This is a genomic window from Listeria sp. SHR_NRA_18, from assembly GCF_003856515.1.
Lineage (GTDB): Bacteria > Bacillota > Bacilli > Lactobacillales > Listeriaceae > Listeria_A > Listeria_A newyorkensis.
Genome location: NZ_QPKR01000003.1, coordinates 115344 through 173014, shown reverse-complemented (window position 1 = coordinate 173014; position 57671 = coordinate 115344). Strand labels below are relative to the sequence as shown.

At 44.7% G+C, this 57671-nt stretch carries 48 protein-coding genes (2 of these 48 cut by a window edge); 43 read left to right on the top strand and 5 right to left on the bottom strand.

The genetic code is table 11. The features are described 5' to 3' along the window. Together DUK53_RS06420 and DUK53_RS06415 are read left to right on the top strand one after the other, a co-directional pair. Positions 1-146: the 3' end of an HAD family hydrolase gene (locus tag DUK53_RS06420; RefSeq protein WP_036132583.1), read on the top strand. Its footprint begins 460 nt before the window's first position; only the last 146 of its 606 coding nucleotides appear in the window; its start codon lies off the left edge, out of view; it ends in the stop codon at positions 144-146. A gap of 109 nt (positions 147-255) precedes the next feature. Continuing rightward, positions 256-1728 carry a right-handed parallel beta-helix repeat-containing protein gene (locus tag DUK53_RS06415; protein ID WP_036132586.1) on the top strand — a complete coding sequence of 491 codons (1473 nt, stop codon included), beginning with the start codon at positions 256-258 and terminating at the stop codon, positions 1726-1728. Between the two features lie 42 nt (positions 1729-1770). On the opposite strand, the gene DUK53_RS06410 is transcribed toward DUK53_RS06415, so the two are convergent. Together DUK53_RS06410 and DUK53_RS06405 are read right to left on the bottom strand one after the other, a co-directional pair. After that, entirely contained in the window at positions 1771-2586 is an 816-nt protein-coding gene (locus DUK53_RS06410) for an aldo/keto reductase (protein WP_036132588.1), read from the bottom strand. A gap of 2 nt (positions 2587-2588) precedes the next feature. Next, on the bottom strand, positions 2589-3770 hold the full coding sequence (locus tag DUK53_RS06405; RefSeq protein ID WP_036132589.1) for an MFS transporter: 1182 nt from the start codon (positions 3768-3770) through the stop codon (positions 2589-2591). 131 nt (positions 3771-3901) lie between these two features. On the opposite strand from DUK53_RS06405, the gene DUK53_RS06400 reads away from it, so the two are divergent. Next, the gene (locus DUK53_RS06400; RefSeq protein ID WP_036093113.1) at positions 3902-4261 is read left to right on the top strand and encodes a winged helix-turn-helix transcriptional regulator; all 360 of its coding nucleotides are present in this window, start codon (positions 3902-3904) and stop codon (positions 4259-4261) included. Between the two features lie 53 nt (positions 4262-4314). On the opposite strand, the gene DUK53_RS06395 is transcribed toward DUK53_RS06400, so the two are convergent. After that, entirely contained in the window at positions 4315-5427 is a 1113-nt protein-coding gene (locus tag DUK53_RS06395; protein WP_036093141.1) for an ABC transporter ATP-binding protein, read from the bottom strand. Between the two features lie 118 nt (positions 5428-5545). After that, positions 5546-5950, bottom strand: a complete 405-nt coding sequence (locus DUK53_RS06390; protein ID WP_036132590.1) for a putative immunity protein — start codon at positions 5948-5950, stop codon at positions 5546-5548. A gap of 372 nt (positions 5951-6322) precedes the next feature. Between DUK53_RS06390 and DUK53_RS06385 the strand changes: the two genes are divergently transcribed. The 22 genes from DUK53_RS06385 (at position 6323) to DUK53_RS06280 (ending at position 38569) form a co-directional block, all read left to right on the top strand. Continuing rightward, positions 6323-9682: a GH36-type glycosyl hydrolase domain-containing protein gene (locus DUK53_RS06385; RefSeq protein WP_036132591.1), complete on the top strand. Its 3360-nt coding sequence runs from the start codon at positions 6323-6325 to the stop codon at positions 9680-9682. Between the two features lie 46 nt (positions 9683-9728). Beyond that, the gene (locus tag DUK53_RS06380; RefSeq protein ID WP_036132595.1) at positions 9729-11111 is read left to right on the top strand and encodes an ABC transporter substrate-binding protein; all 1383 of its coding nucleotides are present in this window, start codon (positions 9729-9731) and stop codon (positions 11109-11111) included. Between the two features lie 40 nt (positions 11112-11151). Further along, complete coding sequence (locus DUK53_RS06375) at positions 11152-14082, top strand: extracellular solute-binding protein (protein ID WP_161564224.1); 2931 nt, start codon at positions 11152-11154, stop codon at positions 14080-14082. After that, entirely contained in the window at positions 14069-14971 is a 903-nt protein-coding gene (locus tag DUK53_RS06370) for a carbohydrate ABC transporter permease (RefSeq protein ID WP_036093149.1), read from the top strand. Before DUK53_RS06375 ends, DUK53_RS06370 begins: the two co-directional genes overlap by 14 nt. A 16-nt stretch (positions 14972-14987) precedes the next feature. Next, positions 14988-15863: a carbohydrate ABC transporter permease gene (locus DUK53_RS06365; protein ID WP_036093150.1), complete on the top strand. Its 876-nt coding sequence runs from the start codon at positions 14988-14990 to the stop codon at positions 15861-15863. A gap of 33 nt (positions 15864-15896) precedes the next feature. Next, entirely contained in the window at positions 15897-17906 is a 2010-nt protein-coding gene (locus DUK53_RS06360) for a YIP1 family protein (RefSeq protein WP_161564223.1), read from the top strand. Beyond that, complete coding sequence (locus tag DUK53_RS06355) at positions 17899-20139, top strand: DUF5696 domain-containing protein (protein WP_036132599.1); 2241 nt, start codon at positions 17899-17901, stop codon at positions 20137-20139. The genes DUK53_RS06360 and DUK53_RS06355 overlap by 8 nt, the downstream gene beginning before the upstream one ends. A 4-nt stretch (positions 20140-20143) precedes the next feature. Then, complete coding sequence (locus tag DUK53_RS06350; RefSeq protein ID WP_077947562.1) at positions 20144-21001, top strand: carbohydrate ABC transporter permease; 858 nt, start codon at positions 20144-20146, stop codon at positions 20999-21001. A gap of 14 nt (positions 21002-21015) precedes the next feature. Next, positions 21016-21966 carry a carbohydrate ABC transporter permease gene (locus DUK53_RS06345; RefSeq protein WP_186008561.1) on the top strand — a complete coding sequence of 317 codons (951 nt, stop codon included), beginning with the start codon at positions 21016-21018 and terminating at the stop codon, positions 21964-21966. Between the two features lie 14 nt (positions 21967-21980). Further along, positions 21981-23198, top strand: a complete 1218-nt coding sequence (locus DUK53_RS06340) for a glucoamylase family protein (RefSeq protein WP_036132600.1) — start codon at positions 21981-21983, stop codon at positions 23196-23198. Further along, the gene (locus tag DUK53_RS06335) at positions 23177-25579 is read left to right on the top strand and encodes a beta-galactosidase (RefSeq protein WP_156110605.1); all 2403 of its coding nucleotides are present in this window, start codon (positions 23177-23179) and stop codon (positions 25577-25579) included. The genes DUK53_RS06340 and DUK53_RS06335 overlap by 22 nt, the downstream gene beginning before the upstream one ends. Positions 25580-25931: 352 nt before the next feature. Then, the gene (locus DUK53_RS06330) at positions 25932-28016 is read left to right on the top strand and encodes a hypothetical protein (RefSeq protein ID WP_036093157.1); all 2085 of its coding nucleotides are present in this window, start codon (positions 25932-25934) and stop codon (positions 28014-28016) included. Positions 28017-28159: 143 nt separating this feature from the next. Further along, positions 28160-28900 (top strand): WxL domain-containing protein, encoded by a 741-nt coding sequence (locus DUK53_RS06325; protein WP_036093159.1) that lies wholly within the window; start codon positions 28160-28162, stop codon positions 28898-28900. Between the two features lie 314 nt (positions 28901-29214). Beyond that, positions 29215-29778 (top strand): alkyl hydroperoxide reductase subunit C, encoded by a 564-nt coding sequence (gene ahpC, locus DUK53_RS06320; protein ID WP_036093161.1) that lies wholly within the window; start codon positions 29215-29217, stop codon positions 29776-29778. Positions 29779-29780: 2 nt separating this feature from the next. Next, positions 29781-31310 carry an alkyl hydroperoxide reductase subunit F gene (ahpF, locus tag DUK53_RS06315; protein WP_036132603.1) on the top strand — a complete coding sequence of 510 codons (1530 nt, stop codon included), beginning with the start codon at positions 29781-29783 and terminating at the stop codon, positions 31308-31310. Positions 31311-31427: 117 nt separating this feature from the next. After that, the gene (locus tag DUK53_RS06310) at positions 31428-32045 is read left to right on the top strand and encodes an acetyltransferase (RefSeq protein WP_036093163.1); all 618 of its coding nucleotides are present in this window, start codon (positions 31428-31430) and stop codon (positions 32043-32045) included. Further along, the gene (locus DUK53_RS06305; protein ID WP_036093164.1) at positions 32042-32257 is read left to right on the top strand and encodes a hypothetical protein; all 216 of its coding nucleotides are present in this window, start codon (positions 32042-32044) and stop codon (positions 32255-32257) included. Before DUK53_RS06310 ends, DUK53_RS06305 begins: the two co-directional genes overlap by 4 nt. 604 nt (positions 32258-32861) lie before the next feature. Continuing rightward, a complete protein-coding gene (locus DUK53_RS06300; protein WP_036093165.1) occupies positions 32862-34310 on the top strand; it encodes an FAD-binding oxidoreductase in 1449 nt (482 codons plus the stop codon). Between the two features lie 68 nt (positions 34311-34378). After that, positions 34379-34948, top strand: a complete 570-nt coding sequence (locus DUK53_RS06295; RefSeq protein ID WP_036093166.1) for a glycerol-3-phosphate responsive antiterminator — start codon at positions 34379-34381, stop codon at positions 34946-34948. 78 nt (positions 34949-35026) lie between these two features. Then, positions 35027-36310, top strand: a complete 1284-nt coding sequence (locus tag DUK53_RS06290; RefSeq protein ID WP_036093167.1) for an MFS transporter — start codon at positions 35027-35029, stop codon at positions 36308-36310. Between the two features lie 14 nt (positions 36311-36324). Then, positions 36325-37101 (top strand): SDR family oxidoreductase, encoded by a 777-nt coding sequence (locus DUK53_RS06285; protein WP_036093169.1) that lies wholly within the window; start codon positions 36325-36327, stop codon positions 37099-37101. 34 nt (positions 37102-37135) lie between these two features. After that, positions 37136-38569, top strand: coding sequence for an FGGY-family carbohydrate kinase (locus tag DUK53_RS06280; protein ID WP_036093170.1), 1434 nt, complete (start codon positions 37136-37138; stop codon positions 38567-38569). 50 nt (positions 38570-38619) lie between these two features. Here the strand turns inward: DUK53_RS06280 and DUK53_RS06275 are convergent, their stop codons facing one another. Continuing rightward, positions 38620-40068: an AcpB/EbpR/MafR family transcriptional regulator gene (locus tag DUK53_RS06275; RefSeq protein ID WP_036093172.1), complete on the bottom strand. Its 1449-nt coding sequence runs from the start codon at positions 40066-40068 to the stop codon at positions 38620-38622. Between the two features lie 219 nt (positions 40069-40287). On the opposite strand from DUK53_RS06275, the gene DUK53_RS06270 reads away from it, so the two are divergent. The 18 genes from DUK53_RS06270 to nrdD all read left to right on the top strand — a co-directional run. Beyond that, positions 40288-41007, top strand: a complete 720-nt coding sequence (locus tag DUK53_RS06270) for a Crp/Fnr family transcriptional regulator (protein ID WP_036093173.1) — start codon at positions 40288-40290, stop codon at positions 41005-41007. Between the two features lie 196 nt (positions 41008-41203). Beyond that, a complete protein-coding gene (locus DUK53_RS06265) occupies positions 41204-41920 on the top strand; it encodes a Crp/Fnr family transcriptional regulator (RefSeq protein WP_124892631.1) in 717 nt (238 codons plus the stop codon). Between the two features lie 264 nt (positions 41921-42184). Beyond that, positions 42185-44884 (top strand): immunoglobulin-like domain-containing protein, encoded by a 2700-nt coding sequence (locus DUK53_RS06260; protein ID WP_103034805.1) that lies wholly within the window; start codon positions 42185-42187, stop codon positions 44882-44884. 96 nt (positions 44885-44980) lie between these two features. Further along, on the top strand, positions 44981-45130 hold the full coding sequence (locus DUK53_RS18000; protein ID WP_368656504.1) for an immunoglobulin-like domain-containing protein: 150 nt from the start codon (positions 44981-44983) through the stop codon (positions 45128-45130). A 286-nt stretch (positions 45131-45416) separates the two neighbouring features. After that, positions 45417-45914: a DUF4352 domain-containing protein gene (locus DUK53_RS06255; protein WP_036090306.1), complete on the top strand. Its 498-nt coding sequence runs from the start codon at positions 45417-45419 to the stop codon at positions 45912-45914. 52 nt (positions 45915-45966) lie between these two features. Further along, on the top strand, positions 45967-47229 hold the full coding sequence (locus DUK53_RS06250; protein WP_036090309.1) for a nucleotide sugar dehydrogenase: 1263 nt from the start codon (positions 45967-45969) through the stop codon (positions 47227-47229). A gap of 98 nt (positions 47230-47327) precedes the next feature. Beyond that, on the top strand, positions 47328-47930 hold the full coding sequence (locus tag DUK53_RS06245) for a sugar transferase (RefSeq protein WP_236637283.1): 603 nt from the start codon (positions 47328-47330) through the stop codon (positions 47928-47930). 113 nt (positions 47931-48043) lie between these two features. Then, positions 48044-48823, top strand: coding sequence for a WecB/TagA/CpsF family glycosyltransferase (locus DUK53_RS06240; RefSeq protein ID WP_052164983.1), 780 nt, complete (start codon positions 48044-48046; stop codon positions 48821-48823). Next, the gene (locus tag DUK53_RS06235; RefSeq protein WP_036090311.1) at positions 48807-49511 is read left to right on the top strand and encodes a YveK family protein; all 705 of its coding nucleotides are present in this window, start codon (positions 48807-48809) and stop codon (positions 49509-49511) included. Before DUK53_RS06240 ends, DUK53_RS06235 begins: the two co-directional genes overlap by 17 nt. Further along, positions 49512-50228, top strand: a complete 717-nt coding sequence (locus DUK53_RS06230) for a CpsD/CapB family tyrosine-protein kinase (RefSeq protein ID WP_036090313.1) — start codon at positions 49512-49514, stop codon at positions 50226-50228. After that, positions 50218-51075, top strand: a complete 858-nt coding sequence (locus DUK53_RS06225) for a LicD family protein (RefSeq protein ID WP_036090315.1) — start codon at positions 50218-50220, stop codon at positions 51073-51075. Before DUK53_RS06230 ends, DUK53_RS06225 begins: the two co-directional genes overlap by 11 nt. After that, positions 51072-51509, top strand: coding sequence for an FAD synthase family protein (locus tag DUK53_RS06220; protein ID WP_036090317.1), 438 nt, complete (start codon positions 51072-51074; stop codon positions 51507-51509). The genes DUK53_RS06225 and DUK53_RS06220 overlap by 4 nt, the downstream gene beginning before the upstream one ends. Before the next feature lie 108 nt (positions 51510-51617). Further along, the gene (locus DUK53_RS06215; RefSeq protein WP_036090320.1) at positions 51618-53150 is read left to right on the top strand and encodes a lipopolysaccharide biosynthesis protein; all 1533 of its coding nucleotides are present in this window, start codon (positions 51618-51620) and stop codon (positions 53148-53150) included. A 24-nt stretch (positions 53151-53174) separates the two neighbouring features. Then, positions 53175-54422 (top strand): hypothetical protein, encoded by a 1248-nt coding sequence (locus DUK53_RS06210; protein ID WP_052164984.1) that lies wholly within the window; start codon positions 53175-53177, stop codon positions 54420-54422. Then, a complete protein-coding gene (locus tag DUK53_RS06205; RefSeq protein WP_036090322.1) occupies positions 54419-55459 on the top strand; it encodes a glycosyltransferase family 4 protein in 1041 nt (346 codons plus the stop codon). Before DUK53_RS06210 ends, DUK53_RS06205 begins: the two co-directional genes overlap by 4 nt. 23 nt (positions 55460-55482) lie before the next feature. Next, positions 55483-55707: a helix-turn-helix domain-containing protein gene (locus tag DUK53_RS06200; protein ID WP_077917814.1), complete on the top strand. Its 225-nt coding sequence runs from the start codon at positions 55483-55485 to the stop codon at positions 55705-55707. 168 nt (positions 55708-55875) lie between these two features. Beyond that, a complete protein-coding gene (locus DUK53_RS06195; protein ID WP_036090324.1) occupies positions 55876-57204 on the top strand; it encodes a glycosyl hydrolase family 28-related protein in 1329 nt (442 codons plus the stop codon). A gap of 267 nt (positions 57205-57471) precedes the next feature. After that, positions 57472-57671, top strand: the start of a protein-coding gene (gene nrdD / locus DUK53_RS06190) for an anaerobic ribonucleoside-triphosphate reductase (RefSeq protein ID WP_036090327.1). 1951 nt of this gene lie beyond the right edge of the window; only the first 200 of its 2151 coding nucleotides appear in the window; the start codon lies at positions 57472-57474; its stop codon lies beyond the right edge, outside the window.

Here is a 57671-nt window from a genome sequence, read left to right as displayed (position 1 = left end):
TTGGGGACGCTACATATGATATGGCGTGCGCTCACGCGGCTGGTGCTGATTTCGGGCTGGCTTTGTGGGGTGCGAAGAGGACGGATGGTTTTGCGGACGCGAATGTTGTGTTGGAGAAGCCGAGTGATATTTTGAAATATATTTGATTGAATGGCGTGAATTGGCAGTGGAAGCTGTGCTTTTCGCGCTTTTTTGTTTGGATTGGGAAAAATGATGGTAAAGGGGGAAAAGCTGTTTTGAATGGAGGAGAATAGGATGATGCAGGCCAAGGTTGTCGTTGGGGCATTGCTAGTATTTCTCACCATGATGTTTTCTTCGGGCGCGAATGCTTCGGTGGAGTTGTCGCCAGAGATGAATAGTAAAATGATGGATACTGCGTTACAAAAAGCGAAGAGTAGTAAGGTGGCATCGGAGAAAGTGGTAACATTGCCGAAAGGGGAGATGATGCTTGCGCGGACGGTGGTTGTTCCGGCGGGCGTGACGCTCCGTGGGGCTAGTGTGAGCGCGATGCCAGCTTTGAAGATATGGAAAAATGAGTCGATTCCGGTTGTGAGGATGGGAAGCGACACGAAGCTTGAAAATGTTGTTTTGGATGGGCAGAAGGGTAAGGTTGTGAATCAGCGACATAATGGGATTGAGATTGTTGGTGCGAGCGCGAGTCAGCGTGTGCGGAATGTGCAGATTGTGAATAGCCGGATTCGGAATTTTGGTGGGAATGGGATTTATATGAAGTATACGGATCGTGTGCGGATTGCTGGGACGACGCCGGCGCAGATGGTGGTTTCGGCGATTGGGTATGCGGGGATTATTGGCTATTCGGCGAACAATACGACGGTTCAAAAAGTGACGGTGCGGGATATTGGCGTGATGGGGGAACGATTGGCGTACAATATTGCGTTGACGGAGATTTATAATAGTAAATTGGTGGCGAGTGTGCAGGCGAAGGTGAATCCGCGTAGTGATGGTGCTGTGATTACGGATTCGTATATTTTGAATAATGCGGTTTGGGAAGGGATTGACACGCATCATGGACGGAATTTGGTGATTCAGAATAATACGATTGTGAATGTGAGAAACGCGATTGCGGTGGTTTCGATAACGCTGGCTGGTGATGTGGGAACGGTTAGCCCGCCTCAAAATGTGATGATTCGTAATAACCGGATTAATAAGCAGGCGGATTATGCGAAGCTGAAATTGGTGAAATCGGAGAAATTTAAGACGGTTCGGGGGATCGTTGTTTCGGGTGCGAAATTGAAGAAGAATCGGGATGCGGTTTATGCAACAGGTATACAGGTTTTGAATAATCAGGTCGAGAATGTGCAGGCGGTCAGTATTTATGGTGGCGGAATCGTGATGCAATCGACTTTTGGCGCGGTTGTTTTGGGGAATCGGGTGCAGCTGGAGAGTAGCGGTCGGACGAATTATAATGGGATTTCGCTGACTGTGAATAATAAACGGACGGCGATTATCGAGAATTACATTGGGAAAATTGTTGCGATGCCGACTGAGGTTATTGCTTTTCGTGGTGCGCATAATAATGGGGAGTGGAATAATGCGAAGTGGAGCAAGGTGTCGGGATATGGGATGATTTTGTCGAAAAATTATCGGGATGTTGCGTTGTTTACGGATGGGAAGTTGAATACGAGGAAGGCAAAATTGGTGACGAGGATTGCGGATCCGAATAGTATGGTTGTGAGGAATACGAATAAATATACATTCAAGAAGTAGAAAAAAGCGATGGTTTTTCTGTGAACCATCGCTTTTTCGCGTTTAGAAATCAATGTTATCTGGGTCTGGACCGACTCGGAGGTTTTGATTGAGCGCATCGATTTTTGTTAGTTCTTTGGGGGTTAATTCGAAGTCAAAGATGTCCATATTTTCTGCGATGCGGTGGGCTTTTGTTGATTTTGGGATGACGATGATGTCGTTTTGTAAGTCCCAACGCAGGATGACTTGGGCGGCGGATTTGCCGTGATTGGTTGCGATTTCTTGGAGTGTCGGGTTGCCGAACAGGCCGCCTTGCATGAGTGGGGACCAGGCTTCGACGCGGATGTTGTTTTCAGTGCAATACGTGATGAGCTCTTTTTGTGTGAGTCTTGGATGGAGTTCGATTTGGTTCACGACGGGCATGATGGTGGCGTGTTTTTTGAGCGTTTCTAGGTGGTGAATCTGGAAGTTGCTGACGCCGATTGCGCGGATGCGGCCGTCTTTGTGGAGCTTTTCGAGGGCGCGCCATGCGTCGATGTATTTGCCTTCGACTGGCCAGTGAATGAGATAGAGGTCGAGATAGTCGAGCTCCATTTTGCGCAGGGTTTCGTCGAATGCGGCGAGCGTTTCTTGGTAGCCGAGATCGGCGTTCCAGACTTTGGATGTGATGAAAAGGTCGCCGCGTGGGACGCCGGATTCGCGGATTCCTTGCGCTGTGCTGGCTTCGTTTCCGTAGATGGCTGCGGTGTCGATGCTGCGGTAGCCGAGTCGGATGGCTTCTTTGATGGCGGACACGAGTTCTGCGCCTTCTTCTACTTTAAATACGCCGAGTCCAAGGACGGGCATGTCGATTCCATTTGCTAATTTGACTGTTTTCATTTTTAAAATTCCTCCTGTTTTGTTTCTAATTTTTTACTCCATGCGGTTAGGGCGACGGCTACGAGGACCATGATCATGCCGATCCAGGTCGTGTCGATGATGCGCATGTGGGTGATGACGAGGCCGCCAAGATAGGAGCCTAGCGCGATTCCTGCGTTGAATGCTGCGATGTTAAGGGCGGACGCGATGTCGACGCCTTTTGGGACGAATTTCTCGGCTAGAATCACGACGTAGACTTGTAAGCCGGGAACGTTCATGAAGGCAAACACGCCCATGAGCAGGATCGTTGCGAGTCCGAAAACTTTGGATGGGGCGGTGAAGTAGAGCAATCCGAGCACGATGGCTTGCGCGATGAACATGTAAAATAGGGCTTGGATTGGCCGTTTGTTCGCGACTTTTCCGCCGATCATGTTGCCGAGCGCGATGGCGATTCCGTAGATGAAAAGGAGAATCGCGATGGTGCTCGTTGGGAAACCGGTGACTTGTTCGAGTAGCGGTGTTAGATAGGTGAATACGACGAAGGTTCCGCCGTAGCCTAGTGCTGTGATGGCGAACACGAGTAGTAGCGGGCCATTTGTGAGTACTTTGACTTGGTCGCCGAGCGTCATTTTGGTGCCGGGACGCAGGTTTTTCGGAATCAGGATGAGGTTCGCGATAAGGGCGATGATGCCGATTGCTGCGATGCCGAAGAACGCGACGCGCCAGCCGAATTGTTGCCCGACGAGTGTGCCGATTGGGACGCCGGTTACGGTTGCGATGGTGAGTCCGGTGAACATGATGGAAATGGCGCTTGCCCGCTTGTTTGGTGGGACAAGGTCAGCCGCGATGGTAGACCCGATGGACATGAAGACGCCGTGCGCGAAGGCGGATATGACGCGGGCGATGAGTAGTAGTGCGATGGTGTTGGAGAATGCCGCGGCCAAGTTGCCGAGTATGAATACGATCATGATGGCGAGCAGTAACGTTTTGCGATTCATGCGTGATGTGAGTGCGGTCAGGATTGGTGCGCCGAACATGACGCCAACTGCATAAAGCGAGACGGTCAGACCTGCTGTGCTCACTGGTATTGCTAAGTCTTCGGCGATGAGCGGCAACAACCCGACGCTGATAAATTCGGTCGTTCCAATCGCAAAAGCACTAACTGCTAAAGCTAATAAGGCAAAAATATTTCGATTCCCTTTCAAAGTTAAACCCTCCTAAGTTCTGCTTGCTTTTTTGATGACAAGTGTTATTATGATACTTAGTAGACATTAAAACAAGTACGTACTTTTTTGTACTGTAGGCACTTTTTAGTACCTATGGAAAGGAGCCAAATATGAAAAAGAAATATAATATCTCCGTCGAGGCTACACTTGAAGTCATTGGCGGCAAGTGGAAATGTGTGATTCTATGCCATTTAACGCACGGAAAAAAACGGACGAGCGAGCTAAAACGCCTTATTCCATCCATCACGCAAAAAATGCTCACGCAGCAATTGCGAGAGTTAGAGCAAGATGGGATTATCAATCGGATTGTGTATAATCAAGTGCCGCCGAAAGTGGAGTATGAATTGAGCGAATACGGGCAATCACTGGAGAGTATTTTAAGTGCGCTGTGCAATTGGGGTGACGGCCATATTGAGCGTGTATACGGGGATCGGTCGGAATTTTTGGAAGAGAGTATTTTGAATCAATGAACATGAAAAAATCCCGCGGAGAATTTATTCCACGGGATTTTCTGTGTTAATTATTAGTCACGACCATCTTCCACAATCGAAAGTTCATTATCTACATCGAAGAAATGCGATTTAGACATTTCAAACGCGTACTTGATTTTCTCAAACGGTTCGTGGTTTGAGCGTGAATCAACGCGCGCCACAAATTCGTGTGTTCCAACTTTAGAATGAAGCATAAATTCCGCACCAGTCAACTCGGCAACAATAATTTCTGCGTCAAAAGTTGAGCCTGGGCTAGCTTCGATTACAAGTGGCTCATCATGAATATCTTCCGGACGAATACCGAATACGACAGGCTTGCCCTCATATCCTTTATCTTGCAATACTTTCAATTTACCTTCAGGGACTTCAATCGTGAAATCATCACCGACAAATTGTGTACCGCTTAGTTTACCTTTAAAGAAGTTCATCGCTGGGCTTCCAATGAAACCGGCTACGAACATGTTTACTGGATGATCGTATACTTCTTTTGGTGAACCGACTTGTTGGATAACGCCGTCTTTCATAATAACGATACGCGTCGCCATTGTCATCGCTTCGGTTTGGTCATGGGTTACGTAAATCATCGTTGTGTTTAATTGTAAATGCAGTTTCGTGATTTCGGCACGCATTTGTACACGTAGTTTCGCATCGAGATTCGACAAAGGTTCATCCATTAGGAAGACTTTCGCGTCACGAACGATGGCACGGCCTAGTGCTACACGTTGACGTTGCCCACCGGACAAAGCGCTGGGTTTACGTTTTAAGTACTCAGTTAATCCTAAGATATTGGCAGCGTGCTCTACGCGTTTCTTGATTTCGTCTTTTGGCATTTTGCGGAGTTTTAGACCGAATGCCATGTTATCGTATACAGTCATATGTGGATATAGTGCGTAGTTTTGGAAAACCATCGCGATATCGCGGTCTTTCGGCGCGACATTGTTCATCACTTTGCCATCAATGCTTAGTTCGCCTTTCGAGATTTCTTCCAACCCTGCGATCATGCGAAGTGTCGTTGATTTACCGCAACCAGATGGCCCAACGAAGACGATGAATTCTTTGTCCGCGATCTCCAAGTTGAAATCCTCAACCGCTGTTACTTTGTTATCATATATTTTATAAATGTGCTCGAGTGATAGTTGTGCCATGTTTATTTACTCCCCCATCAAATTGTTTTAGCTTTGAGTTCATTGTATATGAAAACGCTTTATAGAGATATGTCAGGTTGCACAAAGAATGAAAAAATTTGTTGGGCAGGTTGCATAATTAATCTACGAGGAGACGTTTCAGTTCTTCGTATTGCCAAAATGGTTCTGTCGGGATTGCTTTTGCGGCGTAATTGGCAGCGTGGATGGCATGTGTCGGGACGTGGGCGGTAGCAGCTGCATGACCTGTGGCTCGGGCGATGTGGCAGGAAATTCTATCAGCTATGACGTCACGGGCTGCGGCATGGGCTGCAAATGCGGCGTCGCGCGCGTGACCAACCGTTATTTCGCCGCGAATCCAAGCGCGACTAGCTTCTATCGCAAGTCGTGGACGCTTCTCATTTGGATGTCGGTCCTCGAAATATGGCAGGACATGCTCGGCGCAGTTGGCGGCCCAAGTAGCTAATGTACGATGATCAGCTGTTTTTGCTAGGTTCGTGATTTGTTGCTTCCAATTCGTTTCCATTTATACGACTCCTCTTTTGAATAGGACGTGTTTCGTTGCTTCTTATAGTAGTTTATAGGATGGATAAAAGCAAGGATGTATGGAAAATAAATTTATCTGAAAATAAGGCTTGTAAAATATTAGGGTAACGCTTATAATAAAAATAGTTAGAGAAACGTTTCGATAAAATGTTTCATAATTTGGAGAAAAGGAGTGAAGCGTTGAGTTATATTATTTGTGCGAGCAAATGCTGTTTTAGGTCTCTATTAGGCGTTTTAGTGTAGTTGTCGACAAGACGGCTAATTATTTTTCATTTAATGAAAACGCTGTCTTTGGATGCGTTTAGTGAAACGATTCTGTATATAAATTTGGGAAGTTGAGGGAACTGTAACGATGATGGTATTGAAGGAATTGGAAGATTCGAAATTTGTAGTGAAATCTGAAAGAGCGCGTGTTTCTTTCCTGAAAAGTGGGGACATGTTTACGGCGGATTTTGGCGAGGTAATGGTGAATCAGGTGTTGTCGAATGAAGTGGATGGCGCGCTGAACAATTTGTATTTGCGGATTTTTAAGGGCGATGGGTCGATTGTTGCGGCGCCGTTGCTTGGCGTGAAGTCTGGCAGTGTTTTCGCGGTTGGCGAGAAGCAGGTGAAGTGGACGGGGGACTTTGAGGGTGTTTCGTATGAGGTTGTTTTTGCTTTGACGGATGCGGATTGCTGGTTCTGGGATGTGAAACTTGCGGGGAACGGCGAGACGGTGGACGTGATGTACGGGCAGGATTTGGGGCTCGCGAACATTGGTGCGCTTCAGGCGAATGAGGCTTATGTGGCGCAGTATGTGGATTACCGGGTTTTTGAGGCGGACGCGACGGGGTACGTTGTTTGTTCGCGGCAAAATCAGGAGCAGGGTGCGGGTGTGTTTCCTTATTTGCAGCAGGGATCGCTGACGCGGAATGTTGGTTTTGCGACGGACGGGACGCAGTTTTTTGGACTTAGTTATAAGGCGACGGATGTGCCGGAGGTGTTGACGCGGGACGGGTTGGCGAACGAGATTTATCAGTATGAGTTTGCTTATACGGCGCTTCAGGCGGAGCGGGTGACGTTGACGGCGGGTGAGAAGGCGCAGGTGGTGTTTTATGCGCTGTTCAAGGAGAGTCATGCGGAGGCGGTTCATGAGCTTGAGTACCTGGATGAGGTGCGTGCGGCTTGGGATGCGCTCGTTGTTGAGGATGCTTTTAGGACGGTGGACAAGGTTGCGAAACGTGAGGATATTGGGGCGGTATTGCAAACGCTTGATGTGACGGTGGCGGAGCTTGGCGCGGATTATCCGGAGCGGTTTCAGGAGGAATGGGACGGGGATCGGTTGTTGTCATTCTTTACGGAGACGCATGAGCATGTGGTTTTGCGGGCCAAGGATTTGGATTTGGAGCGTTCGCATGGACATATTTTGTTTAGCGGGAATCAGTTGACGGTGGACGTGCCGGTGCTGACGACGACGGCTTACATGTACGGGGTTTTCAATGCGCAGGTCGTGATTGGGAATACATCGATGAATAAAATGTTGACGAATGTGCGAAACTTTTTAAATGTGCTGAAAACGTCGGGGCAACGGATTTACGTGAAGGTTGCGGATACATACCAGCTTTTGGGGATGCCTTCGCTGTTTGAGATGGGCTTTAATTCGGCAAAATGGGTGTATAAAACGCCGGCCGAGACGTTTGTTGTGACGCTGTTTACGACGGTGGATGGGGCGGATATGACGCTTCGGGTGTGTTCGGCGAGTGGCGCGGAGTATGCGTATTTGGTTACGAATCAGGTCATTGTGAATGAGAATGAGTACAAGGCGTCGTTTGGTGCGGATCTGGACGGGAATTTGTTGCGATTTACGGTGGACGCGGCGGCGGTTCCGGCGAATGTGTATCCGGATTTGACGTACTTTATGCAGGTGACGGGTGCGGAGATGCGGGTGACGGATGCGACGCGGCTTGTGACGAATGTGCCGAGTGGTGCTGGGTCGCTTGTTGTGCTTGACTTGGATGCGACGAAGGAGTTCCAAATTCGGATTCAGGGGAATTTGGATGGTTCGGAGTTTGTGAATCGGGTGCAGGAATTGGACGTGGAGCGTGAGAAGTATCGGGCGCATTTTGCGGAAGTGATGCATGGGTTTGAGCTCTCGCAGAACGGGTTGCAGACGTCCGAGCTCAGGAAAGTGAACGCGCTGACTTGGTGGTATACGCATAACATGTTTGTACATTATTTGGTGCCGCATGGCTTGGAGCAGTATGGTGGCGCGGCTTGGGGAACGCGAGATGTTTGCCAAGGCCCGATGGAGTATTTTATGGCGATGCAGCGCTACGATATTGTGAAGCAAATTTTGACGCGGGTGTTTTCGCATCAGTTTGATGATGATGGCAATTGGCCGCAGTGGTTTATGTTTGATGGCTACGCGAATATTCAAGCTGCGGAAAGTCACGGGGATGTGATTGTGTGGCCGCTGAAGGCTGTGAGTGATTATTTGTTGGCGACGAAGGATTATTCGATTTTGGATGTGGAAGTGCCCTATATGAGTCGCGCGAATTTCACGTATACGGATTATTCGGAGACGATTTACCAGCATTTGAAAAAGGAAATTGGCTACATTACGGATCATTTCTTGTTTGAGACGCATTTGTCGTGTTATGGCGATGGGGACTGGGATGATACGTTGCAACCGCATGATGCGCAGCTGAAAAGTAATATGGCGAGTAGCTGGACGGTGGCGCTGACGTACCAAGCGATGAAGCAGTTTTCGAAGGCTATCGAAACGGTTGACCCGGAGAAGGCTAGTGAGTTGGATGCTCTTGTGACGGGGATTGAGGCGGATTTTAATAAGTACATTTTGTCTACGGATATTATTCCAGGGTTTGTGTATATGGAAAATCCGGAGCATGTGGAGTTGATGATTCACCCGACGGATCGGAAAACGGGGATTCAGTATCGCTTGTTGCCGATGACGCGGAGTATGATTGGGGAATTGTTGACGCCGGATCAGGCAGAGGCGCATTTTCAGTTGATTAAGCGGGAGTTGCAATGTCCGGACGGGGTGCGATTGATGAATCGACCTGCGACGTATCAAGGTGGCGTGAGTACGAACTTTAAGCGTGCGGAACAAGCGGCGAATTTTGGGCGTGAGGTTGGTTTGCAGTATGTTCATGCGCATATTCGGTTCACGGAGGCGATGGCGAAACTCGGGAAGAAAGAGGAGGCTTGGCATGCGCTGGACGTGATTAATCCGATTAATTTGAAGGATGTGGTGCCAAATGCGGCGCGTCGTCAGAGCAATGCGTATTTCAGTAGTTCGGATGGCAAATTCAAGACGCGATATGAGGCGCAGGAACAGTTTGATAAGCTGAAAACGGGCGATGTAACGGTAAAAGGTGGCTGGCGGATTTATTCGAGTGGTCCGGGGATTTATTTGAATCAGCTGATTGCGAATGTGCTTGGTGTCCGCGTGGTTGGTGAGGATTTACTGCTCGATCCGGTGTTAGTGGATAATCTGGATGGGCTGGAATTTAGCTTTAGCTTTGCTGGGAAACCGGTGAAATTCTGTTATCATTTGGCGGATAACGCGCGCCGTTATGTGTTAGTTAACGGGAAAGCAGTGCCGAGCGTGCGGTCGCATAATCGTTACCGTGAAGGAGGGATGCGGATTTCGAAGTGTGATCTAGAGGCGATGCTTCGTGCGGAGGATAATGTTATTTCGATTTATGTTTAATTTTTAACAAAAAAATAAAAACGTTTCTATAAAAAGGAGAGCTTAGATGATGAAAAAGTGGATGAAGTGGACGGTTACTGCAATGGCAACGGTTGGACTTGGTGTTTTGCTGACGGGTTGCGGCGGTGCGAAGGATGATGCGGCAGATGCGGATACGGAGAAAATCGAGCTGAAGTATGCGAACTGGAATTTGGGGACGGAAAGTGATAAGAATATTGAGCGTCGGATGATTGATGCATACAACAAGGCGCATAAAGATGTAAAAATCGTGATTGATAAGAGCATTACGGGGGATGATTATCAAGGTTCGCTCACGACGGCGGCTAGCGCGGGGAAATTGCCGGATGTGTTTATGATTAATGATATTCCGAATAGCTATAAAAACGATTGGTTGCTTGATTTGACAAAAATGACGGCGGATGATAAGGATTTTGCGTCGATTTCGGATGAGATTAAGAGTACGACGAAGGTGAATGATGCGGTTGTTGCGATGCCTTTTGCGAAACATATTCTTGGTTATTACGTGAATAAGGATATTTTGGATGAGCTGAATCTGGATGTTCCGGAGCAGGGAATTAGCATTGCGGACTTTGTGAAAAATGTGAAGGCGGCGACGAATCTGGATAAGAATATTGTCGGCACGGACTCGGCACAGGCAATGATTGACTGGTATCCTGGTGCGGTCAACAAGGACATGGGCTGGTTCACATTCACGGATGGCAAATTTGCGCTGGACGGTAAAGAAATGGTTGCTGGCATGAACGCGGTGAAGGATTTGACGACGAATGGTTATTCGTACAATGATTTGACGGCGGAGCAAAAGGAAAAAATGAGCGCGGATGACTCTGGTGCTGCGTTTAAGGCGGGACAAATTGCGTTTTATTATAACGGGACGTATATGAACGCGGATTTGCAAAAGAATGCGGATTTCAATTTTGAGTTTATCGGTTTGCCGGGTGGTCGTAATGCGATTGTGAATGATTATTTGGGCATTTCGAAGAGCACGAAGCACGCGAAAGAGGCGTATGAATTCGCGAAATACATGTCTTATGGGAAAAAAGGTTTTATGGAACGAATGGCGATTTCTGAGAAGAATGGTTTGGAGTTGAGCTCACTGCCGATCACGGATGATAAAGAAGTGACGGATAAGTATTGGGAATTGGTGACGGTTCCTGGTGTGCAAACGGCGAATGAGAACTTGGCGAACGCGATGTTTGATCCGACGAAGGTCGTGCCGGGCTATATTCAAGCACGTTTTGAGGCTCCGACTGGTCTGAAGATTGGTGATGAGGAGAATGCGAATATTTGGTACGCGATTAATGAGGCGGCAAAGGGCACGATTAATTACCAGGATTACGCGAAACAGTTGCAGGAGCTAGCGCAGAAATCGTATGACGAAGCGGCGGCCGCGATGAATAATAGCAAATAACGGGAGACAGAGAGGATAGATGATGTTGAAAGCGAGACTTATGAAGAGTTTAATGGTGGTCATGATGATTGCCTCTATTGTCCCAACGCCGAGTGTATTGTCTGTTGCTGCCACGAATGATTCATCATCTGAAAACGCGATTATGGAGCCTGCTTACGGGCAGGTTCTGGCGTCGTGGAAGAAAAGCGTGAAGGACGCCGAGCTTTATACGAATGAGATGATGCCGAGTTCTTTTGAGAAGGCAACGTTGACGGGGGATACGCATGGTTACGCGGAGCGGGAAGTGGCGACGCTTGCTGGTGGAGATAGTGTGACGATTGATGTGACGGTGCCGGAGGACGGACTTTATACGATTGGTTTTGATTATTATAAGCTGAATGATGGGTTGATAAATCCGGAACTTTCGATTGCGGTTGCTGGGAAGTTCCCATTTTATGAGAGCCGTCGGATTATTGCGCCGACGATTTGGAAGAATAAGACGGCAAAATTTGAGACGAATAAGTATGGAAATGAGCTGATTCCGGAGCAGGTGGCTGTGGCGAAATGGCAGACGGGAATGGCGGAGGACCCGAATTATTTGGAAGGGGAGCCGTTGCGGTATTTTTTGAAGAAGGGTCGGAATGAGTTGACGCTTACGAATACGGCGGGTGCGATGTTGCTCGGGAATGTTCGGGTGGAGTCGCCGATTCAGACGCCGGATTATGCGGATTATCGGGAGCAGCACAAGGATGCGGAGTCGCCGCGGGAGTTGTTGACGTATGAGGCGGAGAAGCCAAAAACGAAGAATAATTCGTATACGCGACCGGTTGCGAAAAAGGATATTAGTGTGGAGCCTTATGATACGAAACGGTTATTGCTGAATACGCTGGGCGGGGATTCGTGGCAGTCGAGTGGGCAGAGCGTGACATATTCTGTGAAGGTGCCGGAGAGTGGGAGGTATCAGCTGAGCTTCAAGGTTTTGCAGGAGGATAAACCGAATTCGCCGGTGTTTCGGACGGTGAAAGTGGATGGTGCGGTGCCGTTCGCGGAGTTGGCGCATTATCGGTTTGATCCGGTGGCGAAATGGGAGAATCAGACGCTTAGTGGCAAGGACGGGAAGCCGTTTGAGGTTTATTTGGAGGCGGGGAAACATGATTTGACGTTGGTTGCGGATGCATCGCCTGTTGCGCCGATTATTTTGGATTTGAAGGCGATGATGCTTGAGGTCGGCGATTTGGGATTGTCGGTGAAGAAGTTGACGGGGAATCAGCCGGATGCTGCGCGTGATTGGAAATTGGAGGAGTATTTGCCGAATGTGACGAAGCAGTTTGATGGATGGATCGCGACGCTTAAGGCGGATCAGAAGGCGCTTGCGAAGGTGTACGGTGAATCGACGAAGCGTTCGACGGAGGGCGTGTCTTTGGCGCTGATCATGGATAAATTGAAAAAATTGAAGGCGGAACCTGATAAAATTCCGACGCGGTTAAGTGAGTTGTCGGAAGGGTCGAGTTCGGTGACGCAGGCTTTAGGGGATTTACAATCTACACTTGAAAAGCAGCCGCTGTTGATGGATCGGTTTTATGTGCATGATGGGAAGGCGGATTTGCCGAATGCGAGGGCTAGCTTTTTGAAGAAATTTGGCAGTAAGTCGAAGGAGTTCTTTGCGTCCTTTACACAGGATACATATAGTACGACGGATGTGGATGCGGACACGATTGAGGTTTGGGTGTCGCGTTCGCAGCAGTACGTTGAATTGATGCAAAATATGGCGGATAGCACATTTACGAAAAAGACTGGAAAGAAAGTCAAGTTTTCGGTGATGCCAAACGAGCAAAAACTGATTTTGGCGAATTCGGGGAATCAGCAGCCGGACGTGGCGCTTGGGGTTAGTGTTGGAACGCCTTACGAGCTCGCGATTCGTGGTGCGGCAACGGATTTGACGCAGTTTACGGATTTTAAAGAGGTGATTCGGAATTTTTCGCCGGGCGCGTTTATGCCGATGATGGTGGATAACAAGGTGTATGCTTTGCCGGAGACGCAGGATTTTTATGTGCAGTTTTATCGGAAGGATATTTTGAATAAGTTGAAAATTCCTGTGCCGGATACGTGGAATGATGTGACGGGGATTTTGCCGGAGTTGCAGCGAAATGGGTTGAGTTATTTTGTGCCGTTGTCGGGCTCGGCGGGCTCGAAACCGTTCATGTTTACCGCACCGTTTATTTATCAGTTTGGTGGGGATTTGTATGCGAAGGATGGGATGAGTGCAGCGATTGACTCGGAGGAATCGGTTGCGGGGCTTAAGTTTATGACGGATTTGTATTCGCTTTATAGTGTGCCGCTGCAGGTGCCAAACTTTTATCATTCGTTCCGCTATGGGACGCTACCGGTCGGGATTTCGAATTTTGAGACGTATGTGAAATTGATGTCGGCGGCGCCTGAGATTGCGAATTCGTGGGATATTGCGGTGCATCCGGGTGTTCCGCAGCAAGATGGATCGGTGTCGCGATGGGCTACTGGTTCGGGGCAGTCGGCGATGATTTTTGATAAGAGTAAGAAGCAGGATGAGTCGTGGGAATTGTTGAAGTGGTGGATGTCAACGAAGACGCAGAGCGATTTTGCGACGAATTTGCAGACGATTTATGGTCCGGAATATATGTGGAATACGGCAAATTTGGAGGCGTTTAAGGAATTGCCTTGGCCCGAGAAGCATAAGGAGGTTATTTTGGAGCAGTGGAAGTATTTGAAGGAGGTTCCGAAAACGCCGGGATCGTACATGTTGGAGCGGGAGATTAGTAATGTGTGGACGGATACGGTGTTTTACGGTGCGAATATTCGGGCTGCGGTGGATTCGAGTAGCATTATTGTAGACCGGGAAATCAGGCGAAAAATGGAAGAGTTTGGTTATATGAAGGACGGAAAAGTGGTAAAACCTTATATTGTTCCACAAATGGATACGGTGGAAGATTGGATGAAAACAGATGAGAAAAAATAGTGGATATTGGATTGGGATGTTTGGTACGGTTGCGTTCTTGTCACCTTACTTTATCATGTTCTTTACGTTTATTGTGGTGCCGGTTTTGGTCGCGATTCTGCTTTCGTTTACGTATTTTAATTCGATTGAGTTTCCGACGTTTATTGGGCTGAAAAATTACGTGAGTTTGTTGACGCAAGATGCTGTTTTTATGCAGTATGTGTTGCCGAATACGTTGAAATTTTCGCTGATTGTGGGTCCTGGCGGGTATTTGTTGTCGTTTTTGACGGCGTGGTTATTGGCGCAGATTCCGCACAAGCCGCGGACGTTTTTGGCGCTGATTATGTATACGCCTTCGATGACTGCGGGTGTAGCGATGACGGTTTTATGGGCGATTATTTTTAGTGGGAATGCGTCGGGGTATATCAACAGTATTTTGTTGCGGTTGAATCTGATTGTGGAGCCGATTCAGTTCTTGCAGTCGCCGGATTATTTGATGAATATTATGATCGTGGTTTCGCTCTGGAGTAGTATGGGTGTGGGGTTCTTGGCGATGTTGTCGGGGATTTTGAACATCAATCCGGAGGTGTATGAGGCGGCGTATATTGATGGAATTAAGAACCGTTTTCAGGAGATTATTTATATAACGATTCCGTCGATGAAGCCGCAGATGTTGTTTGGCGCGGTGATGGCAGTTGTGGGGACGTTTCAGGCGGGGGCCATTGGTGTGGCGCTTTCTGGGACGAATCCGACGCCACAATATGCGGGGCAGTTGATGGTGAATCATATTGATGATTATGGTTTTATTCGGTATGAAATGGGTTACGCGGCGGCGATTTCGGTGTTATTGCTCGTGATTGTGTACTTGTTTTCGCGTGTGGCAATGAAGTTATTTGGTGAAAAAAGTTAAAGAGGGGGAACGATGAATGGCTTCTTTTCAAGGGACGCAGATCAATCCGAAAAAGTTTCATAAGAGTCAGTTGAAGTTTTATGCGCTGCTGATTCCGATTGCGATTATTATGGGTTTGCCGCTGATTTATATTTTTAATCATGCGTTTAAGCCGCTGGATGAGTTGTTTGCTTATCCGCCGCGCTTTTTCGTACAGAAACCAACGATGCAAAATTTTACGGATTTGTTTAATAGTGCGAATTTGGGGGCAACTCCGATGGCGCGGTATTTGTTTAATAGTATTGTCGTGAGTTTATCGGTGATGGGGCTGACGATTGTGGTGAGCACGATGGCGGGTTATGTGTTGTCGAAAAAGCAGTTTCGGGCGAAAAAAGTGCTTTTTGAGATGAATACGTTGGCGTTGATGTTTGTGTCGATTGCGGTCGCGATTCCGAAGTATATTGTGATTGAAAAATTGGGATTGATTGATAGTTTTTGGGTGCATATCTTGCCGATGTTGGCGCTTCCAGTAGGGTTGTTTTTAGTGAAGCAATTTGTGGATCAGATTCCGGATGAGCTGATTGAGGCGGCGAAAATGGACGGGGCGAATGATTTTCAGGTGTATTGGAAGGTTATTTTGCCGATGATTAAGCCGGCGATCGCGACGGTTTCGATTTTAGCTTTTCAGGCGGCTTGGAATAATGTGGAGGCCTCGGATTTATATATTAATAATGAAAACTTGAAGACTTTTGCCTTTTATATGAGTACGTTGACATCGACGCAAGGGAATACGGTGGCGGGACAAGGGATTACGGCTGCGGCGACGTTGTTGATGTTTATTCCGAACTTGATCATCTTTATCTTTATGCAAAAACAAGTGATGGATACGATGGCTCATTCGGGTATTAAATAGCGGCAGAGAGCGAGGAAATCAATGGGGAACTACTTGAAATACGCCATATTATTGCTGTTTGTGAGTCTCGTTCTTTGGCCTGCGCGTGCGGTTCACGGGGAGACGGCTTACAAAACGTATACGTCGTCGGTGGATGGTGATTTGATTGAGATTCAGACGGCGTATGAGGCGTTTGACGTGATAACGAATGCGAAAATTGGCAAGTTAGAGGATATTTTGATTGACGGGGATCGGCTTTATTTGGTGGATTCGGACGCGAAACGTGTGCTTGTGACGGATTTGGACGGGAATGTGTCGCGTTCTTTCGGGGAGCAGGTGCTTGGAAAACCGACGGGCATTGCGCGGGATGCGAATGGTGATTTGTATGTGGCGGATAGCGTGAAGGAGAAGGTTTTCCGATTTTCGGAGGATGGTGCGTTGATCCGGGAATATGGCAGGCCTGTGGAGCCGTTTTTTGGGAAGCGTGAGCCGTTTAAGCCGGTGAAATTGTCGGTGGATGTGCGGGGGAATTTGTACATTATTGGCGAGGGTGCGTCGAACGGCGTGATTCAGCTGAATAAGGATGGCGATTTTCTCGGGTATTATGGCGCGAACATGGCGGAGAGGACTTTTTTCCAGAAGTTTAAGGATGCGGTGATGTCAGACGCGCAAAAGGGGAAGACGTTGATGAATGTTCCGGCGGCTTCGACGAATATTGATATTGATGGGAATGGGATTGTGTACACGGTGACGGCGACGGAACAGGCTGGCGCGATTAAGAAATTGAATATCGCGGGGCAAAATATGTTGGCGGCGGAGGCGATGTTTCAGCCGGAGGGCGCGATTGATATCGTTTCTGGGACGCAAAATAATTTCTATGTGTTGACGGCTAGCGGGCGGGTTTTGGAGTATGATAGCTTGGGAAATTTGTTGTTTGCGTTCGGGAGCAAGGAGTCGAATGCGCAGCGTTTGGGGATTTATAAGGACCCGACGGCGCTTGCTGTGGATGCGGACGGGACGCTTTATGTGACGGATTCGGAGGCGCAGGTGGTGCATAAATTGCAGACGACGGCGTTTGCGAATGAGGTGCACCAAGGCTTGATGCTGTTCGAGGATGGTCGCTACGTGGAGAGTGAGAATTATTGGCGGGAAGTTTTGAAGCTGAATTCTTCGTTTGTGTTGGCGCGTGTGGCGATGGGCGAGGCGCATTATAAGCAGGAACAATATGCGGACGCGAAACAGGCCTTTTTGATGGCTAAAAATAAGCCGGGTTATTCGGACTCGTTCTGGGAGCTGCGGCAGCAATGGTTGGAGCGAAATTTGGCGGGCTGGTTGTTCGCGTTTTTGATTGGGCTAGTGGCGTTTTTTGTTTTGCGACGCTGGCACCGGAAAAAAGGGATTTTTGCGAAACCATTGGCGTATTTAGGTAAGTGGTCGCAGGTGAAATTAATACGGGAACTTGGATTATTATTCAAGGTTTTCCGGCATCCGATTGATACATTTTATGAGATTAAGCGGATGGGACGGGCGTCGGTGGCTTCGGCTTCGATTTGGTACGGTGTGCTGATTGTCGAGTTTATTTTGTTCCAATATCAGGTCGGGTTTATTTTTAATTCGGAATTGGTGGAACGGGTGTCTATTTTCTTGTTGGTAGTTGTGCTAATCGCTGTTCTGGCGCTGTTTGTGGTCATGAATTACTTGATTAGTACGATTAACGAGGGGGAAGGTAGTTTTCGGAATGTGTATATCGCGACGGTTTATGCATTGGCGCCGTTTATTGTGCTGATTGTGCCGATTATTCTCGTTTCGAATGTGTTGACGATTAATGAAGGATTTATTTATGAGTTTTCGCTGAGTATTGCGATTTGGTGGTCGGCGATTTATCTCGTGATTATGGTGCGGGAGATTCATAATTTTACGTTTTGGGAGACGGCGAAGAATATTTTGCTGACGGTTTTTGCGAGTTTGATTATGGTCGCGGTCGGTTATATTCTGTTTCTTTTATTCAATCAGTTGTATGAGTTTGTCTATTCGATATTGCAGGAGGTGCTAGCGCGTGTTTAAGAAAATACTGATGATTTGTGCTGTTCTTATCCTAGCGATACCAGTAGTTAAGGCGTTTGCGCAAGACGAGGAAAAGGTGACGCCGACTGTCGCAAAAGTGGAGCAGACGAGCGGTTCTGTGACGCAAAAGGAGGTCATTAGTAAGCCTGTCGTGAATAAAAATGCAGCGCTTGATGGTTTTGATAAGGTGGCAGAGAATGCGAATTTGGCGTTGTATGTGCATCCGGATTCGCTTGCAATCAAGGTGCGAAACCGGGCGAGTGGTTATGTGTGGAGCTCGACGCTTGATGGGATGTCGCAGTATCGCTTGAATCAGTCGTGGAAGGATTTTGTGGATTCGGCGATTACGATGGATTATTTGAACGCGCAGGGCAAGAAGAAGCGGGAGAGCTTGACGGCGAACGGGGCGCGGGTGATGTTGCGTGATGTGACGGATGGTTTTGAGGCGACGATTACGTTTCGGTCGCGGATTAAGATGAACTTGAAGGTGACGCTGGCTGAGGACGGTGTGCATGTCGCGATTCCTGATGGCAAAATTGTCGAGCCTGGCAAGGTGCAAATTTTGGCGGTGAATGTGTATCCGTTTTTAGGGGCTACGAAGGACGCGGAGGTTTCGGGGTACATGTTCATTCCGGATGGCTCGGGCGGCTTGATTCGCTATGAGGACACGGGGGTCAAAATGGATGCGCCTTATAGTGCGGCGATTTATGGCACGGATGTTGGCGTGACGCCGGTAACGGTTGCGCCGGATACGAATGCGGGCTACGTTGCGAGTGTGCCGGTGTTTGGCATGGTGCACGGGGTTGGGCAAAATGGGATGTTGGCGGTCGTTGAAAAGGGTGCGGAATATGGCGAAATTACGGCTTATAAAGCGGGGTTATCGACGGATTTCAACTGGATCACTGCTGGATTTACATATCGTTCTGTGTATAAGCAACCGACGAGCAAAACGGGTGGCAAGGCGATTGAGCTGTATCAGGATGCGCGGAATCGCTTTGATATTGGCTTGACGTATCGGTTCTTGGATGGCGTGGACGCGGATTATGTCGGGATGGCAAAAAGTTATCGGGCGTATTTGGCGGAGCAGAAGGTGTTGGTGCGGGCGCACGAGTCGGGTCCGGTAATGCGACTGGAATTCCTTGGCGGGGAGACGAAGCCGGGATTGTTTCGGGATTCGGTTGTGGTGATGACGCCGGTTGCGGATTTGACGCGGCACGTGACGGCGCTTGGTAATGAGGGCGTGGATGATTTGCTGGTCGTGTATCAGGGCTGGAATCATGGCGGTTTAAGTGCGTCGTGGCCGAATAAGTTTCCGTTTGAGAAGAAGCTGGGCAGTGATGCGGAGTTGGCGGACGTGATGAAGGCGCTTGATGAGCGGAATGTGCCACTCTATTTCCAGACGGATTATACGACGGCGTATGAGGAGGCGAAAGGCGTTGATGCTAGTGCGTTTGCGAAGCAGATTAATACGAAGACGATCGAGCGGGATGTGGATGGTAATGTGGTTTATTCGCTGCTTCCGGATGGTGCTTTGGAGCTTGCGAAGGTGGACGCGGAGGATTATGTGGGAAATAGTATGACACATTTGGCGGTGGCGAATTCGGCGAGTATGCTTTATTCGACGCATAATAGTGGACATAGTTTTTCGCGGTCGGAAAGCATGGCGAAAATGCAGGCTGTGCTAGCGGAATTACACAAAAATGCGAAGGCGAAAACGGCTTTGTATCAGCCGAATGACTATGCGTGGAAACATGCGACGGCGTATTTGGATATGCCGATGGGGACGTCTGAATATATTTATGAGTCGGACGCGGTGCCATTTTTGGCGATTGTTTTGAAGGGGTATATGGATTTTTATGCGCCGTATTCGAATTTTTCGGCGAGTCAGACGGAGGATTTGTTGCAGTTAGTGGATTTTGGAGCGTTTCCGTCGTTTTATCTGACGAGTGAGGGTTCGTATGCGCTTGCGAAGACGCCATCGAAGGATGTGTATACGTCGCAGTTTAGCAACTGGAAACCGGAGATTAAGGCGAAGTATGAGGCGATTGCTGGTGTGGCGGAAGCGACGAGTGGTGCGACAATCGAGCGTCGGGATATTGTGACGCCAGGCGTTGTGTGTGTAACGTATTCGAACGGGACGCGGGTTGTTGTGAATTATACGAAGGCGGATTATGTTTTTGGAAATAAGACGGTTGCTGCGAAGGATTTTGCGGTTTTGAAAGGAGATAACTGACGTGTTGGCATTTTTGAAGGGACGGAGTAAGGATAGCGTTGGTTATTTGTTTATTTTGCCGTGGATTGTGGGATTCCTTGTTTTTACGGCGTTTCCGATCATTTATTCGATTTATTTGAGCTTTTTTAAGGTTACGATCACGACGAAGGGAATTCAGACGGTATTTGTGAAATTTCAGAACTTCCAGCAGGCTTTCACGGGTGATATTGATTTTTTGAACAAGATATGGCGTTTTACGAAGGAAATATTTATTGCGGTACCGTTAATCGTGATTTTAGCGCTGATTATTGCGATTTTGTTGAATCAGGATATTAAATTCCGCGGTTTTTTCCGAACGATTTTCTTTTTGCCGGTCATTATTGCGAGTGGACCTGTGTTGCAAAAATTGATGGGACAAGGGGTTACGTCGATTCCAGGCGTGCAGGAATCGTTTATTTACCAGATGGCGGCGGAGAATAGTGATTTCTTTTTAGCGCCGACATTAATGTATATTTTGGATAATACGGTCGTGTTGTTGTGGTTTTCGGGTGTGCAGATTTTGATTTTCATTGCGGCGCTACAGAAGATGGATCCGCAGGCGTACGAGGCCGCAAAGATAGATGGGGCCTCGACGTGGGAGATTTTCTGGAAGATTACATTGCCGTCGCTTTACCCGATGATTTTTGTGAATATCATATACACGACGGTGATGTATTCGGTGTCGACGCTGAATCCGGTCATCGATCATATTAAAGTAAACATGTTCAAATTACAGAGCGGTTTTGGCTATTCATCGGCGTTATCGTGGATTTATTTTGTGATTATATCCCTGATTTTGCTCATAATGGCGGCGGTCGTTATGTTCTTTAACCGGAAGAAATAGCGGAGGTGCAAGGCATGGAGAAGGTATTGAAAAAGAGAGAGTCACGCTGGATCAAGACGAAGCGATTTCTGCTAGGAATGAACGGGATGGACGGTTTCTTGATGAAAGTCGTGATTTATGGTTTGTTGATTGGGATCGGATTTGTATTTTTATACCCGATATTATACATGGTTTCGTATAGTTTTAAGGATTTGGATGATTTGCTGAATGCGTCGGTAAGTTGGATTCCGTCGAAGTGGTACGTCGGGAATTTTGAGCGGGCGTATGAGGTTTTGGATTATATGAAAACGTTTGGGCAGACGCTGATTGTGGCGATTTTGCCATCGGTTTTGCAAATGTTTGTGGCGGCGGTTGTGGGTTATGGCTTCGCGCTGTACAATTTTCGGGGGAAGAATGTGTTGTTGGTGCTTGTGCTCGCGACATTCGTGATTCCGCCGCAAGTGACGGTGATTCCGCGTTATATCTTATTTAACGAATTCGGGATGTTGGGCAGTATTTCATCATACGCATTGCCGGCGATTCTGGGGCAGGGGCTCAATAGTGCGATCTTTATTTTGATTTTCTACCAGACGTTTCGGGCGATTCCGAAGTCATTGGTGGAGGCGGCGCGGCTGGATGGTGCGAACGAATTCAAGATTTTCTACCGTATCGGGCTGTCGATGGCGACCTCGGCGTTCATCATCACGTTCCTGTTTTCGGTCGTGTGGTACTGGAACGAGACGTATTTGGCATCGATTTATTTCGGCGATTCGCTGACAACATTACCACTGCAACTGCAAAAATTTGTGGCGGCGTATAACAATATGTTCCCGGCTGGACAAGGCGGGGCGGCGCTTTCAAGCATAAATGAAGGCATCGAACTGGCGGCGACGTTGTTGACGATTATCCCGCTGCTCATTATTTATTTCATCGCGCAAAAATGGTTTGTGCAAAGTATCGATAAATCAGGTATAACTGGAGAATAAGGGAGGAAAATGACGTGAATCGAGAAGATATCTTAAATATAGAAGCAAAGGGGTGTTTTGACTTCTTTTGGAATGAGGCGAATACGGATCCGGCTAGCCCAGGTTTTGGCTTGATTCGTGATAATACGGCGGCGGACACGCGGGATTTTGCGAGTATTGCTTCGGTCGGTTTTGGGCTGAGTGCGATCGTGATTGGTATTGAGCGGGAATGGATTACGTTTGAGGAGGGCAAAAAGCGGGTTTTGGGGACGATGAAGACTTTTTGGAACCATGCGGAGGAAACGGAGGGCTTTTTCTATCATTTTCTCGATATGAATACGGCGAAAAAATATGAGGCGTCGTATGATTGTGCGTCAATCATTGATACGTCGTTGTTCTTGAATGGGGCGCTCACTGTGGCGGAGTATTTTGGTGGGGAAATTGAGGCGCTTTTTGAGAAGATTTATAAGCGTGTGGATTGGACAAAATACTATAATGAGGCACAAAATCAGTATTTTATGGGGTATAACCCGGAAACGGGCGGCTTCGGGGCTTGGGATATGTATGCGGAACAGATGATGCAGTATATTCTGGGTGTGGCTTCACCGACGCATGGTGTTCCGGCGCGGATTTATGACGGTTTTGAGCGGAGTTTGTCGACGTATGGGGACTACACGTTTTATAACTCGCCGGGCGGGCCGCTTTTTACGCACCAATTTTCGCATGCGTGGTTTGACTTTCGGGATGTGCGGGATGCGGATGGTGTGGATTGGTTTGCGAACTCGGTGGCGGCGACGCTTGCGCAGCGGCAGTATGCGATTGATAATCCGGATGGGCGTGTGGGATATCATGCGAATTCGTGGGGTGTGACGGCGTGCCAGGGGCCGAATGGTTATATTGCTTACGGGACGCCGCCTTATAAAGAAGGGATTATTCCGGAGGGCAACGATGGGACGATTGCGCCTGCTGCGGCTGCTGGTTCGATCGCGTTTACGCCGAAAGAGTCGCTGGATATGATGGTGTATTTGTATGAAACGATGCCGGAGCTTTGGGGCAGATACGGGATGCGTGACGCTTACAATTTGGAGGGCGAGACGGCTTGGTTTGCGGATCGTGTGATTGGGATTGATAAGGGCGTGACGCTACTCATGATTGAAAATTACCAAACGGGACTGATTTGGGAGCTTTATGGACGGAATCATTATGTGAAAAAGGCGGCGGAGATGCTTGGTTGGGAAAGGGTGAACGCATGATTGAGTTAGTGGAACGGCAGATTCGGATTGACGGTAAGGCGGTGCTCGTGATGTGTGGCGAGATTCATTATTTTCGCCTAGCGCGTGAGGACTGGGAGGATCGGATTGTGAAATTGAAGGAGGCGGGATGCAACGCGGTGGCGTCTTACATTCCGTGGATTTGCCATGAGCCAGTGCGAGGTCAGGTGGATTTGACGGGGGCGACGCGTGCGGAACTTGATTTGGGCGCTTTCATCGATTTATGCGCGAGTCATGCGTTGTACTTTTTCGCGCGACCGGGTCCGTTTATTATGGCGGAGATGAAGAACGAGGGGATTCCGTATTGGGTGTATGACGAGATTCCTGAGGCGATTCCGGTTGGTTGGGACGCGGTGGAGCCAACGACGCCGACGCTGGATTATTTGGCGCCGCGCTTTCTTTCGGCTGCTGAAAACTGGTATCGTGAGGCGCTGGCGGTCATTGCGCCGCGTACATATCCTAATGGAGGGAATGTGATGGCTCTACAGTTGGATAATGAAATCGGGATGCTGTCCTGGGTTTCCAATACGCCGGATTTGACGGACAACGTGTTGGCGGACTTCGCGAGCTGGTTGGATGGCAAAACAGAGCATGGTTATCCGTTCGAGACGGCGGATATTGCTAAAAATCCAGCCCTGATTCGGTCTCCAAAAGAGGACTACTCCGCAAAATTGCATCAGGATTTGGGATACTACATGCGAGACAGGTTCCGCCGCTACGTCGAAACACTACGAAACTACGCGGAAAACTTTGGCGTGACGGGAATCCCGTTCGTCGTCAACATTCACGGAACCGGCGGCGGACGCGGCTATACTTTTCCGATTGGGATTAGCCAACTCTATGAGAGCTACACACACGAAGCGGGTTACCTGCCAGGCTCGGACATTTATTTCGGCGATTTTACGATGGAAAATTTTCACGATCTCCATCTTATTAACGCGTTCATGACGGCGACGAATCGCGATGGACAACCAATAACTTCCGTCGAATTCAACTGTGGCGATGGGAATTTTGGCGATAATCTCGGTGGTCGTTATGACGTTTCGGCGGCTGATCTAAAGGCACGGCTCTGCGTCGCGCAAGGCAATCGACTCATCAACTACTATCTCATGGCTGGCGGCTACAACTACGAAATGGCGGAAAACCGTCCAGACGGCAACAATCGCATTGCCATCACCGGTGAACGTCACGGCTTCGCGGCCCCAATCAGCCCAGAAGGCGAGCTCAATTACACCTATCCGCGCATGGCCGAATCAATCCAGACCATCATCGCGCTCGGCGACAAGCTCGCAGCAATGGATGAAGAACACGACGCGCTCCATTTCGCGTTTATTCCCGATTACTACATGACCGAATACAGCTACCCGTCAAGCACTGCGGCCCAAGCGATCAAGCAGAACATCGAAGCTAACCGTGCCTCAGGAAGTTGGGATATCGTCGCCAAGTCACTGCTCCTAAACAGCTACCGATTCGGCTCCATCGACATCCAGAACCGCGAATTCGACGCGCAGCAGCACCCAGTCATCGCCCTACCATGCGCCCGCTATCTCGCCCGCGACATCCAAGAACGGCTCGTCACCTACCTCGAAACCGGCGGCGCCCTCTTCATCTACGGCGAACTCCCGCTCTACGACATGGAAGGCGCCCCGTGTAAAATTCTAACCGAAGCACTCGGCGCAACCTACCAAGAAACCAAGAACGATCACGGCTACAGCCTCTCCATCACCGGCGAAAATTGGTGCAGAGAAAAACCAGAAATCCGCACCCATCACGCCCAACTTTTCAGCCTAGAAAAAGGTACCGCGATCCTAAAAGAAAAACAAGGTGACGGCATCTGTGGCATCGAAACCAAGGTGGGCAAAGGTCACGCGATCGCCATCACAACCGCCTATCGCGGCGACATCGACTTCATCCAGACAGCATTCACGAGGCTTGGCGCACCGCCCATGCTGGCACACGATTACCCCCATCACGGCATCGTCACAACAACGACAAAAAACGCGCAAAACGAACGCTTCGTGCACCTGCTCAACCTAGATGGCATGGAAAAACAGTTCCGCCTCACAGAACAAGATGCCCCACTTTTTGGCGGTAATCCAATCACACTCGGCGCCAAGTCAGGCCTCATTTTGCCACTTCAAATGCAACTAGGCCCAACGTTTATCGAATATAGCACAGCAGAAGTCATGTCTTATAATGAACAAGAAATCAGGCTGCGCGTACTACAACCAGAAGCGACAATCTGCATCCAAACAACGCAGCACATACGAGAATCAAGAAACTACACAATAACGAAAAAGTTAGGAAGTACAATACTTCACATCAAAACACGAGGAAAATTAAAAATCCAGTTCGATAAATAAGATCAAATTCCCATCTTACTTAGATTCGAGTCAATGAATCTAAGTAAGTTTTTTTGCGTTTTGAACGAACTTAATATTTCTCTAGAACAACAATCATAAAGAAAAAATAGCGCTAGGATCCTATTTGAAACAATACTAGGCCACCTCTGAATGTAACAAAATATACACAAACAAGCTCAAACACAACCTTCCATAAGAAAAATCATTCTCTCAGAAGAATAAAACCCCAAAAATCGCTCTCCCACAACAATAAACCACCGAAAACAACATTTCGCAAATGGGTATATACTAGGTTTATTCCAACAGGAGGACAACAGCAAAACGAACTTTTAAAACAAAGAAGGTGGAGACTATGAAAAAGAAAATTTTAACGTTTATGCTTATTGCAACGATACCCATGGCCAGTTTTTCAGGATTAACAAAAGCAGAGACAACAGAATCTAACCAAGTGGAGGAAGTGCAAGGCAGCGACAACATAGAGACCTCCCCAATAATAGATAAGACAGAAGAAACAAAAACAGAAGAAGTACAGCAATCGGCCACAGGCAGTAAATCGGAAACACCAAAACTAAAAGGCAAACTCAAAGCCGACGCACCACTTGCCATTGCCAATCCACAAACCTTTGTTTTAGGTACAGATTTAACCAAGGTTGACCCAAAAACTTTTGTAAGCAATGTTGCCAATAATGGCGTCAACATGAAGATAGAGTACGTCACGAAGCCAGCGACAAATCTAGTCGGTGTATATTCAACCACGGTGAAAGTGACGGATCTTAGTTCGCAAGCAATGCAGACTATTGATGTTCCAACAACTATTCAATTTGGAGATACAATCTTTACGAGGTCAGGATATGCTAATGAAGGACTTTCAGCATTAACCCTTCATCATGGTGCAACTCCTTATATAACGAATACAGCGGGTGTCACTAGTGGTAAAGGTGTTTACCCAATCACAGGTGCCGCGAGAATAATTTATACGAGCAGTGTGCAATCGATAACCACTGATCATAAAGTTGGCACACCTTATTTTAGTAAAAGTGCAAGGGGGGATGACACAAGCAATGAGTTTTGTCAGTCTTTCAATACACCTGTTAATGTTGCGTACGGAGATATTATTTCTGTCTACACGCTTACTGGAAATACTCCTACATCGTTACCAAGTACTACTGCAACCTCACTCGATGGTGCTCAATCCTTGTCAACAGGAACCCACTATTTCGAAATCACCCCAACCGGCTACAAAGAAGTCATGAAATCATCAGCAACAGCAAAAACAGTAACAGCAGAACTCGGCGCAAAAGTTACACCAAAAGATTGCGTCACACTTCCAGCAAGCGGTACTTTCACCGTCTCCGATACGTTTATCCAAGCACCAGACTTAAAGAAGGTCGGCACAAGCCAAGTACAAGTCGAAGTTCGCGAACAATTAGATTCCGGCCAATATATTAGTAGTACAGTTACTAGTTCTGTGACAATCAACGCAGATACAACGCCTCCAACAGCAGATACAGTTACTCAGAAAATAACAAAAAATGCGGCTATTCCAGCACCTGAAACTTTTCTAACGAATATTCATGATGACGCAGACGACTACACATCAAACAAAATCAACATTAGCTATGTGACAGAGCCGACAACGACTGAGTTAGGTGCAAGAACTTGTCAAATTGCTCTAACAGATAGTGCAGGAAACGTAGCATACAAAGATGCAACATATTTTGTTGGCGACGAGACTACTGTATCAAATGATCAATATGGTCTCCGCGCTGAACCGGTTGTGATCAAGCAAAGTGAACTAACAGGTAAAACAGCAACCGAAAAAGAAACATTGATTCGCGAACGATCGAACGTTCAAGGATGGGATATTGAAGCCACAAAAGAAGTTAGCGATCAAGTGGCGCTTTCAAGTACAGACATTGCGAACCTCCCGACAAAGGCGAGCACAACAGAAAATTATACGGTGGCTATGTCCCTAGGAAATCTAACAACTGACATTGCAGTAACCGTAACAGATGATGTCACATTCGCCTTCAACGCCACGCCAGACCCACTCAATTTTGAGTCAACAGAGATGATAGGCGACGAAGTTACGATAGATCGCACGAATCCAAACTGGAACATCCAAGTCAAAGATACCCGCAACAATGGTAGCAACTGGTCTATCACAGCGACCGTTAATGGTCCCTTCAAAGACAACTCTGACCCAGACGCAAAACAACTTCATAACGCTTTAACTTATACAAAGGGAAGCACCGAAACTCAAATTTTAGACAATCAAGCTTTTGCATTTTACGAAGGTCAATCGAATGAAGCATCTATTAAAACTATCGAATCCACAAAAGATCAAGGTTTTCGTATGAAAATAAACCCAACAGGCGTGAAAGCAGACGCAGAATATCAAACAAGCATTACATGGACACTGAACGATACGCCATGAGTTTTGAAAATAACCTTAAAGGATGTGATGGCGAGGAAAATCTCAGGATATTTCTTAACATTGTAGGATAAGCATCAGATGCAAGACCAAGTGATCTCGGGATAGCTTCATCAAATCCTGGCACTTCGAAGGAGAACTTTCACATGACAATCAAAAAATTCGCGGTAATCGGTTTAGTAACAATTTCAGCAGTAGCAGCAACAATCGGTATGGGTACACAAGCATCAGCAGCAGAAGTTGGCTCATTAACAACAGATAGCAAAGTAAAATTCACAAAACAAGCGGAAGATACGATTATCCCTCCAGTAAACCCAATCGATCCTGACCAACCGCTTGATCCAGATGCGGAAGTAACACCAGGAACTGGCGGACCGTTAAGCATCGGTTACGTCTCTGAATTCGACTTCGGTACACAAGAAATTTCTGGTGAAACGAAAACATACAACGCAAAATTAGATAAAGTCAAAGTTGGCGGCGAATACGTTGACGTACCAAATAACGTGCAAGTAGCGGATAACCGTGGTAACAACGCAGGTTGGAATTTGACAGTCGCGCAAAATGGCCAATTAAAAGACGGTTCTGCCCGTAATCTAGAAGGTGCAGAAATCGCCATTACAAAAGGTACTGCCGTAACGAAAACGGGAACAGGCGTAACCGCTCCAACCGTGAATCAATCGATCAAATTAAATCCAAACGGTACAGCGTCCATGGTTATGAACGCAACAGCCAATCAAGGTATGGGTCAATGGGTGGATAAATTCGGAGCAGATAACACAGCCGCAGCAGACGCCGTGACACTAACAGTACCAGGTAAATCAGCGAAATATGCCGATTCAGATTATGCAACAACACTAACTTGGACACTTTCTGACACACCACAATAATAAAAAAATGAAAATGCGTATCGAAAATCTGATGTTAGATTCTTGATACGCATTTTTTTCCTGTTTAAGGATACATAATTGAGAAAATGCTATTTTAATTGATAAAAATAAAATCCATGTAAAAAAAGAATCCGCTATCAATAATTAAATCCGTTGCTATAGAATGATTTACAGCTTTGGGAATAAGTCAAGTCAAAATTACATTGACTTCAAAACAATAAACATTATAATTAACCATTGACATTCTAACGAAACAAGGTGATAATTTTAAGTGTGTAGTTTCACATAATAGGAAATTTAAAGGAGGAAATACAATGTCATTAATAGGTAAAGAAATAGAAGAATTTGCTGCTAAAGCCTTCCATCAAGGTGAATTTATAGATGTTTCATCGGAAAGTTTCAAAGGAAAATGGGGCGTGGTCTGCTTTTACCCGGCCGATTTCACCTTTGTTTGCCCAACTGAACTAGAAGATTTGCAAGATCAATATAAAACGTTGCAAGAGCTGGGTGTAGAAGTTTACTCCGTTTCAACAGACACACACTTCACGCATAAAGCATGGCATGATTCTTCAGACGCAATTGGTAAAATCGAATATATCATGATTGGCGACCCGACACATAAAATCTCACGTATTTTTGACGTGCTAGATGAAGAAGAAGGTTTGGCGAATCGTGGAACATTTATCATCGATCCAGATGGTGTTGTTCAAACAATCGAAATTAACGCAGACGGTATTGGTCGCGACGCCAGCACTTTAGTGGATAAAATCCGTGCTGCACAATACGTACGAAACAATCCAGGCGAAGTTTGTCCCGCAAAATGGAAAGAAGGCGCGGATACGCTGAAACCAAGCCTAGACTTAGTAGGTAAAATCTAAAAATGGCATTAGATCAAGAAATTAAAGCGCAACTAGCGGGCTATCTGGATTTACTAGAACAAAACATTGTTCTAAAAGTAAGCGTCGCAACAGATGAAAACTCGCAAAAACTACTGGAATTCGTCACGGAAATTGCGGACATGTCTCCAAAAATCCGCTTAGAACATGGTTCACTATCCAGAACACCGAGCTTCAGCGTCGAACGTGAAAACGAAGACTTCGGCATTGCTTTTGCGGGGATTCCGTTAGGTCACGAATTCACTTCACTAATTTTGGCGTTGCTACAAGTCAGTGGTCGTCCGCCGAAAATCAGTGAAAATCTCGCTGCCCAAATCAAAAGAATCAACAAACCGCATCATTTTGAGTCTTACGTAAGTTTGACGTGTCACAACTGCCCAGACATCGTGCAGGCGCTTAATATCATGAGCGTGCTGAATCCTAATATCTCGCACACGATGATCGAAGGCGGCATGTTTAAAGACGAAGTGGAAGCGAAAAACATCATGGCTGTACCGACAATTTTTGAAAATGGCGTTTTATTTGGAAGTGGCCGCATGACGATCGAGCAAATCATCATCAAAATCGTTGGTGAAGCAGATGCCTCCGAATTTGAAGCGAAAGATCCGTTCGATGTCCTCGTAATCGGTGGCGGTCCAGCAGGTGCTAGTGCTGCGATTTATGCCGCGCGCAAAGGGATTCGCACTGGAATTGTAGCAGATACGTTTGGCGGTCAGGTACTAGAAACGCTAAGCATCGAGAATGTGATTGGAACGAAATATACAGAAGGTCCAAAACTGATTGCGCAGATTGAAGAACACGTGAACGAATACGGCGTGGATGTGATGAAACAAGTGCGCGCTAAAAGCATCACGAAGAACGAAAACGTGGAAGTCACACTCGAAAATGGCGCTGTTTTAACGACTAAAACGGCGATTATCTCGACGGGTGCAAGATGGCGTAATATCGGCGTTCCTGGTGAACAGGAGTTCAAAAATAAAGGTGTTGCCTATTGTCCACACTGTGACGGTCCGCTTTTTGAAGGGAAGAATGTCGCTGTCGTTGGCGGTGGAAACTCTGGTATTGAGGCGGCGATTGACCTCGCTGGTACGGTGAAACATGTGACTGTGCTTGAATTTATGCCGGAACTAAAAGCCGATGATGTTTTGCAGAAGCGTCTTTATTCCTTACCGAATGTCACTGTTTTGAAAAATGTACAGACGAAAGAAATTACAGGGCAGGACAAAGTGAACGGCGTTACGTATGTGAACCGCGAAACAGGCGAAGAAGTTCACGTTGATGTAGAAGGCATCTTCATCCTGATTGGTCTAGCTCCGAACACGGAATGGCTGGGAGACGATATCGAGCGCAATAAAATGGGCGAGATTATCACGAATAAACACGGCGAGACAAGCGTTCCCGGCATATTCGCGGCTGGGGATTGCACGGACAGTGCCTATAAACAAATTATCATTTCAATGGGTTCAGGCGCTACCGCAGCACTTGGCGCATTCGATTATATGATACGAAATTAAAAAAAGCTATCGATCTGCAACGTTTTGAAGTTGTAGGTCGGTAGTTTTTTGCGGTTCTCCAAAAGTGGATTCTCGTGGTATACTGAATAAAAATGTATGAGCTAAAGGAGAAACGAGATGGCAGATGTAATCATAGTTGGAGATGGCGGTCATAGCAAAGTTGTTCGGGAATGCTTGGAGCAGCAAGGTGTCGACACGATTATCGGAATTTTAGACAACAAATATACGAGTTACGAAAAAAATGGGGCGCAATTTCGAGCTCCGTTTGACGATTTTGAGCAGTACAAAAAGGATACGACATTGTGGTTCATCGCTATTGGTGATAATAAGGCGCGTGCGGGAGTTGCGGCTAAATTGGGTGATGTGCGGTATGCAACGATTATACATCCGACGGCGATTATTTCGAAGGCGGCGACGATTGAACCGGGCACTGTTATTATGCCGTTAGCGGTGGTCCAGCCAGATAGCGTTATTGGCGCACATACGATTATTAATACAGGCGCGATTGTGGAGCATGACGTGATTATTTCCGAGGCAGCGCACGTTTCACCAAGGGCTACGGTAACAGGAGGCGTCAAAATTGGGACGGGTGTTCATGTTGGGGCTTCGGCGGTTGTGAATCCAGGGGTGGATTTAGGCGCATATTCTGTGATTGGAGCGGGCGCAGTGGTTGTTGGTGATACGGAAGCCGGGATGACGTATGTTGGGGTGCCAGCGAGGAAGTTGGAGCGATGAGGGCATTGTTTAAGAAGTTGAATGATTTTGATGAGGAGCATCCTTATTTGGGTGTCTTGATAGCAGCAGTTGTGGGTAGTGTGATAGGTATTTTGATAGAATATGTAGTAAATGGTGATTTTGTAAAATCGGGATTTTATGGGGTGTTATTTTTTAACGCTGGATGGTTATTATATGCTAGGAGAAGAGTGAAAAAAAAGAGGAGTTCATAATGTGGCAATCATGCACGCGGGAACGCGCCGATTTTTTTTGGTATCATAGCCTTCATATCTAGCTTTGTTGTGGTTCTTGGAAAGCGTCGTGTGCTTTTTTAGAACCTCAATATGCAGTGGAATGTAATGAGACTGCCTTCCTTTAGAATAGTGCCTCGAAAACTTCACGCCCTCCATAAAAAGCAAGAGAGGCTTTTTACTGCGGCCGCTCCAGTTTTTTTCGGAGCTGAGCGAGGTAGAGACTAATATTAGTTTTGTAGTAGTTCAAAGTAGGGCAATCATGTACGCGGGAACGCTCCGATTTTTTACGTATCATCGCTTTCAGATCTAGCTTCAAAAGCCAGCCTCTCGGAAATTTCGGTGCCTCCGAAAAATCCAAAAGAGGGATTTATCTGCGCCCCCTAACAATTTCTGTCGAGGCTAAACGGGCTTTTTCCGCTTTTCTTCCTTGACTTCCATGTAAGCGTTCTATATACTGTAGTTAGTTGCTAGAGAATTGAGATAAGCGACTCCTAATTTGTAGGAGTGCGCTTTTTTTGTGCTCTAAATACAGAAAAATTTACCATTATCGGTGAAATTGCGAATCGGAAGGGGTAGTTTAAGCATGGTTTTATCACGTGAGGAAGTTAGGAAAGCAATGGCGAAATTAGTTGGGGCGGAGAATTTGGTGACGGAGGAAGAGGCGTTGCAGCATGCGAGTATTGACCGTTATCGGAAGTATGAGGATATTTCGGGGATTTTTACGCAACCGATTCCGGCTGCGATTGTGAAGGCGCGCAATACGGATGATATCGTGAATGTGTTGCAGTTTTGTAATGCGAATGGAGTTAATTGTATTCCGCGGACTGGGAATTCGGCGCTTGAGAGTATGCTCGAATCTGTGAAGCCGAATCATATTGTGTTGGATGGTTCGGGGCTTGATAAAGTAGTGGAAATTGATGAATATAATATGCAAGTGACGTGCCAAGCTGGTGTGGTGCTGGAGGATATTGAGAATCAGCTGCGTGCGAAGGGGTTGACGACGGGGCATTCGCCGCAATCAAAACCGCTGGCGCAGATGGGTGGACTCGTTGCGACGCGTAGTACGGGCCAGTTCTCGACGCTGTATGGTGGGATTGAGGACATGATTGTCGGTTTGGAGGCGGTTTTCCCGAACGGGGAAGTGACGCGGATTAAAAATGTGCCGAGACGTGCGGCGGGGCCTGATATTCGCCATGTTGTCGTTGGGAACGAAGGCGCGCTTTGTTATATTACGGAAGTCACCGTGAAAATTTTTAAATATCAGCCGGAGAATCATCGTTTTTATGGCTATACGTTGGATGATATGGAAGTCGGATTTGAGATTTTGCGTGAGGTGATGGTCGCGGGTTACAAGCCTTCGATTGCGAGGTTGTACGATGTGGCGGACGCGGCGGGGCATTTCTCGCATTTTCAGAAGGATAAATGTGTGTTGATTTTCATGGCGGAAGGGCCTGCGGGAATCACGGCGGCAACGGGTGCTGGAATTGAGGAAATCGTTGCGAAATACGGGCAATGTGAACAGGTGGAGAGCCAGTTTATCTCGGATTGGTTTGATAATTTGAATTGGTTCCCCGAGCAAGTGGCGGAGGAGCGCGAGGAGATTGTTGCTACGAAAAATATGGGATTCACGACGGAAATCGCTGCGAATTGGGGTCAAATTAACGCGATTTATGAGTCGGCTTGTGCGCGTGTGAAGGCGGAAGTTCCTGATGTGACGTGGGTTGGCGGCCATTCTTCGCATAGTTATATGAACGGGACGAATCTTTATTTTGTGTATTACTATGATTTGAACTGTGAGCCTACGGAGGAAATTCATAAATACCACAACCCGATTAACAAAATTATCGTGGAGGAGTCGCTGAAACATGGCGGGACAATGGTGCATCATCATGGTGTCGGCAAGGCGCGTGCTCCGTGGATTAAAGATGAGTACGGTTCATCATTCTACATTCTGAAAACGTTGAAGCAAGCGTTTGATCCGAATAATGTGATGAATGCAGGAAATATAATCCCGCTTGAGTTCTTAGATTAAAGCAGTGTAAGATAGTGTATTGGGTCTTTATTAGGCCTAATACACTATTGAAGATGGGGGATTTTAAAATGAGAGAGAATATGTTGGATTTGCTAGCAGATAACCCGATTATTGCGGCGATTAAAGATGAAACAGGACTTGAAAAAGTGGTGCAGTCAAACTGTCATCTTGTATTTATTTTGTACGGGAATATTTGTAATATCGGTCAAATTGTAGCACAGGTCAAGGCGGCTGGTAAAGTTGCTTTTGTGGATATTGATTTGGTGGAAGGTACGTCGAATCGCGAAATTGTTGTCGAGTTTATGCGTAAAAATACGGAGGCGGACGGAATTATTAGTTCCAAACCAGCGATTGTGCGTGCGGCGAAAATGAAAGGTTTTTACACGATTCATCGGTTTTTCTTGATCGATTCGATGTCGTATCATAACTTGCCGAAACAGGTGGCGGCGTCAAAAACGGATTGTGTGGAGATTTTGCCGGGATGTATGCCAAAAGTGCTCGGTTGGGTGCAGGATACGATTAGTCAGCCGGTGATTGCGAGTGGGTTGGTTTGTGATAAGGAGGATGTGTTGATGGCGCTGCAAGCTGGTGCTGTGGCGATTTCGTCAACGAGTCCAGATGTGTGGGATAATATTTGATTTTTAAAAAGCGCAGAATAAAAAAGAACGTTTTAACCAAATAATGTAAGCGGTTTCTAGCTTTTGAGGGGGCAAACTATGAAGAAGGCAAAATATAGTCGTTGGTTTATTATCGCCATTATTGGCATGACGGGTGGCATGAGTTTTGAGCTGCCGTATTTGAAGTATAACTATCAGGTTCCGATGGAGTCACTGATGGGGCTTAGTGCTACGCAAGTCGGGTTTATTATGAGTGTTTATGGGACGGCGGCGATGGTGTTGTATGCGCCGAGTGGAGTTGTTGCGGATAAGTTTTCGCATAAGAAATTGATTACGTTTTCAATGGTGATCACGGGGGGCTTGGCGTTTTTGATGGCGCTTTATCCGCCGTATTGGATGCTGCTCGTGATTCAAGTGTTGCTGGCGATTACGACGGTTTTGTTTATGTGGTCGGCGACGGTGAAGGCGGTTGCGATTTTGGGAACGGCGGAGGAGCAGGGAAGTTTGCTCGGTTTTGCGGAAGGGATGCGCGGATTTGGTGCGCTTGTGACGGCGTTTTTGACGTTGTGGATGTTCCAATTGTTTGGCGCTGAATCGAACCCGAATAGTTTGAAAGCGGTGATGGTGACATACGGGATTTTCTATATTGTGTTCGGGATTCTGTGCTGGTTTGTGGTGCCTGAGGAGTCAAAAGCGGCGCGTGCGGCATTACCGAAATCGGAAAAGTTAGCGGCGAAGGATATACTGGTTGTCTTGAAAAAACGGACGACGTGGTATTGTAGCCTGATTATCATGGGTGTGTATACGATTTTTGCGGTGCTGAGTTATACGACGAGTTATTTGATTGATATTTTTGCGATGCCGGTTGTGATGGCAACGTTTATTGGGATGATTCGGAATCAGGTTTTCCGGACAATCGCAGGTCCTGTGGGTGCGCTAGTTTCGGCTAAAACGCGGTTGAAATCGCCGACGAAGATTATTTTTATTGGTAGTATCGTGACGTTTATTGGGCTGATTTGTATTATCGTGATTCCGGCTAGTGCGAGTATTATTTTTGTGATGATTGGACTGGTGTTGCTGCTGGCTTTCTTCAATTATGTGTCGCGGGGCATGTATTTTGCAACGATTGGGGAGGCTGGGACGCCGAGTTCGACGATGGGAACAACGATTGGTGTGGCGTCGTTGATTGGATTCTTGCCGGATGTGTTTATTTATCCGCTGATTGGGCATTGGCAGGACACGCTTGTGGCGACGCAGGCGTATCGGAATATGTGGATTCTCGGGCTTGTGGCGACGGGAATGGCACTGCTTTTTTGTACGTTATTAATGCGCGATATTAAACAGAAAAAACAAGCTATAATGGCTTCATTAGAGACACTTTGAGGGAGGAAAATAAGATGAATATACAAGATTTTGAAATGGATTTCTTTTCGTTAAAAGGTAAAAATGCGATTGTGACTGGTGGGAATTCAGGGCTTGGACAGGCTTTTGCGTTGGCGCTTGCGAAGGCGGGTGCTAATTTATTTATTCCGAGTATTGTGGCGGATGACGGGACGACGGAGCGCATGATTACGGAGGCTGGCGGGAAAATGGTGTTTATGCAGGCGGATATTACGAAGGAGGGCGTGCCGAAGCGGATTATAGATGAATGTGTGGCGGAGCTTGGTTCTGTGGATATTTTAGTGAACTCGGCTGGGATTTGTAAGCTTGCGGAGGTTCAGGATTTTGGTCGGGAGCAGTGGGACCCGATGATTCAGCTGAATTTGACGGCGGCGTTTGAGCTTAGTTATGAGGCTTCAAAACGAATGATTCCGCAACGGAGCGGGAAAATTATTAACATTTGTTCGCTGTTTTCGTTTCTTGGTGGGCAGTGGTCTCCGGCGTATGCGGCGACAAAACACGGGATTGCAGGCTTGACGAAGGCGTATTGTGATGAGTTGGCGCAGTATAATATTCAGGTGAACGGGATTGCGCCAGGGTATTACGCGACGGAAATTACGACGGCAACGCGCAGCAATCCGGAAACGAATCAGCGGGTGTTGGATCATATTCCGGCGAACCGTTGGGGCGAGACGCAGGATTTGATGGGGACAACAGTGTTCCTTGCGAGTCGTGCTTCGGATTATGTGAATGGACATCTGCTGGTTGTGGATGGTGGGTATTTGGTACGCTAAGGTAAATTTGACGGAAAAGAAGGTTTGGATACTTATGACGAAGAAATATATTATCGGGATTGATGGGGGTTCGCAGAGCTCGAAGGTTGTTATTTTTGATTTAGAGGGCACGATTGTTTCGGAAGGGAAATGTGAGTTGCAGCCGATGCACTTGGCGGAGAACGGTGTGGTGGAGCATCCGGACGATGATTTATGGGATTCGCTTGTTGTGGCGAGCCGAGCTGCGATGGATTATTTCCCGGGAAATAAAGCGGATATTATCGGGCTGGGATTGTGCACTATTCGGTTTTGCCGGGCGTTGTTGAAGCGGGATGGGAGTTTGGCGTCGCCGGTGATGAGTTGGATGGATGCGCGGGTTTCGAAGCCTTATGTGCATGAGAATGAGGATGTGGCGTATGTGACGACGACTTCGGGGTACATGACGCAGCGTTTGACGGGGGAGTTCGTGGATACGGCGGCGAATTATCAAGGGCAGTGGCCGATTGATACGGATACGTGGGCTTGGAGTGAGGACGATGCTGTAATTGAGCAGTTGGGGATTCCGCGCGAGATGCTATTTGAGTTAAAGATGCCGGGTGATATTTTAGGAGCGGTGACGGGAGATGTTGCGGCTAAACTTGGTATTCCTGAGGGTATTCCGGTAGTCGCAACGGCGAATGATAAGGCGGTGGAGGCACTTGGAGCGGGACTTTTAGCGGAGAATACGGCGCTGATTTCGCTTGGGACGTATATCGCGGCGATGATTCCGGGACATGATAATCCGAAGGGCACGACGGCTTTTTGGACGAATTTTGCATCGACACCGCGGCAGTATCTTTATGAAAGTAATGGGATACGACGCGGGATGTGGACGGTGAGCTGGTTTAAGGAACTTTTGGGCGACGATATTATGCTAAAAGCGCATCAAGATGGGCATTCGGTCGAAGAATTTTTGAATCGAGAGGCACAGCATATTCCGGCTGGTTCGGAGGGCTTGATGACCGTTCTTGATTGGCTAGCACCTGCCGAGGCCCCTTACCGAAAAGGCATGATGATTGGCTTTGACGCCAGGCATACGCGTGCACATATTTACCGCTCCATTTTAGAAGCTATCGCAATGACTATGAAAAACCGTGTGGACGAAATGTGCACAGAGCTTGGCATAACGCTTGAAAACCTTATTATATCAGGAGGTGGCTCCAATAGTGCGCTACTAATGCAGATTTTTGCGGATGTATTTGGCATTCCAACAACGCGAAATGAAGTCAATGGTTCGGCTAGTTTAGGTGCCGCAATTTGCGTCGCCGTTGCCTTGGATATTTATCCAGATTATGAAACCGCAGCTAAAAAAATGATACGTACAGGAAATACATTTGAACCCGATAAATCAAATGTTGCATTATATAGTAGGATAAATCAGGAAGTATACAAGGGTATTACGGATAGTACTGATAACTTGCTAAAAAAAGCAGCTTTGATTTTTCAATAAAAATAGGCACGTCGAGAAAATCGATATTGATTTCCTCGCGTGCTTATTTTCTATACATTTCTGGCTCCGATGATTTGTTCTAATTGATTAAAGTCTCGCTTAGTTGGCGGTACATGCCAGACTAAGACCTTTGTTTGGGAAGATAATTCAACGGGTGCATCGCTAATAATCAAGTCATATTGCGGTGCATGCTCTTTAGGGTCAAGTTCTTCACAAAAAATAAGATATTCTTCAGAGTAATGCTGACGAATCTGCCCCTTCAAATATTCTTCCCACAAAAAACCACTTTTTGAAATAACCTTCACATGCAGGCGTTGTGTAAAAAGTTCATTCATTAAACTAACATTGAATAAATCATGCAAATGTGCTGAAATAACTTTCTTATTATCACGAATAAAAGTATAGTCTGGATGGCGTTCGTATTTTTGAAGTTTCTCTAGAATGGCCTCTATCGTAATAATATCTGGAATAAACTTTTTAGAAAAATGATCGACATCTAAAATAAGGTTTGTCTTTTTCACAAATGTAAAGCGGGTTAAATAATCTAAAATAGCTAGTTTGATTGTATCCGTTTCTTTTAACCTACCATCCAGTAAAGTTACAATATCCTCTGCTAAAATGAAGCGTTGATTTCGGAATTTTTTATGATAGTCAATTCGAAATTTTATTCGTTCCAGGCTAATGTCTGTGAAGGAACACAAGAAACTAATATTCAAAATAATATAGCGTTCCATCAAGCTTACAGGTTCACCCAAAAATTGATCTAAATCACTGAAATCGAGTGTTTTAGAGTCATAGTACATATAAATATCATCAATCGTGCGTTGTTCTTCGGGGGTTAAATCAGCTAAATAACCTTGTTTTATTCGAGTTAAACAAACACAGATTGCAATCGCATACTCCATTCGTGAACTGAGAGAGAAATATACCCCCATTTTAGCTTCAAATTTTTGAATAAATCGATTAATCTGTTCAAAGCTAATTTCGTCACTAATCCAACCGGAATAGGGGTGGCTTTTAATAAATAGGTGGGAAAAATAAAACCGAACATTAATCTCGTTTCCTTCAATTTGCAGCGGTTTATTATTTAATATAAGTCTGCTCCGAGCTAAGAATGTATCAATCTCTTTTAACTTCAAATAAAATGAAGCAGGACTAATAAAGTTTTTTTCTGCCCATTCAGGTATTGTCAATTTATCGTCATTGAAGATGGACACGGAGAGTACGAATAAATCACTATTAGTAATCATATAAGCTTGCAAAAAATCAAAATTAATATCGGGGGCGGCGGTTAAAAATAGACGCCTATCTTCCTCATAAATGTGAGCCAATTCAACTGGACAGGTAGAATTGAATAGCTTTATATCAGCGTTTAATGTATTCAATGAGCACTCCACAGCCACTGTTAATTCTTTTTTGCTCAACGGTTTTTCTGCAAAAAATAATATATTGAGCCATTTTAATTTCCGATAACCAGATGCGGTAATAATATTTTTCATCCTGAAACACCTCCATCTCTTACTTTTATGATAAGATAATCACAAAAAAAGTGCAAATAATAAAATACTTAACATATATAGAAAAATTAGGAGTTCAAAACTTTGCTACATTCTAGTATGGAAAAATCCATTAATCTAGAAAATAGAACTAATATATCCATGATAGTATCGATACTATAGTTATTAAAAGAGACTATAATCAAAAGAAAGAGAGACAAAATGATGAATCAACGAGCAGTAGGAATGAATTTTTTATATAATTCGAGTGTTGTCGAAAAGGAATTTAGCAAAGAAAGATTTCTACAGAGTTTAAGGGAGGATAACGTTTATCCAATTAAAGGGACTATAAAACAGTACGAAAAATACGAACAAATTATGAAGGAATCTGAAGTCGTAGAAGAGATTTTTTTCATTGTGTCAGGATATATTATAGCGTGCGAAGGACAAGCGAGAATTACCTATTTCTACGGAAGTCAGGATATTATTGGCTTGGAAAACCTCATGCTTGAGAAGCCATCTTCGTGTTCCTTTGAAGCCGTTTCAGATAAGGTCAAGGTAATTAAATACAAAAAAGTAGACATTATCGAGAAACTACTAAATACGCAAGAAGGATATCTGTATCATTACGTGTATATGCAAGATCGCGTGACACAGATGGTGAGGCGAGAAGAGTTATTGCGATTACCTTCTGAGGATAGAGTCAGTTTAGCTCTATTTAGGCTGTCCGAAAGATATGGAGAATCAATACCACAATCAGATATCACTGTGTTCCCAAAGCCAATCAACAAAGGCATGCTTGCGAGATATACAAATCTAAATCCCAATACGGTTACTGTTGCTTTCCAAAATCTATACCAAGAAAAAGTACTAACAACCAATCAAAAATCGCTACATGTAGATATATCCAAATTGAAGTCAAAATTGGCGGATATATTATGAAAACAATACATGATCCACAAGAAGACATGGCTACTCGGTTTCGTGTTGTTCTGATCGAAACAGCAAGATTTTATCAAAGGAAATGAAAAAAAGTTGCATTTTTTTAGAAAAATCCGTTTATTCAATCGTCAGCTGGTAAAGTGTAAGTAGGCAAAGGAGAACACCACACAAACTAATTTGAAGGAGGCAAAACAACATGAGACAGAAGGTAGAGATGATGACCCTTTTATACGACCAACGCCATATCGAAAAACAGTTTAGCGAAGAAAAATTCCAAACATTTTTACAAAAGGATACGATTTTTCCACTCGAAGGCACGCGAAAAAAGTACCGAAAAGGCGACATACTGATCGAAGAGGACGATGAGGTAGACGACATCTTTTTCATTGCATCTGGTCACTTAGTTGCCACGAAAAATACCGAAAACGTCATTGATTTTTATGCACATCAAGATGTCATTGGACTGAGTCACCTCTTGTTAGGCAGCCGTTCCGAATACGCTTACCAGGTCATTTCGAACGAACTAACCGTGGTGAAATACGCGAAAGAAGACATCATTGATAACGTCATTAACACGCAAGAGGGCTACTTCTACCATTACGTGCACATGCAAAACCAAGTCGCACGGATGATGGAAAAAGAAGCATTATTACGACTTCCCTCCGAAGAACGCATCAGTCGCGCTATTTGGAAACTCGGAGAAAAATTTGGGCAATCGATGCAAGATGACCCGGATACCATCTGTTTCCCCACCCAAATCAGTAAAGGCATGCTCGCGCAATACACCAACCTTAACCCCAACACGGTCACGAACATCCTCCAAAAACTGCAAGCAGAAGAGATACTCATTTCGACAAAACGAATGATATATTTTGATACCTATAAATTACAAGCAAAATTGGATGTTCAATAAATAGTAACAATTGGGCGAAGCAAGCTCTGGAAATGTGGAAAACAGGCGTACTAAATCCTGATAAGATTAGTCTTGTAACAAGGATGCACCTAGAAAACGAAGAGGAGTGGTTATCTATATATATGAAGTCTTTACCTGTGTGTCTAGTTTTTCTCTAATGAATTGACAAGAAAAATGAATTTGTTATAAATACGCAGATACAGCACAAAAGCCTGCTAAACTAAACGTAAGCCAACAAATAATAAAAGAAAGAAGGAATGAAAAATGAAAATGAAAAAATTAATGAGTGTGGTTGCTTTAACATCAATTATCGGAACAAGTGTGGTCACACCATTTAATGTCTTGGCAACACCAGCAGCAGCATCAGAACAACAAAATAATGTTTCTACCACCAACAAGTTGATACAATTGACATCAGATCGTTTTAAAAACTTACCTTATGGGCTCACTAGCACTTCTTATGTAGAGAGCACGAATAGATACTATTGGTACAGTGGGACGTCTAGAACCAATGATTGGATATCTTTTAATGACGGACAAAGTTTTACAACTGCTCGCGTACACAGCGCATCTAATGCGGGTCATTGGGGACCTTCAGCTATTATTGATACAGAGATAGGGAAGGAATACACCATTTCTGTTGATTACGAAGCGACGTATAGCGCGTATATCTCTGTAGTTGATGCAACGAATAGTAAATCGTTAGGGGTAAGCGCCAGTAATATAGCGAAAACAGGTACACGTACGGTCACATTTACGGCAACAACGACACAGTCACAGGTCAAATTCCTATCATATTCCCCGTCAAGTTCTGGTTTGAATACGACTACGTATTCTAATATTCAGGCAGATAAGTCTGCAAAACAATTGCTGTTAGATAATGTCGCAGTACAAAATGAAGCGCGTGAAGCTGTCAATAATTTATTTGAAAACAAAAACCCACAAGGCAATATTACAGCGACTGTGACAGAAGACAGCATTGCGAATGCCCAAAATCTAGTGGATCAAGTAGTAGATGTAACGAAAAAGGCAGAGCTACAAGCCGATTTAGACAAAGCCAAAGCACAACTAGCAGATAAAGTCGCGAAGGCACAGGCAGAAAAAGAAGCGCAAGATAAAGCCCGTGAAGCCGTCAACAACTTGTTTGAAAACAAAGAGCCAAATGGCACTATCACAACAGGCATCACGCAAGCCGACATCACGAATGCGCAAAACCTCATCAATCAAGTGACCGATGCGGATAAAAAAGCAGCACTACAAGCGGATTTAGAGAAAGCAAAAACACAATTAGCGGACAAAGAAGCACAAGCACAAGCAGAAAAAGAAGCGCAAGATAAAGCCCGTGAAGCAGTCAACAACTTGTTTGAAAACAAAGATCCAAATGGCAACATCACAGTTGGACTAACGCAAGAAGACATCACGAATACGCAAAACCTCATCAACCAAGTGACCGATGCGGATAAAAAAGCAGCACTACAAGCGGATTTAGAGAAAGCAAAAACACAATTAGCGGACAAAGAAGCGCAAGCACAAGCAGAGAAAGAAGCCCAAGATAAAGCCCGTGAAGCAGTCAACAACTTGTTTGAAAACAAAGATCCAAATGGCAACATCACAGCTAGACTAACGCAAGAAGACATCACGAATGCGCAAAACCTCATCAACCAAGTGACTGATACGGATAAAAAAGCAGCACTACAAACGGATTTAGAGAAAGTCAAAACACAATTAGCGGACAAAGAAGCACAAGCACAAGCAGAAAAAGAAGCCCAGGATAAAGCCCGTGAAGCCATCAACAACTTGTTTGAAAATAAAGACCCAAGCGGCAATATCACAACTGGCATCACACAAGAAGACATCACGAATGCGCAAAACCTCATCAACCAAGTGACTGATACGGATAAAAAAGCAGCACTACAAGCCGATTTAGAGAAAGTCAAAACACAATTAGCCGAGAAAGAAGCGCAAGCACAAGCTGAGAAAGAAGCCCAAGACAAAGCCCGTGAAGCCATCAACAACTTGTTTGAAAACAAAGACCCTAAAGGGAATATTCTATCTAGTATCACACAAGAAGACGTTACACATGCACAAAACCTCATCAACCAAGTGACCGATGCGGATAAAAAAGCAGCCTTACAAGCCGATTTAGAGAAAGCGAAACAACAACTAGCGGAGCGCTTAGCAACTACAGGCACCGTGAAAACAGATGCCTTCACGATTGGCACAGACAAATATGTGACAGGCACATACACTGGCGACGTAGCCCGCATCTCCCTTTTCCAAGACGGTATGGAATATAAAGGCGCGACCGTCAAAAATGGCACATTCAGTTTCTACGCCGCTGATAAAAAAATCAAAAAAGACCAAACAATCATCATGGTAGCCTACGATAAATACGGCAAAGAATTATCCCAAGAAAAAGTAACTTTTGTCGTATCAACAGAAGGTAAAATCACACCAAACGAGATGACCATCCCTGGCGACAAAAACATCACAGGTACGTACACAGATGACGTAAAATCCGTCGCTGTGACAATCAACGGTACCGTCTACAAAGGCGGAACAGTAGCCAATGGCGAGTTCAAATTCTACAGCCAAGACAAAATCAAAGCCGCGACAGACAAAGTAAGCATCCAAGCCTTCGATAGCGCTGGGAAATTACTCGATACAAAAACAGTTAAAATCAAAGCACCAGTCGTTGTCACAGCTGGCGACATCACACTGGATACGTACACAATCGGTGACAAAAACATCACAGGCACGTACACAGGCGACGTGAAATCCGTGACAGTCACTGTTAATGGTACAGCTTACAAAGGTGGCACATTCAACGCAGATGGCACATTCAAATTCTACGCACTAGACAAAATCAAAGCAGCAGACGATGTCATCGCCATCCAAGCCTTCGATAAAGCTGGAAAAGTACTCGACACACAAACTATCGTGGCACAAAGTGTAGCAAAATAAAACATCAAAAACCAACCGCTGCTAATGGGGTTGGTTTTTGACTTGCCCATGAGTATGACTGAGCAAATAGCTTTAGCTGTAGTGCCATATTAGAGTATACCTTTAATAGGTTATAAAAACATCGTCGGCACGTTCAAATTCTACGCCATCGACAAAACCAAATCAACAGAACATCCAGTAACCATGCAAGTCTTCGATAAATCTGGTAAATTACTTGATACAAAAACAGTAACCATTCAAAAATAAACCCAATTTCAAGCGAGAAACAGTGTAGCGATATACAACGTTTCTCGCTTTTTTTATGCAAAAGTTCGAAAAATAGTAACAAACAGCAGTTCGAATTCCAATCGGGTGGAAAACAGATCTAAGAATAGCTGATAAGATTAGAAATAGAGCGAAATCACAGCGCTTTTCACATAATTGATAAAAAAAATCATTTATTTATAAAACAGCTGATTTGAGGCTAGTCGATGATAAACTAGTAGTAGATAAAGAACAATTAATTCCAAAACAAGAAAGGAAGAACCATTAAATGAAAAAGAAAAAAATCCTTTTACCCCTATTCGCCCTTACTTTGACACTAGTCATGATTTTAGCTGGATGCGGAGGAACCGCAACACCAACGAGCGATGAAACTAGCAAAACAACGGCAACAACAAGTGATGACGTTGGTAAAACAAGAACGGCAAACGATCTAGAAATCACGCTTACTAATATAGAAATGAAAGACAGCAACGACAATAAAAAAGAAATGGCAAAAATCGATTTCTCCATTAAAAACACTGGCAAAGAAGAATCAGGAGCTGGTGCAGGCGATTTCGTAATCAAGACGAAAGATGGGAAAAAACATCAAGTTTACGGACTAAATGCCAATAACTTTGGAGATGTTATCCAATCAGGTAAAACACTAAAAGGCTCGGGTTATTATGAAATCCCCGCCGGCCAAAAAGAATTCACCGTATTATATGAACCATTTACAGAAATGGCAATAGACAAAATTGAATGGGCAATCACAATTCCCTCTAAATAATGAACGGTAAAAGTCACGGAAGAGCAAAAATACGAAAGGCGGAATTTTATCAATGAAAATTACAGTAGTAGGTCTTGGATACATCGGATTACCAACAGCGATTCTTTTTGCAAAGTACGGCAACACAGTGACAGGTGTGGATTTATCTCCAATCATGACAGAAAACCTGAACATGGGTCATCTTCATATAGAAGAACCAGGTTTGGAAGAAGATTTGAAACAAGCACTTGCTCTTGGTAATTTTCACGCGAGCACAGTACCAGTCAGCGCAGATGCGTACATTATCGCTGTTCCGACCCCAAACAAAGATGATCTATATAAATCATGTGATACAGCCTACATTGAGTCAGCGCTGGCAAGCATCATGCCCCACTTGAAGAAAAACGATACCATCATCGTCGAGTCTACGATTGCCCCGCGAACCATGGCAGATGTTGTTCAACCAATGATTGAAAACGCAGGCTTTACAGTCGGCGAAGATATTTATCTAGCACACTGTCCCGAACGCGTTTTGCCGGGAAACATCATGCACGAACTCGTTCACAATCCGCGAATCATCGGAGGCATCACAGCAAAATGTACCGAGAAAGCCGCGGCAGTATATGGTGCTTTTGTAGAAGGCGAAATTATCAAGGCTGAGGCTGGCGAAGCAGAACTAAGTAAACTAATGGAAAACACGTACCGCGACGTCAATATCGCACTCGCAAACGAACTTGCAAAAATCAGTAATCACCTCGAAATTGATGCTTTGCGCGTGATTGAAATGGCAAATAAGCATCCACGCGTAAACTTACATCAGCCAGGACCAGGTGTTGGCGGACACTGTTTAGCGGTAGATCCATATTTCGTTATCGCCGCAGCACCAGAACAATCACCGCTCATGCAAACAGCGCGTGCAGTAAACAACAGCATGCCAGCTCATGTCGTATCACAAGTGAAGTCATTGATGGCAGAACAAGACGGCAACCGCGTAACGATTTTTGGCCTCACTTATAAAGGAAACATCGACGACACACGCGAAAGTCCAGCTATGGAAATCAAAGATATGTTAATCAAATCAGGATTTGACGTGAAAGCTTTTGATCCTCACGTTGCATCTGAAATTTTAACAGGTGAAGAAGCTTGTGAAGATAGTTCATTGCTTCTTGTTCTAAGCGATCACAGCGAGTTCCGTGAGATTCCAGCGAGTTATACAGACCAAATGCGCACGCCAATTCTATTCGATACGAAAAACATGGTTCAGACGGTCAGTGATGATGTCACTTACTTGAATTACGGCAATTTGCACACAAAAAAACAAGCAATATCAATCTAAAACGAAGGACGTGAACGAAGGTGGAGAAAGTAGATTTTAAAATAGCACAGACCCTACCTCAATTTTCAGAAAAACCTCGTACATCACATGAAAAACCAATACACGACAAGGTGTGGCGCCTATTGGACTTCATCGCCGCAATCTTAGCGCTCATCATTTCAGCGCCAGTGCTCCTGATTATTTCTGCAAGTATCAAACTCGAAAATTGGAAAGCCCCCGTATTTTTTAAACAGAAACGTGTAGGTAAGGACGGAAAAACTTTTTATATGTATAAATTCCGTTCGATGTATGTCGATGCAGAAGCGCAACTTGCAAAACTCCAAGCGCAGAACGAAATGGAAGGTCACATGTTCAAAATGAAAGATGACCCAAGAATCACGAAAGTCGGTAAATGGATTCGCAAAACGAGCCTCGATGAATTTCCACAGTTTATGAACATCTTAAAAGGCGACATGTCCTTCGTCGGACCACGCCCACCGCTAACGACAGAATATGAAAACTACACGAACCATGAAAAGAAACGTATGCTTGTCACGCCAGGATGCACAGGGTTATGGCAAGTTAGCGGTCGGAATAACGTAAGCTTTCACGAAATGGTGGAATTAGACTTGAAATACATCCAAAAAAGATCCATCCGCCTCAATATCAAGATTTTACTCCTAACCTTCAAGGAATTTACCGGTAAAGGAAGCGGAATGTAACCCATCCGTCCGAACTATTGACAAAAAGTATCAATTATCTGGAATATACCAAATGTCAACACATTTCCTGTTACACTTGTAGTACAAGAAAGAACAAGAAAGGATGAACGCAAATGAGAACCCAGTTGCTTGGCAGTAACTTAGATTGCTTAACCTTATCAGAAACTTTAATACGAATAGAAACAATAATCAAAACAAGAATCCCCACACAGCACGTTGTCATTAACGCAAACAAAATTAATTTAATGTACGAAGACGCCAAACTAAGAGATATTGTCAACGCATCTCCTCTCATCAACGCGGACGGCTCCTCGATTGTTTTAGCAGGAAAGCTACTTGGACAAGAGATTCCAGAACGTGTGACCGGTATTGACCTATTTGAAAAATTACTCGAAATTAGTAATGAAAAAGGATACCGCCCGTATTTTCTCGGAGCGACCCAAGAAGTTATCGAAAAAATCGAATCACACTACAAACAAAAATATCCAAATATGTCCTTCGCAGGATTCCGAAATGGCTATTTCCAACCCGAAGAATCAGCAGACATCGCCGACACAATCCGTGAAAGTAAAGCAGACGTACTATTCCTAGCCTTTTCCAGCCCACAAAAAGAATACTGGGCAAGCGAGCATCTACAAAGACTCGACGTACCATTCGTGATGGGCGTAGGCGGTAGCTTCGACGTTATCGCAGGCAAAACGACCCGCGCCCCACAGTGGATGCAAAAAGCTGGATTAGAATGGTTTTACCGCTTTATTCAAGAACCACGTCGCATGTTCCGCCGTTACTTCCTAGGCAACTTACAATTCTTAAACCATATCAAAAATGAAAAAGTAAAGTCATGGAAAGCCACTCGTTATCAAGGAAGGAGACAAAATGAAAGAAACTATTAGTATCAAAGCTATTTTTCAGATCATTAAGCGACACTTGTTGCTTTTAATAAGTACAGCCGTTGTCGGAATCCTCGTCGCAGGTGTCGCCCTCACATTTCTCATCACCCCAATGTACGAGGCGAAAACGCAAATTCTAGTTACACAAACCGTGCAAGATGCAGGTGTCAATAACATCCAAACATCCGAAGTACAAGCCAACATCCAGCTCGTTAATACCTACACAGCCCTACTCACAAGCCCTCGAATCCTCGATGATGTGGCAAACAAACTAGGTGGAGACTACACAGCAGGCAAGCTCATGGGGAAAATCACAGTCGGTAGTCAGCACAATTCCCAAGTCATCAACGTCAGCGTACAAGACGAAGATCAAGCCCAAGCAGCACTGATTGCCAACGCAGTCGCCGAATCCTTCGCAAAAATTACACCAGACGTGATGAACGTCAACAACATCGATATCCTAGCCAAAGCAACCGTTGCAGAAAATCCAAAACCAGTTAGCCCGAGCCCAATCCTACTTATCGGTGGTGGCGCAGTCGGCGGACTTATGATCGGTTTTGTCATCATGGTTATCCGCGTTATCTTCAACACGAAATTCAAAGACGAAACAGATGTCATCGAAGAACTAGGCATTCCGTTACTTGGAAATATCGCTAAGATTCCAGAAAATCACGAGGAAGGGTGGAAATAAATGAAAAAATCAAAAAAGAAATCAAAAGCAGAAACTCGCCACAGACGCCAGAAAAGCACAGAGCCGCAAAAATTAGTAGCCAAATTAAGCCCGAAGTCACCACACTCTGAGTTATTCCGATCTATCCGTACAAACATTGAGTTCTCAAGCGTTGATAAAGTCATGAAATCCATCTTAATCACATCCTCTGAGCCCGATTCAGGAAAATCCATCATCTGTGCTAACTTAGCCGTCGTATTCGCCCAACAAGGCAAGAAAACACTACTCATCGATGCCGATTTACGTAAACCAACCGTGAAAAAAATCTTCCCAGGAGCCGCATCACACGGTTTAACAGGGATTTTGACGAATAAAATTACGGTCAGCGAAGCGATTTGCGAGACAGATGTAGAGGACTTATACGTGTTACCAGCAGGCATTGTTCCCCCAAACCCATCGGAGCTACTAGGTTCTGAGAAAATGAAGCAAGTATACGCCGAGCTTTACGAACTATTTGACCAAATCATCTTTGACACACCGCCAATTCAACTCGTTGTGGATGCGCAACTTCTCTGTTCCTTCGTTGATGGCTCGATTCTACTCGTTCGTAGCGACCATTCTTCAAGAGAAAACAGCAAAAAAGCATTAGAAAAACTACGAAGCGGAAGCGCTCACGTGATTGGCAGTATTTTCAACAACCAAAAAATGAAAATGGAAGGATACTATTATGCCAACTAAGGTAAATAATGGAGACCATTTAACAACAGAAATGTTCGAACAACTGAAAAAAATCGAATTGAGCATTTTATTGGATGTGGCGATGCTTTGCGAGAAGCACAACCTGACTTACTACCTTATCGGCGGCACGCTGCTCGGCGCAATCAGACATGACGGCTTTATCCCATGGGACGACGATATCGACATCGCGATGCCACGCAAGGACTTCGAAACGTTCCAGAAAATCGCGAAAACCGAACTACCCGAATCCTTGTTTTTACACTACGGAACGACCGATTCAGAATATTATCTCCCAATCATCAAAATTAAGAAAAACGGTACGGTATTCGAGGAAGAAAGTGCATCGCCAAACATCAAGCATAAAGGCATTTTCATCGATATTTTTCCACTCGACAACGCCAAAAAGAATTCTGGTTTCTTTTTTCACACAAAAGGACGGATTTTAAAAGAGCTCAAAAGCTTGCTATTTTTGAAAGTGAATGAAAAAACAACGTTACACACCGTTGTACCATGGAAAAAGGTCGTATTAGCCATTTTAAAACCAGTCCCGACAAGCGCCATTTTCCGAATACTGACAAGTTTCATGCAAAGCAACACCGACGATAATTCATCATACTACGTCAACTACGGCAGCCAATACGGTTACAAAAAACAAACGATGCCAAAAACAATGTACGACCCGACCGCGACAACCGAGTTCGAAGGATACACATTCCAAATTCCAGGCAACACCACACAACTGTTAGAACGCATCTACGGAAAAAACTACATGGATCTGCCACCTGTCGAAAAACGCATCACCCACAAACCGAAACGAATCCAATTGAAAGAGGAGATTAATTTATGAAAAAATATAGCGTAGGCCTTACTACAGGCGTATTTGATCTATTCCATGTCGGACATTTAAACATCCTGAAAAACGCCAAAGCACAATGCGACATCCTAATCGTTGGTGTGAGTACAGACGAGTTTGTTCAAGCATACAAACACAAAACGCCAGTCATCCCATTCGCTGATCGTAAAGCGATTGTTGAAGCCTTGCAGTACGTTGATCTAGTTGTTCCCCAAACGAGCCATGAAAGCAAGCTGAACATGATCGACAACCATAATATCGACGTGATGTTCCACGGTAGCGATTGGAAAGGCAGCCCAACATTCAACAAACTAGAAGCAGAATTCAAGCGTCGCAACGTTGATATCGTGTACTTTGACTACACAGCAGGCGTATCCTCCACAAAACTCGTCGAAACAATCCAACAAGAGCCCAGACTCGTTGTCTAAGTTTCCGAACATTTGACAAAACCTATCAAACATCTGGAAAATCCCTGTTTTGGAGGGTTTTCCTGATAAACTTAAGGTAACAAATAAAAGAAAGGAAGTGTGACCCGATTGGCAAAAACAAAAACAGCATTCGTTGCTAAAAACCTCCTGATTGGCAGCGGGACACAAGTCATTTTCTTAATTTTAAGTTTCATCAACCGAACCGTATTCATCTACTTCTTAGGCAAAGAATACCTTGGACTCGACGCCTTGTTCACCAACATCCTGATGGTCCTCTCCTTCGCAGAACTTGGCATCGGAAACGCCATCATTTTTAGTCTTTATAAAAGTATGGTAGACAAAAATAAAGCCCGAATCAAAGCCATCATGGCACTTTACGCCAAAGCTTATCGCATCATCGGGCTCACCGTTTTCATCGTCGGATTACTGATCATGCCCTTTCTAAACCTATTCATTAAAAATCCGCCGAACATCCCAGAAAACATCTACATTATCTACTTCCTATTCCTACTAAACACCGCGATTTCCTACCTGTTTTCCTACAAAAAAGCAATTTTCTCCGCGGATCAAAAAGAATATGTCATCAACGTGAGCCAACAAATTTTCTTCCTCATCCAGTCAGTCGTGCAACTCACGTACCTATATATCACACGCGACTACATCGGCTTCATCGTCATCCAAGTCGTCGGCACATTTGGCCTCAACGTTTTCCTAGCCATCTACGCCAACAAGAAATACGCCTACCTCAAAGGAAAAACGACAGAAAAACTCGAAAAAGCAGAAGTCAAAACCATTTTTCAAAACGTTAAAGCACTCGCGATGTATAAATTCGGCTCCATCATCATGAATGGAACGGACAGCATCATCATCGCCGCTTTTCTCGGACTTAGCGTCGTCGGTATCTACTCCAACTACCTACTCATCATCGCCGCAGTCGTAACCGTCCTATCTCGCGCACTGAACTCGATTACAGGCAGTATCGGACATCTCAATAACGCAAACGATGACGCGAAGAAAGAACAAGTTTTCAAGCAACTATTTTTCATTGTCGCGTGGATCTACTTCTTGCTTTCCATCATCCTATTCAACGTTATCAACCCATTCATCACATTATGGATCGGTGAAAGCTTCATACTAGGAACTGGTACGGTGCTAGCCATCGTCGGAAGCTTCTACGTCAACGGCATGCAATTTCCAGGTTACACGTACCGAACCACGATGGGACTTTTCCGCCAAGGTCGTTACGTTCCAATCGCGATGGCCGTCCTAAACATCATCCTGTCCATCATCTTCGCCATCCATTTCGGCCTAACCGGCGTCATCGTTGCAACCATCATTTCAAGACTCGTAACGACAACGATCATTGACCCATACCTCGTTTACCGTTTCGGCTTCAAAAAGAAAGTCGGCAGCTACTTCAAAATGTATCTCGGTTACGCAGTTATCACCGCTATCGCATTTGCCGCCTCGATTCCTGTTATGAACTGGATCTACCAAGGCACATGGCTCACACTCATTCTCGGCGCAGGAACACTGTTCATTCTGTTAAACATCACTTACTTCGCGATTTTCTACAAGAAAGCCGAGTGCCAAGCCATTATCCGCCGCGTCAAAAGTATAGTGAAACGTCAATTAGCCTAGTATAAAATAATCTATTAAAGGAGCGTGGCAAATATCACAGCATTTTTTATAACTCTCTTAATGGCTTTATTCGCAGGTCCATTAAAAGAAATATTACCTCAATTCGGATATATTGATAAAGTTGTAACTGTGGTATTTGCTCTCTGCGCCATCATGAAATTGGTGTACATGGAACGTAAAGGGCAGTACACGCTCCGTCCGAGAGATATCGGATTATTCGTTCTAACTATAATATTCATCATCTATAGTTTTCTACCAAACATGTTCCACCAACCAAGTAATACGCTTTCTTTACAAATATACTCTATGTTTTCCTTAATCAAATACGCGATTACATTCTGGAGCGGATTATATTTATTTAGGAATCTGAAATTGCAAAAAACGACGCAATATTTCAAAATAATTTCAGTTACGTTTACAACTATCTGTTTAATCTTAGGCATAGCCAATCTAAAGTTACACTTCCTAAGTACATTCGACATTCGATTTGGATTTGAAACAGTATCTTTTGGTTTCGGCCATCCAGCTCAGTTTGCTGCAGCCGTCATTATTATAACCATTATTCATAGTTTTATCAGTTGGTCAGAAAAAGATAAAGTCCCATATCTTCTCATTTTTGCTAACTTTGCACTAGTAATTTTGGCAGGAAGAACAACATCGATAGGTTTCTATTTATGCATGATGTTACTGTTGCTAATACTCCCACACATTCGTCGTATCCCAATATATATCTATTTCCTAGTAGCGGGTGTCTTGGCTTGGTTCGGTCGAGATCGAGTTGTCTCTCAGTTCTTCGGTTCAGAAGACGAAGCAAGAGGCGTTTTGCTAAACACAGGGCTTCAAATTGCCAGTGAACACGCTCCATTAGGTGCAGGGCTAGGCATGTTTGGCTCACATGCCTCGCGACTAAACTATTCCCCGCTATACGAAACCTATAATATCTCTAAAGTATGGGGTTTATCACAAGAATATCCTAGCTTTATAGCAGATTCATTCTGGGCGATGGTATTCGGTGAGCTAGGATTTATGGGAGCTGCGTTCATCATTTTCCTTTTTGGGTATATAGTATGGCTGTTATATAAGGAAGTACAAATAAATGATTATCAGACAAAGTTTTTGATTATGCTCCCGCTTATTTATGCCTTCATCACGAGTCCTATGGATACAGTGATGGTATCAGGCACCATGGTAACTATCGTATTAGCAGTTATCTATATGGTGGCATTAAAAAATGAATATCAAGAAAACAGAGGAGAGGAAGCGGTACTATGAAAAAAGTTGCTATGATTGGTCCAGGAACGACATCAAAGGGTGGGATTGCTACAGTAATCGCTAATTTTGAAAAAACTTTTTCAAAAGATACAGTGAAAATACATTACATTGCTAGCTGGAGAGAGGGCAACTCAATATTTCGCATGTTAGTTCTAATGAAGGCACTATTTCAGTTCTGTATGCTTCTCCTAGCAAAAAAAATCGATATTGCGCACATCCATATTGCTCAGAAAGGAAGCTTCTATCGAAAAGTTCTATTCATGAGAACCGCAAAAATGTTTCGTCGCAAGGTAATTTTGCACATGCATGGCTCCCAATTCGATCTATTCTATGACGACAGAACACCGAAACAACAGCAATGGATAAAAAAGCAATTAAATCATGTGGATGAGCTTATTGTGCTTAGCGAGGAATGGGCTAAGTTTTATAAGCAAATATGCAAAGTGAAAATAACAATTGTTGAGAATGCGGTAGAGGTTCCCACGTCTAATCCATATACTAATGATGGAAAAACAGTTGTTATGTTTGGCCGACTTGGTGAGCGTAAAGGCACGTACGACTTATTGAAAGCAGTAGAGCTTTTAGGTGAAAAATATGCAACCTATGAGTTTGTTCTCTATGGTGACGGAGATTTGGAACAAGTAACACAAATAATTGAAACGAAAGCTCTGAGCAACGTTAAGATAGGTGGATGGATTGAAGCCGAACAGAAAAAAGCAGTAATGGATGATGCGATAATCCATGTTTTACCATCTTATCACGAAGGTCTTCCAATGGCTATACTAGAAACAATGGCAAACGGAATCCCCAATATTAGTACGCCAGTTGGAGGTATTCCGCAAGTGATTCAACATAGAGCAAACAGTGGATTAGTAAGCCCTGGTGATGTGGAAGAATTGAGTAGAGAACTAGCTTATTTATTAGATAATGATGTAGCAAGAAAAGAACAAAGCCAAAAAGCATACACAATGATTCAAACTAAATTCTCTATAGGCTCCTATAACAAAAAATGGGAAAGCATATATAAAGGTATTTAATAATAAGGAAAGGCTAGGTTCATATGGAAAATAAAAATTTATTAGAGATATTAGACGAGTACTTTCTCTCAACAAAGGAAGCCATTGAATATTTAGGTGTATCTAGGCAATGTTTTTTTTCACTAGTTTCTAGAGGTAAAATTAATAAGATAAAAAAAGGCTCAGTAGTTTTATATTATCGACATGAGATAGAAAATCGTAAATTAGATGCGTTTGCTTTAAGGCGAAAATATAATTATTCAGATTAAGAAAATAAACCTTGTTTAAATCCACCATAATGGATTTAAACAAGGTTTATTTTTATTGAAATTCACAGAATAGTCACCAAATATAGGTTTATTTATGATATATTTACTGTGTAGATGCGAGGAGGCGTTTACATTTTAAAATAAATTAAAAATGGAAGGGATGATGAAATGAGTATATCGAGTATTATAAATATAGCAGATTACGGTGCAGCAACAACAAATAGCGGGGCAGAAAATTCGGAGGCTATTCGTGAGGCTTTAGACCAACTTATTCATTTAAAAGGAGGCATTCTTTTTATACCTCTAGGCACATATAAAATTAACGAAACGATAACAATTGATTATCCTGGAATATATATTCGTTCTGCAAGCCCATACAGATCAATGCTTAGTGTGGAGACGGAATTTACAGGTAGTGAAGTAATTAGATTTGAGCCAGGGCATGATTTTGATAGCGCTAAATCAGTAGGTATCGAAAATGGTTTAACGATAAGTTGCCAGAATGCTACTGTTCATGGTATCACCGTAATAAGAGGCTACGATCAGTTGAGCTTTAGAAATGTTGAAATAAGAGGTGTCAATAAGAATCATAGTGCCTTTAATTTTACTCAGACAAGTAGTAATATCAAAGTTTTAGGGCAAACACTTTTGATGGAAAACTGTGTAGCTCTTCGGTGGGGACAAGAGGCAGATAGAGCGTTATATTACATCAATCGTTACCAAGAAATCAATCTGATCGGTTGTAAAGCATTTTCGGCTATAAAAGAAAATGCGAGTGACCCACAGCCAGAAGCAGGAAACGCTTTCCATTATAAGGATTGTAGAGGCGTCACTATGTCGGGTTGTTCCGCAGCATTTGCGGAAAATGCAATCATTGTAGAGGCTGATTTACGAAATGCAACTGGGACAACGATATCAGGACAAACGAACGAACAAATCTCCAATTTAGCACTGAAGACAATTTGTAAAACAGGAGTTGCGATTGGTTCTATCACGTATTTGCCTTATCGTGACGAATCAGGCGGAGGCGGTTTTGAGTTGAATAATTGCACGTTATCGACTATTTATTCGCTTAATAAAGAAGTCAAATTAAGCCAAGGAAGTTCAAGGAATGTCATATTTTCATCTGATATTTCAAAAGTAGTAGATACGCCAAAAGGGAATGCGATAATGGGGTTGTCCAAGTTTGATAAATTAGGGTTTAGTATGAATGAAGCGCTTGACATTAATGGGAAATCATTAGATCCAACATTTACATTGCGTGGAAAAGATGGTTTACAAGAAGTAAGAATGAGGCAAATAGGCACTGGCTTTCAGTTAGATTTAAAGGAAGATAGCACTTATAAGAAAAAATTGGTGGTCGATTCAAGTATAGAAAAAGCAACAAGTATTAGTTTAAGCTATAAAGTAGATGGTGTGGAGAAATTTGCAAAAGTATCTGTAGGCCCAGTAGACAGCGGAGGGCCGGGACAGAGACAGCTGACTATACCAAATTGATTAATCATTTTAGAAGGTAGCGTGTTTTTTTGAGCGCTCCTTTTTTTCACGGAAATAAGCCATTAGCCTCTTCACTATGTAGTCATTATTATCTGGCGGAACACAATTGTTGATTTAATCACATTCTCCCTTGGCAAGCTTTTTTTGAAAGTTCGTTCGAATAGCCTATTTTCTGATTTGCTTCGGTTTCCGTTAGAAATAAAGCTTATATTGTGCCATAATAGAAATGCAGATACAATATATAGTGTTCGAAGGGAAGCGGAGATAATGTACGTGGAGAAGGAAACGGAACAATTAGTTATTAAAAGGGATGGTCGGAAGGTCGGGTTTGACCTGATTAAGATTCGGAATGCGGTGCAGGCTTCAATGGTGAGTTGTGGCGTGGATGATGCGGCGTATTTGGAAGCAGTTTTAGTTGACATTGTGAAAAACTTACCAAATGATATGGCGGTGACGATTGATGAGAT

Coding starts and splice junctions, on each gene's coding strand:
- DUK53_RS06395 (WP_036093141.1), bottom strand. CDS start 5,427: ATGGCACAACTATCACTCGAGCACATTTATAAAATATATGATAACAAA.
- DUK53_RS06240 (WP_052164983.1), top strand. CDS start 48,044: ATGAGAACCCAGTTGCTTGGCAGTAACTTAGATTGCTTAACCTTATCA.
- DUK53_RS06305 (WP_036093164.1), top strand. CDS start 32,042: ATGAGGGCATTGTTTAAGAAGTTGAATGATTTTGATGAGGAGCATCCT.
- DUK53_RS06365 (WP_036093150.1), top strand. CDS start 14,988: ATGGCTTCTTTTCAAGGGACGCAGATCAATCCGAAAAAGTTTCATAAG.
- DUK53_RS06200 (WP_077917814.1), top strand. CDS start 55,483: ATGGAAAATAAAAATTTATTAGAGATATTAGACGAGTACTTTCTCTCA.
- DUK53_RS06290 (WP_036093167.1), top strand. CDS start 35,027: ATGAAGAAGGCAAAATATAGTCGTTGGTTTATTATCGCCATTATTGGC.
- DUK53_RS06295 (WP_036093166.1), top strand. CDS start 34,379: ATGAGAGAGAATATGTTGGATTTGCTAGCAGATAACCCGATTATTGCG.
- DUK53_RS06400 (WP_036093113.1), top strand. CDS start 3,902: ATGAAAAAGAAATATAATATCTCCGTCGAGGCTACACTTGAAGTCATT.
- DUK53_RS06330 (WP_036093157.1), top strand. CDS start 25,932: ATGAAAAAGAAAATTTTAACGTTTATGCTTATTGCAACGATACCCATG.
- DUK53_RS06310 (WP_036093163.1), top strand. CDS start 31,428: ATGGCAGATGTAATCATAGTTGGAGATGGCGGTCATAGCAAAGTTGTT.
- DUK53_RS06270 (WP_036093173.1), top strand. CDS start 40,288: ATGATGAATCAACGAGCAGTAGGAATGAATTTTTTATATAATTCGAGT.
- DUK53_RS06410 (WP_036132588.1), bottom strand. CDS start 2,586: ATGAAAACAGTCAAATTAGCAAATGGAATCGACATGCCCGTCCTTGGA.
- DUK53_RS06260 (WP_103034805.1), top strand. CDS start 42,185: ATGAAAATGAAAAAATTAATGAGTGTGGTTGCTTTAACATCAATTATC.
- DUK53_RS06325 (WP_036093159.1), top strand. CDS start 28,160: ATGACAATCAAAAAATTCGCGGTAATCGGTTTAGTAACAATTTCAGCA.
- DUK53_RS06225 (WP_036090315.1), top strand. CDS start 50,218: ATGCCAACTAAGGTAAATAATGGAGACCATTTAACAACAGAAATGTTC.
- DUK53_RS06300 (WP_036093165.1), top strand. CDS start 32,862: ATGGTTTTATCACGTGAGGAAGTTAGGAAAGCAATGGCGAAATTAGTT.
- DUK53_RS06370 (WP_036093149.1), top strand. CDS start 14,069: ATGAGAAAAAATAGTGGATATTGGATTGGGATGTTTGGTACGGTTGCG.
- DUK53_RS06195 (WP_036090324.1), top strand. CDS start 55,876: ATGAGTATATCGAGTATTATAAATATAGCAGATTACGGTGCAGCAACA.
- DUK53_RS06220 (WP_036090317.1), top strand. CDS start 51,072: ATGAAAAAATATAGCGTAGGCCTTACTACAGGCGTATTTGATCTATTC.
- DUK53_RS06275 (WP_036093172.1), bottom strand. CDS start 40,068: ATGAAAAATATTATTACCGCATCTGGTTATCGGAAATTAAAATGGCTC.
- DUK53_RS06375 (WP_161564224.1), top strand. CDS start 11,152: ATGAAGAGTTTAATGGTGGTCATGATGATTGCCTCTATTGTCCCAACG.
- DUK53_RS06345 (WP_186008561.1), top strand. CDS start 21,016: ATGGAGAAGGTATTGAAAAAGAGAGAGTCACGCTGGATCAAGACGAAG.
- DUK53_RS06230 (WP_036090313.1), top strand. CDS start 49,512: ATGAAAAAATCAAAAAAGAAATCAAAAGCAGAAACTCGCCACAGACGC.
- ahpF (WP_036132603.1), top strand. CDS start 29,781: ATGGCATTAGATCAAGAAATTAAAGCGCAACTAGCGGGCTATCTGGAT.
- DUK53_RS06265 (WP_124892631.1), top strand. CDS start 41,204: ATGAGACAGAAGGTAGAGATGATGACCCTTTTATACGACCAACGCCAT.
- DUK53_RS06235 (WP_036090311.1), top strand. CDS start 48,807: ATGAAAGAAACTATTAGTATCAAAGCTATTTTTCAGATCATTAAGCGA.
- DUK53_RS06285 (WP_036093169.1), top strand. CDS start 36,325: ATGAATATACAAGATTTTGAAATGGATTTCTTTTCGTTAAAAGGTAAA.
- DUK53_RS06255 (WP_036090306.1), top strand. CDS start 45,417: ATGAAAAAGAAAAAAATCCTTTTACCCCTATTCGCCCTTACTTTGACA.
- DUK53_RS06385 (WP_036132591.1), top strand. CDS start 6,323: ATGATGGTATTGAAGGAATTGGAAGATTCGAAATTTGTAGTGAAATCT.
- DUK53_RS06415 (WP_036132586.1), top strand. CDS start 256: ATGATGCAGGCCAAGGTTGTCGTTGGGGCATTGCTAGTATTTCTCACC.
- ahpC (WP_036093161.1), top strand. CDS start 29,215: ATGTCATTAATAGGTAAAGAAATAGAAGAATTTGCTGCTAAAGCCTTC.
- DUK53_RS06250 (WP_036090309.1), top strand. CDS start 45,967: ATGAAAATTACAGTAGTAGGTCTTGGATACATCGGATTACCAACAGCG.
- DUK53_RS06390 (WP_036132590.1), bottom strand. CDS start 5,950: ATGGAAACGAATTGGAAGCAACAAATCACGAACCTAGCAAAAACAGCT.
- DUK53_RS06380 (WP_036132595.1), top strand. CDS start 9,729: ATGATGAAAAAGTGGATGAAGTGGACGGTTACTGCAATGGCAACGGTT.
- DUK53_RS06280 (WP_036093170.1), top strand. CDS start 37,136: ATGACGAAGAAATATATTATCGGGATTGATGGGGGTTCGCAGAGCTCG.
- DUK53_RS06205 (WP_036090322.1), top strand. CDS start 54,419: ATGAAAAAAGTTGCTATGATTGGTCCAGGAACGACATCAAAGGGTGGG.